General features: G+C 62.3%; 57 protein-coding genes (1 of these 57 running past the window's edge). 36 read left to right on the forward strand and 21 right to left on the reverse strand.

The genetic code is table 11. The features are described 5' to 3' along the window. Positions 1–207, forward strand: a 207-nt coding sequence (locus NR193_RS21520) for a hypothetical protein (RefSeq protein WP_256752772.1), incomplete at its 5' end; no start/stop codon positions are given. Between the two features lie 335 nt (positions 208–542). Continuing rightward, positions 543–1223 carry an outer membrane protein gene (locus NR193_RS21525; protein WP_256752773.1) on the forward strand — a complete coding sequence of 227 codons (681 nt, stop codon included), beginning with the start codon at positions 543–545 and terminating at the stop codon, positions 1221–1223. A 373-nt stretch (positions 1224–1596) separates the two neighbouring features. Here the strand turns inward: NR193_RS21525 and dprA are convergent, their stop codons facing one another. The 4 genes from dprA to NR193_RS21545 are packed head-to-tail and all read right to left on the reverse strand — an operon-like array spanning position 1597 to position 5627. Next, positions 1597–2736: a DNA-processing protein DprA gene (gene dprA / locus NR193_RS21530; RefSeq protein WP_256752774.1), complete on the reverse strand. Its 1140-nt coding sequence runs from the start codon at positions 2734–2736 to the stop codon at positions 1597–1599. Further along, positions 2733–3320 (reverse strand): glycerol-3-phosphate 1-O-acyltransferase PlsY, encoded by a 588-nt coding sequence (gene plsY / locus NR193_RS21535; RefSeq protein ID WP_256752775.1) that lies wholly within the window; start codon positions 3318–3320, stop codon positions 2733–2735. The genes dprA and plsY overlap by 4 nt, the downstream gene beginning before the upstream one ends. A gap of 58 nt (positions 3321–3378) precedes the next feature. After that, a complete protein-coding gene (locus NR193_RS21540; RefSeq protein WP_256752776.1) occupies positions 3379–4665 on the reverse strand; it encodes a dihydroorotase in 1287 nt (428 codons plus the stop codon). Next, positions 4662–5627: an aspartate carbamoyltransferase catalytic subunit gene (locus NR193_RS21545; protein ID WP_256752777.1), complete on the reverse strand. Its 966-nt coding sequence runs from the start codon at positions 5625–5627 to the stop codon at positions 4662–4664. The genes NR193_RS21540 and NR193_RS21545 overlap by 4 nt, the downstream gene beginning before the upstream one ends. 177 nt (positions 5628–5804) lie before the next feature. Between NR193_RS21545 and NR193_RS21550 the strand changes: the two genes are divergently transcribed. The 3 genes from NR193_RS21550 to NR193_RS21560 all read left to right on the forward strand — a co-directional run bounded on the left by NR193_RS21550 (position 5805) and on the right by NR193_RS21560 (position 8525). Beyond that, complete coding sequence (locus NR193_RS21550) at positions 5805–7433, forward strand: DNA alkylation response protein (RefSeq protein WP_256752778.1); 1629 nt, start codon at positions 5805–5807, stop codon at positions 7431–7433. A 193-nt stretch (positions 7434–7626) separates the two neighbouring features. Then, the gene (locus NR193_RS21555; RefSeq protein ID WP_256752779.1) at positions 7627–8184 is read left to right on the forward strand and encodes a hypothetical protein; all 558 of its coding nucleotides are present in this window, start codon (positions 7627–7629) and stop codon (positions 8182–8184) included. Further along, positions 8184–8525, forward strand: a complete 342-nt coding sequence (locus NR193_RS21560; RefSeq protein ID WP_256752780.1) for a DUF6105 family protein — start codon at positions 8184–8186, stop codon at positions 8523–8525. The genes NR193_RS21555 and NR193_RS21560 overlap by 1 nt, the downstream gene beginning before the upstream one ends. Here the strand turns inward: NR193_RS21560 and ruvX are convergent. Next, a complete protein-coding gene (gene ruvX, locus NR193_RS21565; protein ID WP_256752781.1) occupies positions 8443–8949 on the reverse strand; it encodes a Holliday junction resolvase RuvX in 507 nt (168 codons plus the stop codon). The two genes, NR193_RS21560 and ruvX, sit on opposite strands and share 83 nt — an antisense overlap. A 122-nt stretch (positions 8950–9071) precedes the next feature. Here ruvX and NR193_RS21570 point away from each other — a divergent pair, with 122 nt between their 5' ends. The 6 genes from NR193_RS21570 (at position 9072) to NR193_RS21595 (ending at position 13449) form a co-directional block, all read left to right on the forward strand. Beyond that, positions 9072–9779 carry a metal-dependent hydrolase gene (locus tag NR193_RS21570; RefSeq protein ID WP_256752782.1) on the forward strand — a complete coding sequence of 236 codons (708 nt, stop codon included), beginning with the start codon at positions 9072–9074 and terminating at the stop codon, positions 9777–9779. Between the two features lie 24 nt (positions 9780–9803). After that, the gene (locus tag NR193_RS21575; RefSeq protein WP_256752783.1) at positions 9804–10220 is read left to right on the forward strand and encodes a hypothetical protein; all 417 of its coding nucleotides are present in this window, start codon (positions 9804–9806) and stop codon (positions 10218–10220) included. A gap of 87 nt (positions 10221–10307) precedes the next feature. Further along, a complete protein-coding gene (gene gatC / locus NR193_RS21580) occupies positions 10308–10595 on the forward strand; it encodes an Asp-tRNA(Asn)/Glu-tRNA(Gln) amidotransferase subunit GatC (protein WP_010909575.1) in 288 nt (95 codons plus the stop codon). Positions 10596–10602: 7 nt separating this feature from the next. Then, complete coding sequence (locus NR193_RS21585; RefSeq protein WP_256752784.1) at positions 10603–11058, forward strand: GNAT family N-acetyltransferase; 456 nt, start codon at positions 10603–10605, stop codon at positions 11056–11058. Further along, positions 11058–12623, forward strand: coding sequence for an amidase (locus NR193_RS21590; protein WP_256752785.1), 1566 nt, complete (start codon positions 11058–11060; stop codon positions 12621–12623). The genes NR193_RS21585 and NR193_RS21590 overlap by 1 nt, the downstream gene beginning before the upstream one ends. 28 nt (positions 12624–12651) lie before the next feature. Then, on the forward strand, positions 12652–13449 hold the full coding sequence (locus NR193_RS21595) for a YdcF family protein (protein ID WP_256752786.1): 798 nt from the start codon (positions 12652–12654) through the stop codon (positions 13447–13449). Here NR193_RS21595 and NR193_RS21600 read toward each other — a convergent pair. Next, positions 13422–14141 (reverse strand): DUF599 domain-containing protein, encoded by a 720-nt coding sequence (locus NR193_RS21600; protein WP_256752787.1) that lies wholly within the window; start codon positions 14139–14141, stop codon positions 13422–13424. The genes NR193_RS21595 and NR193_RS21600 overlap by 28 nt on opposite strands. 176 nt (positions 14142–14317) lie before the next feature. Here NR193_RS21600 and NR193_RS21605 point away from each other — a divergent pair, with 176 nt between their 5' ends. The 4 genes from NR193_RS21605 to NR193_RS21620 all read left to right on the forward strand — a co-directional run bounded on the left by NR193_RS21605 (position 14318) and on the right by NR193_RS21620 (position 17785). Further along, on the forward strand, positions 14318–15721 hold the full coding sequence (locus NR193_RS21605) for an L-serine ammonia-lyase (protein ID WP_256752788.1): 1404 nt from the start codon (positions 14318–14320) through the stop codon (positions 15719–15721). Positions 15722–15815: 94 nt separating this feature from the next. Beyond that, positions 15816–16253 carry a DUF1489 family protein gene (locus tag NR193_RS21610; RefSeq protein WP_256752789.1) on the forward strand — a complete coding sequence of 146 codons (438 nt, stop codon included), beginning with the start codon at positions 15816–15818 and terminating at the stop codon, positions 16251–16253. 108 nt (positions 16254–16361) lie between these two features. Then, positions 16362–17087, forward strand: a complete 726-nt coding sequence (locus NR193_RS21615) for a VWA domain-containing protein (RefSeq protein WP_256752790.1) — start codon at positions 16362–16364, stop codon at positions 17085–17087. Further along, complete coding sequence (locus NR193_RS21620) at positions 17087–17785, forward strand: DnaJ domain-containing protein (protein WP_256752791.1); 699 nt, start codon at positions 17087–17089, stop codon at positions 17783–17785. The genes NR193_RS21615 and NR193_RS21620 overlap by 1 nt, the downstream gene beginning before the upstream one ends. Positions 17786–17832: 47 nt before the next feature. Here the strand turns inward: NR193_RS21620 and NR193_RS21625 are convergent, their stop codons facing one another. Then, the gene (locus tag NR193_RS21625) at positions 17833–19257 is read right to left on the reverse strand and encodes a D-alanyl-D-alanine carboxypeptidase (RefSeq protein WP_256752792.1); all 1425 of its coding nucleotides are present in this window, start codon (positions 19255–19257) and stop codon (positions 17833–17835) included. Positions 19258–19543: 286 nt separating this feature from the next. Here NR193_RS21625 and NR193_RS21630 point away from each other — a divergent pair, with 286 nt between their 5' ends. The 3 genes from NR193_RS21630 to clpA all read left to right on the forward strand — a co-directional run bounded on the left by NR193_RS21630 (position 19544) and on the right by clpA (position 22974). Further along, complete coding sequence (locus tag NR193_RS21630; protein ID WP_256752793.1) at positions 19544–19873, forward strand: phasin family protein; 330 nt, start codon at positions 19544–19546, stop codon at positions 19871–19873. A 296-nt stretch (positions 19874–20169) separates the two neighbouring features. Further along, complete coding sequence (clpS, locus tag NR193_RS21635; RefSeq protein ID WP_256752794.1) at positions 20170–20499, forward strand: ATP-dependent Clp protease adapter ClpS; 330 nt, start codon at positions 20170–20172, stop codon at positions 20497–20499. 6 nt (positions 20500–20505) lie between these two features. Next, on the forward strand, positions 20506–22974 hold the full coding sequence (clpA, locus tag NR193_RS21640) for an ATP-dependent Clp protease ATP-binding subunit ClpA (RefSeq protein WP_256752795.1): 2469 nt from the start codon (positions 20506–20508) through the stop codon (positions 22972–22974). A 76-nt stretch (positions 22975–23050) separates the two neighbouring features. Here the strand turns inward: clpA and NR193_RS21645 are convergent, their stop codons facing one another. The 9 genes from NR193_RS21645 to NR193_RS21685 all read right to left on the reverse strand — a co-directional run bounded on the left by NR193_RS21645 (position 23051) and on the right by NR193_RS21685 (position 32045). Beyond that, complete coding sequence (locus NR193_RS21645; RefSeq protein ID WP_256752796.1) at positions 23051–23950, reverse strand: hypothetical protein; 900 nt, start codon at positions 23948–23950, stop codon at positions 23051–23053. 61 nt (positions 23951–24011) lie between these two features. After that, positions 24012–24872, reverse strand: a complete 861-nt coding sequence (locus NR193_RS21650) for a DUF3313 domain-containing protein (protein WP_256752930.1) — start codon at positions 24870–24872, stop codon at positions 24012–24014. Between the two features lie 186 nt (positions 24873–25058). Further along, positions 25059–26387, reverse strand: a complete 1329-nt coding sequence (locus tag NR193_RS21655) for a sensor histidine kinase (RefSeq protein WP_375162725.1) — start codon at positions 26385–26387, stop codon at positions 25059–25061. Further along, positions 26387–27058: a response regulator transcription factor gene (locus tag NR193_RS21660; protein WP_256752798.1), complete on the reverse strand. Its 672-nt coding sequence runs from the start codon at positions 27056–27058 to the stop codon at positions 26387–26389. Before NR193_RS21660 ends, NR193_RS21655 begins: the two co-directional genes overlap by 1 nt. A gap of 243 nt (positions 27059–27301) precedes the next feature. Then, complete coding sequence (locus tag NR193_RS21665) at positions 27302–27727, reverse strand: HIT family protein (RefSeq protein ID WP_256752799.1); 426 nt, start codon at positions 27725–27727, stop codon at positions 27302–27304. Positions 27728–27793: 66 nt separating this feature from the next. Beyond that, positions 27794–29467 carry a hypothetical protein gene (locus NR193_RS21670; RefSeq protein ID WP_256752800.1) on the reverse strand — a complete coding sequence of 558 codons (1674 nt, stop codon included), beginning with the start codon at positions 29465–29467 and terminating at the stop codon, positions 27794–27796. Positions 29468–29565: 98 nt separating this feature from the next. Continuing rightward, the gene (locus NR193_RS21675) at positions 29566–30780 is read right to left on the reverse strand and encodes a GNAT family N-acetyltransferase (RefSeq protein WP_256752801.1); all 1215 of its coding nucleotides are present in this window, start codon (positions 30778–30780) and stop codon (positions 29566–29568) included. Between the two features lie 57 nt (positions 30781–30837). Further along, positions 30838–31566 carry a glycerophosphodiester phosphodiesterase gene (locus NR193_RS21680; protein WP_256752802.1) on the reverse strand — a complete coding sequence of 243 codons (729 nt, stop codon included), beginning with the start codon at positions 31564–31566 and terminating at the stop codon, positions 30838–30840. 14 nt (positions 31567–31580) lie between these two features. Continuing rightward, on the reverse strand, positions 31581–32045 hold the full coding sequence (locus tag NR193_RS21685; protein WP_256752803.1) for a RidA family protein: 465 nt from the start codon (positions 32043–32045) through the stop codon (positions 31581–31583). A 138-nt stretch (positions 32046–32183) separates the two neighbouring features. On the opposite strand from NR193_RS21685, the gene NR193_RS21690 reads away from it, so the two are divergent. The 5 genes from NR193_RS21690 to tsf all read left to right on the forward strand — a co-directional run bounded on the left by NR193_RS21690 (position 32184) and on the right by tsf (position 36759). Further along, complete coding sequence (locus tag NR193_RS21690) at positions 32184–33011, forward strand: cell envelope integrity EipB family protein (protein WP_256752804.1); 828 nt, start codon at positions 32184–32186, stop codon at positions 33009–33011. Between the two features lie 108 nt (positions 33012–33119). Beyond that, entirely contained in the window at positions 33120–34418 is a 1299-nt protein-coding gene (locus tag NR193_RS21695) for a hypothetical protein (RefSeq protein WP_256752805.1), read from the forward strand. Between the two features lie 43 nt (positions 34419–34461). Beyond that, positions 34462–34740 carry a DUF4031 domain-containing protein gene (locus NR193_RS21700; protein WP_091574809.1) on the forward strand — a complete coding sequence of 93 codons (279 nt, stop codon included), beginning with the start codon at positions 34462–34464 and terminating at the stop codon, positions 34738–34740. A gap of 203 nt (positions 34741–34943) precedes the next feature. Continuing rightward, positions 34944–35726, forward strand: a complete 783-nt coding sequence (rpsB, locus tag NR193_RS21705; RefSeq protein ID WP_142865747.1) for a 30S ribosomal protein S2 — start codon at positions 34944–34946, stop codon at positions 35724–35726. 109 nt (positions 35727–35835) lie between these two features. Further along, entirely contained in the window at positions 35836–36759 is a 924-nt protein-coding gene (gene tsf / locus NR193_RS21710) for a translation elongation factor Ts (protein WP_256752806.1), read from the forward strand. A gap of 13 nt (positions 36760–36772) precedes the next feature. Here the strand turns inward: tsf and NR193_RS21715 are convergent, their stop codons facing one another. Next, the gene (locus NR193_RS21715; protein WP_256752807.1) at positions 36773–37708 is read right to left on the reverse strand and encodes a LysR family transcriptional regulator; all 936 of its coding nucleotides are present in this window, start codon (positions 37706–37708) and stop codon (positions 36773–36775) included. A 109-nt stretch (positions 37709–37817) separates the two neighbouring features. On the opposite strand from NR193_RS21715, the gene NR193_RS21720 reads away from it, so the two are divergent. From NR193_RS21720 to lpxB, 12 genes are all read left to right on the forward strand, one after another. Beyond that, positions 37818–38921 (forward strand): aldo/keto reductase, encoded by a 1104-nt coding sequence (locus NR193_RS21720; protein ID WP_256752808.1) that lies wholly within the window; start codon positions 37818–37820, stop codon positions 38919–38921. A 137-nt stretch (positions 38922–39058) separates the two neighbouring features. Continuing rightward, positions 39059–39781: a UMP kinase gene (pyrH, locus tag NR193_RS21725; protein WP_256752809.1), complete on the forward strand. Its 723-nt coding sequence runs from the start codon at positions 39059–39061 to the stop codon at positions 39779–39781. 109 nt (positions 39782–39890) lie between these two features. Beyond that, entirely contained in the window at positions 39891–40445 is a 555-nt protein-coding gene (frr, locus tag NR193_RS21730; RefSeq protein WP_013531759.1) for a ribosome recycling factor, read from the forward strand. A gap of 35 nt (positions 40446–40480) precedes the next feature. Continuing rightward, positions 40481–41215 (forward strand): isoprenyl transferase, encoded by a 735-nt coding sequence (locus NR193_RS21735; protein WP_256752810.1) that lies wholly within the window; start codon positions 40481–40483, stop codon positions 41213–41215. Next, positions 41212–42027 carry a phosphatidate cytidylyltransferase gene (locus NR193_RS21740; protein ID WP_256752811.1) on the forward strand — a complete coding sequence of 272 codons (816 nt, stop codon included), beginning with the start codon at positions 41212–41214 and terminating at the stop codon, positions 42025–42027. Before NR193_RS21735 ends, NR193_RS21740 begins: the two co-directional genes overlap by 4 nt. Before the next feature lie 104 nt (positions 42028–42131). Then, positions 42132–43274, forward strand: a complete 1143-nt coding sequence (rseP, locus tag NR193_RS21745; RefSeq protein ID WP_256752812.1) for an RIP metalloprotease RseP — start codon at positions 42132–42134, stop codon at positions 43272–43274. Between the two features lie 217 nt (positions 43275–43491). Beyond that, complete coding sequence (gene bamA, locus NR193_RS21750) at positions 43492–45861, forward strand: outer membrane protein assembly factor BamA (RefSeq protein WP_256752813.1); 2370 nt, start codon at positions 43492–43494, stop codon at positions 45859–45861. Between the two features lie 75 nt (positions 45862–45936). Beyond that, positions 45937–46992, forward strand: a complete 1056-nt coding sequence (lpxD, locus tag NR193_RS21755) for a UDP-3-O-(3-hydroxymyristoyl)glucosamine N-acyltransferase (protein ID WP_256752814.1) — start codon at positions 45937–45939, stop codon at positions 46990–46992. Continuing rightward, entirely contained in the window at positions 46985–47452 is a 468-nt protein-coding gene (gene fabZ, locus NR193_RS21760; protein ID WP_256752815.1) for a 3-hydroxyacyl-ACP dehydratase FabZ, read from the forward strand. The genes lpxD and fabZ overlap by 8 nt, the downstream gene beginning before the upstream one ends. Positions 47453–47465: 13 nt before the next feature. Further along, complete coding sequence (lpxA, locus tag NR193_RS21765; protein WP_091575605.1) at positions 47466–48299, forward strand: acyl-ACP--UDP-N-acetylglucosamine O-acyltransferase; 834 nt, start codon at positions 47466–47468, stop codon at positions 48297–48299. Then, positions 48286–49188, forward strand: a complete 903-nt coding sequence (locus tag NR193_RS21770; RefSeq protein WP_256752816.1) for an LpxI family protein — start codon at positions 48286–48288, stop codon at positions 49186–49188. Before lpxA ends, NR193_RS21770 begins: the two co-directional genes overlap by 14 nt. Then, the gene (lpxB, locus tag NR193_RS21775) at positions 49178–50356 is read left to right on the forward strand and encodes a lipid-A-disaccharide synthase (protein ID WP_256752817.1); all 1179 of its coding nucleotides are present in this window, start codon (positions 49178–49180) and stop codon (positions 50354–50356) included. The genes NR193_RS21770 and lpxB overlap by 11 nt, the downstream gene beginning before the upstream one ends. Positions 50357–50399: 43 nt before the next feature. Here the strand turns inward: lpxB and gltA are convergent, their stop codons facing one another. Both gltA and gltX read right to left on the reverse strand, forming a co-directional pair. Next, positions 50400–51728, reverse strand: coding sequence for a citrate synthase (gene gltA, locus NR193_RS21780; RefSeq protein ID WP_256752818.1), 1329 nt, complete (start codon positions 51726–51728; stop codon positions 50400–50402). 183 nt (positions 51729–51911) lie between these two features. Further along, positions 51912–53336, reverse strand: a complete 1425-nt coding sequence (gene gltX, locus NR193_RS21785; RefSeq protein WP_256752819.1) for a glutamate--tRNA ligase — start codon at positions 53334–53336, stop codon at positions 51912–51914. A 101-nt stretch (positions 53337–53437) separates the two neighbouring features. Between gltX and NR193_RS21790 the strand changes: the two genes are divergently transcribed. Further along, positions 53438–55900, forward strand: a complete 2463-nt coding sequence (locus tag NR193_RS21790) for a ComEC/Rec2 family competence protein (protein WP_256752820.1) — start codon at positions 53438–53440, stop codon at positions 55898–55900. Here the strand turns inward: NR193_RS21790 and lexA are convergent. Together lexA and NR193_RS21800 are read right to left on the reverse strand one after the other, a co-directional pair. Beyond that, positions 55894–56634 carry a transcriptional repressor LexA gene (lexA, locus tag NR193_RS21795; protein ID WP_256752821.1) on the reverse strand — a complete coding sequence of 247 codons (741 nt, stop codon included), beginning with the start codon at positions 56632–56634 and terminating at the stop codon, positions 55894–55896. The two genes, NR193_RS21790 and lexA, sit on opposite strands and share 7 nt — an antisense overlap. A 380-nt stretch (positions 56635–57014) precedes the next feature. Next, positions 57015–57110: the 3' end of a GntR family transcriptional regulator gene (locus NR193_RS21800; protein ID WP_256752822.1), read on the reverse strand. The gene runs 642 nt beyond the window's last position; only the last 96 of its 738 coding nucleotides appear in the window; its start codon lies off the right edge, out of view — the gene reads right to left on this strand; the stop codon is at positions 57015–57017.

The raw sequence follows: 57110 nt of genomic DNA on the forward strand, positions 1-57110 counted from the left end.
ACAAACAACCTGATTTGGGAATCCTACGATTCTCTCAAAACAGGAAACGCTCTAGAACCTGATGCAGCGATCCGTGACAGGGCCCAAGACTGTCTATCAGCCTATCAGCGCCTGGATTTCGAGCTTTGTCGATTTGCAGCACACCGGATACCCGCAATTGACATGCATGTTTTCGCGGGCACCAAAGGTCGGGGCGGGCCTTTTTGAGACATGGCAATCTCTGTCGAAGGGATCGCCGCACGAAGGATTATGAAATTGACACCAGGAGCAATCCATTACCCCACATGACGTAACGTAAAGACTCAGTTATGGCTGATGGCATGGCGGATCTGAAACAGGACCGTCTGGCCGGCGCCAATTCAGGCAACCTCCCACTGAGTAGCGCCGGCCATTCTCTGTATCTGTAAGTTGCATCATCTGTAAGTTGCATCGCCGCAACACGTTTGGGAAATACGGAACCCGAACCCCTACGCCTAGCTTCCGTAAGGGAATTCTTCTGATATATCCCAACATAGATTTTGCGCGCGGCGTGGGGACAGGCAATGAAGTACATTCTGGCAGCAGCGATTCTGGGCAGCACTCTTACGTCGGCTATGGCAGCCGATGTTGTAAATGAGCTTCCAGTCGCTTCCACGTATGATTGGACAGGTGCCTATATCGGCGGCCAGATCGGTTACGCTTGGGGCAAAGACCATATCCAAGATGAAAACGTCGCCGCCGGCAATTCGGACTATTCGGATAGCTTCAGGGTCCGTGGGGTCACCGGAGGTATTTTTGCCGGTTATAATATGCAATGGGGCAACATCGTCGGCGGCATCGAAGGCGATATCGAGGCCTCAGGAATTGTCGGCCACAATCCGGACTGGCCGTTTGGCAGTGATGACAATACCCATGTCAACGCCCAAGGCTCATTGCGCGGACGCTTGGGCTATGCCTTCGACAATTGGCTTCCCTACGTCACCGGTGGTTTGGCGCTAGGAGATATTCGTACGAAGTTCGAGGATGGCGCGGCAACGGATTCCAAGTCGGAAGTCAAGGCTGGCTGGACGATCGGCGCTGGCGTCGCCTATGCTTTCAACAAAAACTGGGTCGGTCAGGCCGAATATCGTTATACAGATTTCGGCAAGGTCACGACTGTCACCGACAACACTGACTCGGGCTGGGAAGAGCACGAACACGTCAAGACCAACGAGTTCCGGATCGGGATCGCCTATAAATTCTGATTTGAGCCCGCTGTCATTGTAGCGTGGGAGGATGTTGTAGCCGGTCTTGCACGAGATATCGAAATCCCGGCAAAGCGCGGCCATCTTCTCGCCCCAAGCAGCCGGGCGATGGAACTTTTCTCCGACATTCTTGAAGTAGCTTGGCGGCGCAGGGCATGTCGGGCCTGTTAGGCGGCGTCGACCAGCGCGCCGGCGCCGATCTGCTGTGACAGAATCCGGGCTGCCAGCACGGCTGCTATAAGCAAGGTTCGTGCTTTTTTCAGAATTCCCGCATGGCGACGGCTTGCTCTCGTTCCGCGACAACAGCACCTGCCACTTCCGAAACTCGAAAAACGTCGCTTCGAGGCGTGCGAGGCGTCACCGACACCTCAAGTCAGACGGAAGAACTTCCGAAAACCAGCGAGACATTGCCGCCGGCGTGGCGCTCCAGCCTGCCGGCGAGGTCGAGTTCGAGCAGAACCATGAAGACCTGGGCCGGGTGCAGGCCGGTGTGGCGGATGATCTCGTCGACCGGGACCGGCGTTGGGCCGAGCGCCTCGATCACCTTGGCACGGTCGCTCTCACCGGGTGGCGTTGCGGCCGAGAAGTCGGGCGGCTCTTCGAACGGCGGAACTTCCGGTGCCCGCATGCCGGTCAGTGGGGCGATTGCCCTGGAAATATCTGTTGCTTCGGTAACCAGCGTGGCGCCGTCCTTGAGCAGGCCGTTGGTGCCGGCGGCGCGCGGATCGAGTGGCGAGCCGGGTACGGCGAACACCAGCCGGCCCATCTCGCCGGCAAGCCTGGCGCTGATCAGCGAGCCCGAACGTTGTGCCGCTTCGACCACTACCAGCCCGAGGGCCGCGCCCGCGACAAGACGGTTGCGGCGTGGAAAATCCTGGGCGCGCGGCTGCCAGCCGAACGGCATTTCCGAGATGATAGCGCCGCGCTCGGCAATGTCATCGCACAGGCTGGCATTCTCGGGCGGGTAGGGCAGGTCGAGACCTCCCGCCAGCACTCCGATCGTGCCGGTCGCAAGACTGCCCTGATGCGCCGCCGTATCGATGCCGCGCGCCAGGCCGGAGACGATTGCGTAGCCGTCGCGGCCGAGATCTGCCGCCAGCATGCGTGCCATCTTGATGCCGGCCAGCGATGCGTTGCGCGCACCGACGATAGCGACCCCCGGCAGCCGGAACACGGCTGCATTGCCCTTGACCGCCAACAGCGGTGGCGGATTGTCCATGCTCCGCAACAGCGGCGGATAGTCGGGCTCGCCGATGCCGACAAAGCGCGCGCCAGCCCGCCGGGCTGCCTCCAACTCCGCCTCGGCTTCAGCAACGGGAGTGATGCGGGCGATCCGGCTGGCGCCGCCCGAAATCATCAGTTCCGGCAGTATTTCCAGCGCCACCTCGGCTGAACCGAAGCGGTTGATCAGGTCACGGAAGGAGGCGGGGCCGACATTCTGGGTGCGGATCAGCCGCAGCCAGCTCAGCCGTTGCCGGTCGCTGAGGCGCGGCCCGGCGGACGGCTCGCTCACCCCTTGGCTCCGATCTTGCCCTCAGTGCCGGCAAGCAGCCGCGAAATGTTTTCCCGGTGCTTGATGAAGACGATGACACTCATCACCACGAACAAGGCGGCAATCTGCGGCGCACTCAGGAAATACAGGGCGATGGGCACCACGACGGCTGCCGTCAGCGCTGCAAGCGATGAGAACCGGAACAGGAAAGCCATCACCAGCCAGACGACGGCGAAGATCAGCGCCACCTGCCAGGCAAGGCCGACCAGCACGCCAAGATAGGTGGCCACGCCCTTGCCGCCTTTGAAGCCCAGCCATGCTGGGAAAAGATGGCCGAGAAAGGCGCCAAGGCCGGCCCAGATCGCCAGGTCAGGTGTGAAATGGCCTGCGATCAGCACGGCGGCGGTGCCCTTCAGCGCGTCGAGAAGCAGCGTCGCGGCAGCAAGCCCCTTGTTGCCGGTGCGCAGCACATTGGTGGCGCCGATATTGCCGGAGCCGATCTTGCGCACATCGCCGAGGCCGGCGGCGCGCGTCAGCAGGAGCCCAAACGGGATCGAGCCCAGGAGATAGCCAAACACCAGCGCCAGGATCAGGCCGTAAGTCATTGTTTCCCCCGCATTTCCCCTTGGCTGGTAGGATCAGGCGCGATGCGCCGCAGCCAGCTCAGCTCGAGAATACTGTGCGGCCCGCAACCAGCGTTTGCAAGACCTTGCCCTGCAGTCGCGCGCCTTCGAAACAGGTGTTTTTCGAGCGTGAGCGGATGCCGCTTTCGCTGACGATCCAGGGTTCGTCCAGATCGACCAGCGCAAGATCCGCCATCACCCCCGGTTTCAGCGTTCCGCCGTGCAGTCCAAACAGTCTTGCCGGCGCGGTGGACAAGGTCTCGATCAATCTGAGCAATGGCACATCGCCATTGTGGTAGAGCCGCAAAGCCGCGCCCAGCAGTGTTTCGAGCCCGATGGCGCCGGCTGCCGCGTCGGCGAAGGGCAGGCGCTTGGTGTCGACGTCCTGCGGATCGTGCGAGGAGACGATGATGTCGATCGTGCCGTCCCTGACCGCCTCGATCATCGCCAGCCGGTCTTCCTCGGCGCGCAGCGGCGGCGTCAGGCGGAAGAAGGTCCGGTACTCGCCGACATCGTTTTCATTGAGCGACAGATTGTGGATCGACACGCCTGACGTGACATTGGCATCGTCGGCTTTCGCTCTCTTCACGGCGTCCGCCGCCATCGCCGTCGAGATCTTGGCCGCGTGATAGGAGCCGCGCGTCAGCCGCGCCAGCGCCAGATCGCGCTCCAGCGGGATGGACTCGGCTTCGCGCGGGATGCCGGAAAGGCCGAGCCAGCTGGCATAGAGGCCTTCGTTCATGACGCCTGATGAGGCGAGGTCGGCATCCTGCGTCTCATGCACGATGGTGGCGCCGAAATCGCGCGCATAGGTCAGCGCGCGGCGCATCACCAGCGCGCTTGATATGGTGTGGCGGCCATCGGTGAAGGCCACGGCACCGGCTTCGCGCAGCAGGCCGAACTCGGTCATCTCCCGGCCGTCGAGGCCCTTGGTGATCGCCGCCGCCGGGAAGATGTTGACGATCGCCGTGTCCTTGGCGGTGCGCAGCACGAATTCGACCAGCGCCACGTTGTCGATCACCGGATCGGTGTCGGGCATCATGACGATCGAGGTGACGCCGCCGGCCGCCGCCGCGACACTCGCCGAAGCGATGGTCTCGCGATGCTCGCCGCCGGGTTCGCCAATGAAGACGCGGCCGTCGATCAGGCCGGGAATGATCGCCTTGCCGGCACAGTCGATGACAGTGGCGCCTTCCGGCGCGCCCTGGTTCAGTACCGCCTTGCCGGCGGCAGCGATTTTCCTGCCGTCGACGATAACGGAGCCGACTTCGTCGATGCCGCGCGAGGGGTCGACAATGCGTGCGCGCTCAAAGACCATTATGCTCATGCGCCACGGCCCTCGTGGTTGCGGCGCGGGTCGAGTAGCGCTTCCATCACCGCCATGCGCACGGCGACGCCCATCTCCACCTGTTCCTGGATGACGCTTTGCGGGCCATCGGCGATTTCCGAGGCGATCTCGACGCCACGGTTCATCGGCCCGGGATGCATCACCATTGCATCGTCCTTGGCCGCTTTGAGCTTTTCGGCATCTAGGCCGAAATAGCGGAAATATTCGCGCACCGAAGGCACGAAGGCGCCTTCCATGCGCTCGCGCTGCAAGCGCAGCATCATCACCACGTCGGCGCCCTTGAGGCCCTCGGCCATCGATCGGGTGACGATAACGCCCATTTTCTCAATGCCACTGGGCAGCAGCGTCGACGGCGCGATGGCCCGCACCTGCGCGCCAAGTGCATTGAGCAGCATGATGTTCGAACGCGCCACGCGTGAGTGCAGGATGTCGCCGCAGATCGCCACGATGAGCTTGGACAACGGACCCTTGGCGCGGCGGATGGTCAGAGCGTCAAGCAGCGCCTGCGTCGGGTGTTCATGCGCGCCGTCGCCGGCATTGACCACGGAGCAGCCGACCTTCTGCGCCAGAAGAGCGGCCGCACCGGCCGACTGGTGGCGGATGATCAGGATGTCGGGCCGCATGGCGTTAAGCGTCATCGCCGTGTCGATGAGTGTTTCGCCCTTCTTCACCGAGGAGCTTGCCACCGACATGTTCATGACATCGGCGCCGAGCCGTTTTCCGGCGAGTTCGAACGACGACTGCGTACGTGTCGAAGCTTCGTAGAAGAGGTTGATCTGGGTGCGGCCGCGCAGCGTCGAGGTTTTTTTCTCGGACTGACGCGAGATCGCGACCGCCCGATCCGCCCTGTCGAGCAGAAGCTCGATATCGGCGGGGGAAAGGTCGCGGATGCCCAGAAGATGGCGGTGGGGGTAGAGCGGCAGGGACGAAGCGTCGGTCATCTCAAGGCGCTGCTATAGGGCGCGGATTTTGCGCCTGCAAGCGCCAGCTTTGGATTGAAGCCTTTCTCCCCGGTATTTTCGTCGCGCGCGTTGCATGGCTTGGGCTATATCTAGCCGATGGCCCCGGATTCGTGGCTTTCCGACGATAAGGCCTTTCTACGGATAAAAGGATTGGGCGTGACCGACGACGTGACGAACCAGCCGCCGCCGCTGACGGGCGGCAACGCCTGGCGGGGGGATCCGTTGCTGATCCAGCTTGCCGAACGCTTTTCCGATCCGGTGCGCAAGGATCTCGACGGGCTCGGCCGTTTCGTGCTGACACAGGAGGCGCAGGAACTGGCCCGCCTCGCCAATGTCGAGACGCCGAAGCTGAGGACGCATGACCGCCAGGGACGACGCATCGACCTGGTCGAGTTCCATCCCGCCTATCACGCCTTGATGCGCCGCTCGGTGGCGAACGGGCTGCATTCCTCGGTCTGGGAAAACGGCGACGCCGAGATCGGCCGTCGCCATCAGGTTCGGGCCGCCCGGTTCTATCTGACCGCGGAACTGGAGACCGGGCATCTTTGCCCGATCACCATGACCAGCGCTTCGCTGGCGGCATTGATGGCCAGCCCGAAACTGTTTCGCGAATGGGCGCCGCGCGTGACGACGCGCAAATATGACCAGAGCCAGAAGCCGCCGGTCGAGAAGGCGGGGCTGACGCTCGGCATGGGCATGACCGAGAAACAGGGCGGCACGGATGTGCGGGCCAATGTGACAAGGGCGGAGCGCGCCGGCAGCGGGTTCTATCGCCTGACCGGACACAAATGGTTCATGTCAGCGCCGATGTCGGACGCCTTCCTGGTGCTTGGACAGGCGCCGGAGGGGCTGTCGTGCTTCCTCGTGCCGCGCATTCTCGGCGACGGTTCGGGCAACGGCTTTCGCTTTCAGCGGCTGAAGGACAAGCTCGGCAATCGTTCCAACGCTTCCTCCGAGGTGGAATTCGTCAACGCCATCGGCGAGATGGTCGGCGAACCAGGCGCCGGCGTGAAGACGATCATGGACATGGTGACGCTGACACGGCTCGACTGTGCGGTGGCGTCTTCGGCGATCATGCGCGCCGGCCTGGCCGAGGCCGTTCATCACGCCCGCCATCGCCAGGTGTTCGGCTCGACGCTGATCGAGCAGCCGCTGATGCAGCGCGTGCTGGCCGACATGGCGCTCGACGTCGCCGCCGCCACCGCGCTGTCGTTCCGGCTGGCGCGTTCCTTCGACGAGGCGGCAAGCGACCGCGGCGAGGCCGCGTTTGCCCGTGCCATGACGCCGGTCGTCAAATACTGGGTCTGCAAGATCTCGCCGCCGCTGCTCTATGAGGCGATGGAGTGTCTCGGCGGCAATGGTTATGTCGAGGAGGCGCCACTCGCCCGCTACTATCGCGAAGCTCCGGTCAACGCGATCTGGGAAGGGTCGGGCAATGTCATGGCGCTCGACGTGCTGCGTGTGCTTGGCCGCGCGCCTGGTTTGTTCGAGGATGTACTGGCCGGCATCGACCGCGATCTCGGCGCTGGCGGACGCGGCACGATCGGTGTGCTGAAGGCGGCGATGCAGGTCGCTGCGACCGACGAGGGTTCGGCCCGGCTGCTCACCGAACAACTGGCGCTGTCGGCGGCGGCGGCGGAATTGCGCCGGCTGGGGGCAGGGCGAATCGCGGATGCCTTCGTCGAGACGCGATTGGCCGGTCAGTGGCGCAACACCTATGGCATGCTCGATTCGCGCCATGATGCGCGCATGATCATCGATACGCTCTATCCGCCGGTGAACTGAGCCACGAACGTCGCGCAAAACCGGTACCATCCTGATTCAAGGTACTCACCGGCATCGTCGCAACACCCTGTGGATGGCCGTTAACCTTAACAAATGGTTTCCGTTGCGGCGGCGAGCGGCAAAGCCCACTGTCTGGCGAGAGCACGGAATGGTTCAAATTGGCCATCCTTTGCTCTGCGAAGCAGGAACGCCGATGCGACACGTACTGAGCTCTTTTCTGGCCTTGCACTGGGCGATCGTTTTCGGCCTGCTCGCGCTCATCTGCATCGACGGAAATCGCGGCGTGGCGGCGGCGCTCGGCGTGCTGGGTGCCACCATCGAGGGCACTCGCTTCGTCGATCTCGACAACGTCATCGTGGTGGCGCCACTCGCCACCGCATTGCTTGTCGTGGCGGTGCTGTTTTTCTGGGCCTTTGTCGAAACCCTGGTCAACGACGCGACCAGCGCGGGAGCCGACAGCGTTGCCCGCATCGCTTTCATCTCAGCCTCCGGTGTGTTGTCGCTGATCGTCATCGGTGGCGCCGCGCAAGGTATCAATGGGCTGCTAATGGCTGTCGCCGTGCAGTTGGCCGCACTTCTGGCGTCCTATGTCGCCATGCTCACCGAACGACGGTCCGCGGTTGCGGCAGCCGCTTCGGGCGAGGGCGAGATCCGCGCCGTCGCCCACGGCATGGCAAAGGCCGCCGCGCACAACTCGCTGCTTTCGCTCATCTCCGGCCGGACAGGGTCCGATCCGAAGGGAGGCCGCTGATGCGTTACGTCTTCGCATTGTGGGCGGCGCCGATGGCGATCTTCTGGGGCTGGTTCTATCTGTCGGCCAACGACATCAATTTCGGCTACGTCATGTTCAGCCGGCAGATGCACGACTTCTTCTTCCAGCTCTATGGTCAGATGCTCGGCATCGATCCAGCCATCATCCCCGGCATGGTGGCGAAGACCTGCATCTTCGACGGGTTTCTGCTGATGGCGCTGTGGGCGTTCCGCCGTCGCCGCGAAATCGCCGGCTGGATCAAGCAGCGCTGGGCGGCTCGGGTTCCGTTCGAGCGGACGCACCAAGCGACTGAAGCCGGTCAAGAACTCCCTGCAGAATAAAGGCCGCCGCCGCCGAATCGATCTTGCCGGCGCGTTTGCGGCGGGAGAAATCCATCTCGATCAGCGTTCTTTCGGCCGCGACCGTCGATAGTCTTTCATCCCAGAGCACGAAGGGCAGGTCGCTCATCTGCGCCATGTTGCGGACGAAGGCGCGCGATTTCTGCGCACGCGGCCCTTCCGACCCGTCCATGTTGATCGGCAGTCCGATCGCCACAGCGCCGACATTCTCCTTGCGCAGCAAGGCCAGCAGCACGGCGGCGTCGAGCGAGAATTTCTTTCGCAGGATGACCGGGCGCGGATGAGCGAAGGAAAACCTCTGGTCCGAGACCGCGACCCCGATCGTCTTGTCGCCGAGGTCAAGTCCCGCCAGCGTCTTGCCGCCGGCGAGCCGTGCCGGCAATTCCTCGATGCTGATAACACCCAACGGCTGTCCTTTGCCTCTCAACGCCGCACGTTCTCTCAAACGCGCAACGGACACAGTAACCCTTTATCTCGGGGCTATCGGCGTTCTATCCTCTGGCAAGGCAAAAATCGAGGAATGCATTCATGAAACTGACTTGGTACGGCCACTCGGCCTTCCGCATCGAAACCGCTGATGCAAGGATCCTCATCGATCCCTACCTGATCGGCAATCCGTCGTGGACGGGGGGCTGGGAAGGGCCGGCCGAGGGAGTGACGCATGTGCTGCTGACGCACGGGCACAGCGACCACATCAGCGGCGCGGTGGAAGTGCTCGGCAAGAGCGGCGCCCAGCTGGTCGCCAATTTCGAGATCTGCATGTATCTGGTCGGCAAGGGCGTCAGTGACAAGAAGATCAACCCCGGCAACATTGGCGGCACCGTCGATTGTGGCGGTTTCACCACCACATTCGTCCAGGCGCTGCACTCATCCTCGTTTCCGGGTGAGGGCGGCCAGAACACCTATCTCGGCAATCCGGGCGGCCTTGTCCTGCATTTCCCGGAAGACAGGACGCTCTACCACATGGGCGACACCGACATCTTTTCCGACATGGCGCTGATCAACGAGTTGCACGAACCGAAGATCGGCATCGTGCCGATCGGCGACCGCTTTACCATGGGTGGCGCGGTGGCAGCGCTCGCCTGCCGCCGGTTCTTCAAGTTCGAGACGGTCGTCCCTTGTCACTTCGGCACGTTTCCGATGATCGATCCGACCGCCGAGAAATTCGAGGCAGGCCTGGAAGGATCCGGTGTGAAGGTGGCATTGCCTGACATCGGCGAGACGATCACGCTTTAGAAACAGAGAAAGCGGAATGAAACCATGGCCTTGAGGCAATCTCTTTGCGTGTCCATGTTTGTCGCGGCGTCGCCGGCGCTCGCTGCGGATGATTTCATCGACGGTGTCTACCTTCAGTCCGAGGAGCTTTGCGCACAGGCCAAAAAGGATACGCTGCAGACGCTGATCGACGCCGGCAACATCGTGCTTTCGGCACACGGCCTGCAAGGCGTCGAATACAATTGCGAGTTCGTGCAGATCAGCAAGGCGACACGTTCGCCAAGCTGGGCGGTAACGGCGATCTGCCAGGAACCGGGATATGTCTTTCCGGATGTCCTCTCGGTGACGAGGATGAGCCCGACGCAGCTCGATCTCGTGTCGGTCCGGCCCATCGAAGACGAAAGCGAGGCAAGCGGCAACAGCGGCAGCTACTATCGGTGCGAGGGCATGGTGCTGCCGTGAGGTCATTCGCCCGATCGTGGGCAGCGCATGTTGCGCACCGCGCGCCGCGCCGCTATAGCCCGGACTGGTTTTCCCCGAGGCAAGAAAATGTCCGTTGATCTTCAAACAGTGAAGCGCGTTGCGCGTCTCGCCCGTATCGCGGTGAGCGAAGAAGATGCCGAACGCATGACCGGCGAGCTGAACGCCATTCTGGGCTTCGTCGAGCAGTTGAACGAGGTCGATGTTTCCGGCGTCGAGCCGATGACCTCGGTGACGCCGATGGAGATGAAGAAGCGCCAGGACGTCGTCACCGATGGCAACAAGGCGGCGGATATCGTCGCCAACGCACCGGCGACAGAAGAGAATTTCTTCCTCGTGCCGAAGGTCGTGGAGTAGCGGGCCGATGGCAATCGAGATCGCCATTGAGACGCCGCTGCAGGACGATGTGCGTGGCCTGGTCGAGGAACTCAACGAAACGTTGCTCGAACTGACGCCGCCGGAGCACTGCTACCACATGACGGTCGAGCAGATGGCCGGTGCTGATACTACCGTTTTCATAGCCCGCGACAATGGCCTGGCCATCGGCTGCGGTGCGCTGAAGCGCCACGATGGCGCCGTCGGCGAGGTCAAGCGGATGTATACACGCCCTTCGCATCGCGGTCAGAGGATCGGCGCCAGGATCGTCGAGCGTGTCGAGGCGCTGGCGCGCGACGAGGGCCTGAAGCGCCTGGTGCTGGAGACCGGCGATCGTCATCCCGCCGCCTGGACCGTCTACGAACGTGCCGGATTTTCGCGCTGCGGCCCGGTACTGGATTATCCCGATTCCGATTGGTCGGTTTTTTACGAAAAGAGCCTTTGATGAGCGACCTGACCCAGCTGACGATCTCCCAGGCCCGCGCCAGGTTGCGCGGCAAGGAAATTACCGCGACCGAGATCACCGAGGCCTATCTCGCGGCCATCGATCGTGCCAATCCGGCGCTCAATGCCTATGTCGCGGTGACCGGCGACAAGGCGCGCGACATGGCCAAGGCCTCCGACGCCAGGCTGGCCAAGGGCGAGGGCGGGGCGCTGGAAGGCATTCCGCTCGGCATCAAGGACCTGTTCGGCACCGAAGGCGTCCACACCCAGGCCTGCAGCCATGTGCTCGACGGCTTCAAGCCGCGCTACGAATCGACCGTTAGCGCCAATCTGTGGGCCGACGGCGCGGTCATGCTGGGCAAGCTCAACATGGACGAATTTGCCATGGGCTCGTCCAACGAGACGTCCTATTATGGGCCGGTCATCAACCCGTGGCGGCGATCGCGCCTCGATACGGTGGTGATGCCGACAACGCATCAGGGCGACGGCGGCTTCGTCTCAGCCGGCGGCACCAGGACCGCACGAACCCTGGATAATGCGCAGCTGGTGCCGGGCGGTTCTTCCGGCGGTTCGGCGACCGCTGTCTCGGCCTTTCTGTGCGCCGGCGCCACGGCGACTGATACCGGCGGCTCGATCCGCCAGCCTGCCGCCTTCACCGGCACGGTCGGCATCAAGCCAACCTATGGCCGCTGCTCGCGCTGGGGCATCGTCGCCTTCGCCTCGTCGCTCGACCAGGCCGGACCGATCGCCCGCGACGTACGCGATGCCGCGATCCTGCTCAAATCGATGGCGTCCGTCGATGCGAAGGACACAACGTCGGTCGACCGGCCGGTGCCGGACTACGAGGCAGCGATCGGCAAGCCGATCAAGGGCATGAAAGTCGGCATCCCGAAGGAATACCGCGTCGACGGCATGCCCGAGGAGATCGAGGCGCTGTGGCAGAAGGGCATTGCCTGGCTGAAGGACGCCGGCGCCGAGATCGTCGACATCTCCCTGCCGCATACCAAATACGCGCTGCCGGCCTACTATATCGTGGCGCCCGCCGAGGCTTCGTCCAACCTCGCACGCTATGATGGCGTCCGCTACGGGTTGCGCGTGCCGGGCAAGGACATCGTCGACATGTACGAGAAGACCCGCGCCGCCGGTTTCGGCCGCGAGGTCAAGCGCCGCATCATGATCGGCACCTACGTGCTGTCGGCCGGCTACTACGACGCCTACTATCTGCAGGCGCAGAAGGTACGCAACCTGATCAAGCGGGACTTCGAGAATGTCTTCGCCGCCGGCGTCGACGTCATCCTGACCCCGGCAACACCGTCAGCCGCCTTCGGCATCGCCGACGAGGATATGGCCGCCGATCCGGTCAAGATGTACCTGAACGACATCTTCACTGTCACAGTGAACATGGCGGGCCTGCCGGGCATCGCCGTGCCCGCCGGGCTCGACGCCAAGGGGCTGCCGCTCGGCCTGCAGTTGATTGGCCGGCCGTTCGATGAGGAAACGCTGTTCCAGACCGCTGCCGTCATCGAGCAGGCGGCCGGCACATTCCAGCCGCAGAAGTGGTGGTAGGGTCGTTTCTCATCTGATGAGGTGAGGGATGTTCTTCTATCTATCCAAGATCTTCTGGTTCTTCATCCAACCGCTCAACCTGACGATCTTCCTGCTGCTGGCGGGGCTGATCGCCGCCATGATCGGCCGGCGGCGGCTTGCCGCCACCGGCAGCGTGCTCGCTTTTCTGGTTCTTGCGCTGTCGGCCTGGACGTCACTCGGCGCCATGATGCTCAATCCGCTCGAGCAGCGCTTTGCGCGCCCGCCGCTGCCGGAAAAGGTCGACGGCATCGTCGTGCTCGGCGGTGGCCTGGAAGGCGTCATCAACCTGGCGCGTGGCGGCTATGAGCTGAATGCCGGCGGCGACCGCATGGTCGAGGCGGCAATCCTCGCCCGGCGCTTTCCCACGGCCAAGGTGGTCGTTTCCGGCGGCAGCGGCGAACTGTTCCTGGAAGGCGAGGGCGACGCCGACACGGCACCCCAACTGCTCGGCGCGCTTGGCGTGGCTTCGGAGCGGCTGATCCTGGAGAACAAATCCCGCAACACCTACGAGAACGCCGTCTTCACCAAGGCGTTGATAACGCCGAAGCCTGGGGAGACCTGGCTGCTGGTGACCTCGGCATTCCATATGCCGCGCGCCAAGGCGCTGTTCGACAAGGCCGGGTTTGCGACCCTTCCCTGGCCGGTCGATTATCGCACTTCGGGGCGGGAAGGCGTTGGGCTGTTCCGCGACAACCCAGCCGATTCGCTGCAAGCAACCACCGTGGCGATCCGTGAATGGATCGGGCTCTTCGCCTATTGGCTGTCGGGCAGGATCGATCAGCCTTTCCCGGGTCCGGGCGGCTGACCGATCACGGCGCGCCGCGCCGCTGAGAAGAACTGGCGTCGCACCAGAACGGCCAGCAGCAGGAGCGTCGACAGCACGAACACCGCCGGGTCGACGAACCAGCCGAGATAGCCGATCGAGAAAAACACGCCACGCAGGCCGGAATTGAAATGCTTGCCGGCGAGCATGTTCATCTGCGCCGCACGCCACACCGCCGCCTCGGTGACCGGGTTGCGCGAGGCTTCGCCGTGCGGGATCGGCACGGCGCCGATCAGGATCGTGCAATAGTTGAACAGTCGGTAGGCCCAGCCGAATTTGAAGAAGGAAAACGCAAGGATCAGCACCAGTCCGAACACCTTTATCTGAAAGGCCGCGCGCGATGGCGCGCCGCCCAGGGGCAGGGTGCTGAGCACTTCGAGAACCCGGTCGGACGCACCGAGCAAGGCAAAGCAACCGCCGAGCGCGATCAGCGAGCTGGAGGCGAAGAACGCGGTTCCCTGCTGCAGGCCGCTCATGATGGCGGTGTCGACGATGCGGATCTCCCGCTCGGCCATGGTGCGCATCCAGGCTTCGCGTTGCGCATTCATCGCCGTCGTCAGCGATACGCGGCGAACCAGCTTGCCGTCGGAGGCAAGCGTGTGCAGCACCCACACGACGAGGAAGAAAGCCAGCGCCGCGAGATCGGCAGTCGAAAGGTTGAGGGAATCGCCCATGGGCTGAATTTATCACATTCAGCGCGATCGCTTCGATGACCGGCATGTAGCGATCGACAACCAATGTCGCTGCCGGAGCATACAAGGTCGGCAAGTGCAGCGCCGCGATTTCCAAAAGAGCGGAAACATCGTGGGAATTCCTATATGTAGTCCTCGACGTGACTCCAGGAGACAACGTGTTCCTTTCGGTTTTCGACCTGTTCAAGATCGGTATCGGTCCTTCGAGCTCGCACACGATGGGGCCGATGACGGCCGCGGCGCGGTTTCTCGACGAGGTCGCAGGAAACGACTGGCCGCGTCCGGCCGGCGTGAAGGTCGACCGTCTCGCCGCCAGTTTGCATGGATCGCTCGCCTATACCGGCATCGGCCACGGCAGTGACCGCGCCGTCATTCTCGGTCTTGCCGGTCTTACGCCGCAGACTGTCGATCCCGATCAGGCTGACGGCATTGCCAGCCGCATCACGGCCGAGAAGCGCATTTCTCCACCCGGCCACCCTTCCTACCGTTTCGACCCGGCCACCGATCTGGTGCTGGACCGCAAGACGCCGCTCACCGGCCATGCCAACGGCATGGCGTTCTATGCCTATGACGCCGGCGACCGCCTGCTGCTCAAGCGCATCTACTATTCGGTCGGCGGCGGCTTCGTGGTTTCTGAAGAAGAACTGCAGCGGATCAAGGCCAAGGGGTCGGTGACGACCGAAGGCAAGAAAGTGCCGTATCCCTTCAAGAATGCCGTCGAGATGCTGGCGATGGCCGGCAAAAGCGGGCTCTCCATCGCCGACATGAAGCGCATCAACGAGGAGACACAGATGTCGCGCGAGGAGCTCGACGCCGGCCTCGACGGCATCTGGAGCGCCATGAAAGGCTGCATCGAACGCGGCCTGTCGCAGGACGGCATCATGCCGGGCGGGCTGAAGGTGCGCCGACGCGCAAGAATGCTGCACGACAAGCTGCAGGAACAGTGGCAGCAGAACAAACCCAATCCCTTGCTCGCCAATGACTGGCTGTCGATTTACGCGATGGCCGTGAATGAGGAGAACGCCGCCGGTGGGCGCGTGGTCACCGCGCCGACCAATGGTGCCGCCGGCACGCTGCCGGCGGTTCTGCGCTACTGGCTGCATTTCCATCCCGAGGCCGACCAGCCGAGCATCCGCGACTTCCTGCTGACGGCGGCGGCCGTCGGCGGCATCATCAAGACCAATGCCTCGATCTCGGGCGCCGAGGTTGGCTGCCAGGGCGAGGTCGGATCCGCGTCGGCGATGGCCGCGGCCGGTTTGTGCGCCGTCATGGGCGGCACGCCCGAACAGGTCGAGAACGCCGCCGAGATCGCGCTCGAGCATCATCTCGGCATGACCTGCGATCCGGTCGGCGGGCTTGTCCAGGTGCCGTGCATCGAGCGCAATGCGCTGGGCGCGGTCAAGGCGGTGACCGCCGCGTCACTGGCCATCAAGGGCGACGGCGTCCATTTCGTGCCGCTCGACGCGGCGATCGAAACGATGCGCCAGACCGGCCTCGACATGAACGAGAAGTACAAGGAAACCAGCCTTGGCGGGCTCGCCGTCAACGTCGTGGAGTGCTGAGAGTCTTCTGTCAGGCTTGGTATCCGTGGATTGGCACTGTGGAGAAGTCCGTCAGGCCGTTGACGCGTCGGCGTCCCGGACTAAACCTTAGCAAATGGCTCTCAACATTCTAAAACTCTGCGTCGGCTGCGACAGCGTCGAGGATCTCGAAGAGTGGATCGCCTTTCGCCTCGACGAGCGGCGGCGCGCCGGGGAGCCGGCGGAACACTGGCACACCACGCGCATGGTGCCGACGCGTGGCGCCGAGATTACCGATGGCGGTTCGCTCTACTGGGTGATCAAGGGCAATGTGCAATGCCGCCAGTTGATCACCGAGATCCGGCCGTTCACCGACGACGAAGGTATCGGCCGCTGCCATCTGATGCTGGATGCGCAAGTCGTGCGCACCGACTGGCAGCCGCGTCGGGCGTTTCAGGGCTGGCGCTATCTGAAACCATCGGACGCACCGCTCGATCTTGGCAAGGGCAAGGCTGGGCTGATCGAGATGCCGCCGAAACTCAGGCGCGAGCTTGCCGATCTCGGCTTGCTGTAGGCCGGGCAAAACGGAGCTGCTTTTCGGCGATCATCCGCGATCCTGGCCCTTCGTGTCGTTTTGATGTGGGACTTGCAAGCGGTGCGGCAACGCCACATCTTGAATTCCATGAGCGACAAGAAGCAGCCCGTGCCTGCAAAGACCAATCCCGTGCCGGTCAAGCCTCGATCGAGCACGGGCGAGATCGACGCCTTCATCCGTCAGGCGCGGACCTTCGCCGCGTCTGGTTTGGGCAGGCTGATCCTTTCTCTTGATGCGACGATGAGCCGCCAGCCGACCTGGGATCTGGCCACCACGCTGCAAGGTGAGATGTTCGACGCTGTCGGCAAGGTCGGAAGCCTGAGCGTTCAACTGGTCTATTTCCGTGGCCTTGGCGAGTGCCGTTCATCCGGTTTCGTAGTCGACACCAATGCCTTGAAGCAGCTCATGACGGGGATCGAATGCCGCGCCGGCCACACCCAGATCGGCAAGGTGCTCGTCCATGCTTTGAAGGAAACGGCGGCCGCCAAGGTCAATGCGCTCGTCTACATCGGCGACGCGATGGAAGAGAACGTCGACGATCTCGCCGAGAAAGCCGGCAGACTCGGCCTGCACGGCGTTCCCGTCTTTATCTTCCAGGAAGGTCATGATTCCGGTGCGGAAAGAGCGTTCAAGGAAATAGCACGGCTGTCCAAAGGGGCATGGTTCCGATTTGATCGGCGGGCCGCCGCGACTTTGGCTGGGCTGCTTTCGGCTGTTGCCGTGTTCGCGGCCGGTGGGCTGAAGGCGCTCGAGGCCAGGGGCAGGCCAGAAGATCGGCTGATGATCGAGCATCTGCGGGGCGGCGGGAATTGATGGGCGCAATCATCGCACTGGTAGCATTGCTTTTGGTGCTTTTGGGCGCGGCCACGATCTTCCTCCGCGCGGACCCGGCAAGATTGGCCAGCAGCATGAAGACGCTCGGGCCGGTCCTTCTGGGGCTGGTCGGTGTCGCTGTGGTTGTGGTCGGCCGCGAAGGCATCGGCGGCATCATCCTGTCAGCGGCGATCGCCTGGTATGGTTCCATGCGGATGAAGCAGCCGACGGCAAAGCTCGCGCCGGGCAAGCGTTCGACGGTGCGTACCGCGGCACTCGAAATGGAGCTTGATCACGGTACCGGTGGCCTGGAAGGCATTGTGCTGGCCGGTCGCCATGAAGGCAAGATGCTTGGCTCGATGGGGTTGGCGGAGTTGCTGGATCTCTACCGCGAGATCTCCGGCGATCCGGAGAGCCGGCAACTTCTAGAGACGTATCTTGACGGCAGATTTCCCGTCTGGCGCAAAAACGCTGAGACGAACGGTGGCGAAGGGCTGGGTGTTGCGCCAGGTTCGGGCGCCATGACTAAGGAGGAGGCCTACAAGGTCCTTGGTCTTGAAGCGGGGGCCGCCGCGGCGGATGTCCGCAAGGCGCACCGCCGCCTGATGCAGCGCCTGCACCCCGATATCGGCGGCACGTCTTTCCTGGCGGCGCGGATCAACGAAGCCAAGGACGTCTTGCTCTCTAATCACAACTAGTCTCCTTCGACGCAGAACTTTTTTCCGGGAGATTGTTCGACGCCGCCCTACTGCTGGACGGCGTAGCACTCGATGTTCTTCTTCTTCAAAGCGGTGCAGGCCTTCCAGGCGGCGGTTTTCGAACCAAAGCCACCGAAGCGAGCGCGGTAGTAGGTGACGCCGTCCTTGTCGAAGGCGACGGTGAAGCCGGAAGCGTCGGCCAGCACCTTGGGTGCCTGCTTGGTGGTCTTGTCGAGGAAGGCCTGGGCCTCAGACTGTTTTGGCGAGGAGGCGACCTGGATGGCCCAGCCCGACGGCACCGAAGCCGTGTTGACCGGGTCGACAGTCGGCGCCGGCTCGGCATAGGCGGCCACGACCTGGGCCGTGGCGACCTGAGGGGCGGAGACGATGACCGTCTTCACCTTCCTTGCCGGAACAACCGGTTTGGCTTCTTCAACCGCGGCATTGTCGTCGGAACTGTCATCGCCCTCGGCAACGGTCGAGTCGTCGGCGACGGCTGCATCAGCACTGGCTACTGCCACCGGCTTGTCGTCAGGCGTCGGCGCGTCGTGCTTGGGCAGCAGCACCTTGGCGAGTGCCTTGATCGGGTTGCCACTGTCGGCCTGGGCGATCAGGGCGCCACCGCCGCGCGTCGAGGCCCTCGGCAAGTAGGTGTTGATCAGGGACGCCATCTGGTTGTCGCGGCTGCCGCCGGAGGTGCCGCCCATGACCACGGCGACGAGGCGGCGATTGCCGTCGGAAACCGACGAGACCAGATTGAAGCCGGAGGCGCGGGTATAGCCGGTCTTGATGCCGTCGACGCCCTTGATGCGTCCGAGCAGCCGGTTGTGACCATTGATGCGCTGACGGCCATAGAGAAAGGACCGCTGCGAGAAGTAGGCGTAATACTGCGGGAAATGTTCCCTGAGCGCGATGCCAAGTGTCGCCATGTCACGTGCCGTCGTGAACTGGCCGGGGTCGGGCAACCCGTTGGCATTGCGGAAGACGGTGCCGTTCATGCCCAGTTGCCGCGCCTTGGCTGTCATCATACGGGCGAAATTGGTTTCGCTGCCGCCGAGCATTTCGCCGAGCGCCGTTGCAGAGTCGTTCGCCGACTTGGTGACTATCGACAGGATCGCGGTGTCGACGGTGACCGAGCCGCCAGCCTTCACGCCGAGTTTGGTCGGCGCCTCGGCGGCGGCATGGGCGGAAAACACGACCGGTGAGTTCCGGCTGATCTTGCCCTTCGCCAGCGCCTCGAAGGTCAGATAGAGCGTCATCATCTTGGTCAGCGACGCCGGGTAGCGCCTGCCGTCGGCATCGGCCGAATAGAGCACCTTGCCCGTCTTGGCGTCGACCACGATGGCGGCCGACCTCGCCGCCAGTGACGAGGCGGCGTCGGCAACGACGAACGTCATCGCCATGGCGACGATCATGATCGTTTTGAGGGAAGAGGTGGATTTGGAAACGATGCCCGACAACGCCTGACGCACTGATACTTCCTTTGAATTCTCGTTGCTTCGGAGGCGGCAAAGGGATCCTGCCCCACTTCCGGTCAAGCTACCGGGGCAGCGTTACCAATCCGTTTATGGTAACCGCCGCGTTCACCATTTTCTTCGGGCTTGAAGTTCTCTTTATTCGATTTTTAGCCATTGCCTGCGCAGGCACGCCTGCAGGACCGGCGGAATATTGACTTTTGTGCGGCGCACAATATATTATCGTGCATTGCACAAGGGCGCCCCGAAGAAGGACGCTTCAACCGTCAAGGGAATGCGTGAAATGACCCAGACCTATGAGGACTTCAGCAAATACGGCAAAGAGTTTGCCGACACCGGATTGAAGAGCTTTGCTTCGCTCTCCAAGGGCGCGCAGGCGATCGCCACCGAGGCTGGCGAATACACCAAGAAGAGCTTCGAAGCCGGCAGCGCCGTGGTCGAGAAGATGTTTTCGGCCAAGTCGCTGGAAAAGGCGATCGAGATCCAGTCCGACTATGCCAAGCAGTCCTACGAGGCGTTCGTCGCCGAGGCCACCAAGATTGGCGACCTTTATGCCGAGCTCGCCAAGGAAGCCTACAAGCCGTTCGAATCGATCGTCGCCAAGGCGAAGTAATTTCGCCCGGGCGAAGTGATTTCGCCTGACGTGACCCAGATCTGGCCTTTTGGCCCGGGACAAAGCCCGGCCGCGGAAACGTGGCCGGGTTTTTTCATGTCAATTTCAGCTCTGGGGCCTCGTGCCCCTTCACGATTGCGAAAATCGTCCAAGTTTGGCCACCTAGCCATATTGTCAGCTAAACAGAAGGGCTTAAAATCGTCCATCGAACACCTACATGTCGAACTCGCATGAGGATTCGAAAGAGGCAGGAATACGTGACTATCGGTTTGACTGCCACGAGACACGTGGTGCGAATGCAAAACGGCGACGGCGAGGGCAATGAGGCCGGCCGTGGAACGGCCGTCATTACGCGCACCAAGACCAAAACCAAGAAGCCCAGCCTCTATCGGGTTCTCATCCTCAACGACGACTACACGCCCATGGAGTTCGTGGTTCACGTGCTGGAGCGTTTTTTCCAGAAGGATCGCGAAGCCGCCACACGCATCATGCTTCATGTTCACAATCATGGAGTGGGCGAGTGCGGGGTCTATACTTTCGAGGTGGCCGAGACCAAAGTGTCCCAGGTCATGGATTTCGCCCGACAGAATCAGCATCCGCTGCAATGCGTGATGGAGAAGAAGTGAGGTAACATGCCGGCTTTCTCCCAAGGCCTGGAAAAGGCGCTTCACCAGGCGCTGACGCTCGCCAATGAGCGGCACCATGAATACGCAACCCTTGAACATCTGCTGCTCGCGCTCATCGACGACACCGAGGCGGCCGCCGTCATGCGCGCCTGCAATGTCGATCTCGACGAACTGAAGCACACGGTTCTCACCTATATCGACACCGAGCTCGACAATCTCGTCACCGGCTACGACGAGGACTCCAAGCCGACAGCCGGTTTCCAGCGCGTCATCCAGCGCGCGGTGATCCACGTGCAGTCGTCGGGCCGCGAGGAAGTGTCGGGTGCCAACGTGCTCGTCGCCATCTTCGCCGAGCGCGAGAGTCATGCCGCCTATTTCCTGCAGGAACAGCAGATGACCCGCTATGACGCGGTCAACTACATCTCGCACGGCATCGCCAAGCGTCCCGGTGCATCCGAGACACGCTCGCCACGTGGCGCCGATGACGAACAGGGCGGCCAGAATGGCGCCGAGCCGCAAGAGGAAGGCGGCAAGAAAAAGCAGCAGCAGGACGCGCTGACCGCATATTGCGTCAACCTCAACAACAAGGCCAAGGCCGGCAAGATCGATCCGCTGATCGGCCGCGAGTTGGAGATCAACCGCACCATCCAGGTGCTGTGCCGCCGTTCCAAGAACAACCCGCTCTATGTCGGCGATCCCGGCGTCGGCAAGACGGCGATCGCCGAGGGCCTCGCCAAGCGCATCGTCGAGGGCGACGTTCCCGAAGTGCTGCACAACGCCACCATCTTCGCGCTCGACATGGGCACGCTGTTGGCCGGTACGCGCTATCGCGGCGATTTCGAGGAACGGCTGAAGCAGGTCGTCAAGGAACTCGAGGATTATCCAGGTGCCGTGCTGTTCATCGACGAGATCCATACGGTGATTGGCGCCGGGGCGACATCGGGCGGTGCCATGGACGCATCCAACCTGTTGAAGCCGGCGTTGTCATCGGGTGCGATCCGCTGCATCGGCTCGACCACCTACAAGGAGTTCCGCCAGTTCTTCGAGAAGGACCGTGCCCTGGTGCGGCGCTTCCAGAAGATCGACGTCAACGAGCCGACCATCGAGGACGCCATCGAGATCATGAAGGGCCTGAAGCCCTACTATGAGGAGTTCCACAAGGTGAAGTTCACCAACGAGGCGATCAAGGCCTCGGTGGAACTGTCGGCCCGCTATATCAACGACCGCAAGCTGCCGGACAAGGCGATCGACGTGATCGACGAGACCGGCGCCTCGCAGATGCTGGTGCCCGAGGCCAAGCGCAAGAAGACCATCGGCATCAAGGAGATCGAAGCGACGATCGCCACCATGGCCCGTATCCCGCCGAAGACGGTTTCGGCCGACGACGAGAAGGTGCTGCAAGGCCTCGACATCGAACTGAAGCGCGTCGTCTATGGTCAGGACACCGCGATCACCGCGCTGACCTCGGCCATCAAGCTGGCGCGTGCCGGCCTGCGCGAGCCGGAAAAGCCGATCGGCTCCTACCTGTTCTCGGGGCCAACCGGCGTCGGCAAGACCGAAGTGGCCAAGCAATTGGCCGCCTCGCTCGGTGTGGAGCTGATCCGCTTCGACATGTCGGAATATATGGAGCGCCATACCGTTTCACGGCTGATCGGCGCGCCTCCCGGCTATGTCGGCTTCGACCAGGGCGGTCTTTTGACCGACGGCGTCGACCAGCATCCGCATTGCGTGCTGTTGCTGGACGAGGTCGAGAAGGCACATCCGGACCTGTTCAACATCCTGTTGCAGGTGATGGATCACGGCAAGCTGACCGACCACAACGGCAAGCAGATCGACTTCCGCAATGTGATCCTGATCATGACCACCAATGCGGGCGCTTCCGATGCGCAGCGCGCGGCGATCGGTTTCGGATCGACCAAGCGCGAAGGCGACGATGTCGAGGCTATCAACCGGCTGTTCACGCCGGAGTTCCGTAACCGGCTCGATGCGATCATCCCGTTCGGCTCGCTGCCGGTGCCGGTCATCCATCAGGTGGTGCAGAAGTTCGTCATGCAGCTCGAAGCCCAGCTGTCCGAGCGTGGCGTCACCTTCGACCTGTCGCCGGAGGCGATCGCCTGGTTGGCCGACAAGGGCTATGACGAGCGCATGGGGGCGCGGCCGCTCGGCCGGGTCATCCAGGAGCACATCAAGAAGCCGCTGGCTGACGAGGTGCTGTTCGGCAAGCTCAAGAAGGGCGGCACGGTGCGCGTCACCGTCGAGAAGAAGGAAACCGGCGAGACCGGCCTGAAGCTCGAATCGCTCGCCGACGAGGCACCGGTCAAGCCGAAGAAGGAAGAGCCGGAGGATGCTCCCAAGCCGCGCAAGGCCGTGGCGAAAAAGCCCGCGGCGAAGAAGCTGGTGATGCAGAAGCCGGAGCCCAAGGGCAAGGACGGCGGCAAGCGCAGCCTCGTACCGCAACTGCCACGAAAGAACTGACCCTGACGAAAGTCGAGAAGCCCCGGAAACGGGGCTTTTTTGTTGGAATAGAGGACGATGGTAGAGGCGTCCGCTGTCACGCGTCGGCGGTCAGCGCGGAGACGTTCTTTGGATGCACCATGCCTTCCTCGATCATGTCGGCCAGCGTGGCAATCTCAAGCATCATGCGATCCTGCAGCTCCCCATCGGGACAGCATTGTGCGCTCATGCGCAGCCGGGCGAGGGAGGCTTGGAGATCCCGCCCGAATGTCCGCAATGTGTTGGCGCGCCGATCGAGCAACTTGCGCGTTCTTGATCGCAAAATGCCGAAGGATTCACTCAGGCTGTGGATTTCCGCAGTGCCATCAATCGCCGAGAGCGACGGGGCGTCGTCACTCAGGCTGCTTCGCCGGGCCATCTCCGCCAGCCGAACCAGTGGGCGCGTTATCCGACGGCTGGAGTACAACAACAGAATAAGGATCGGCGCCGCAAACATTGCGAATCGTATGTTCTCAGAGAACGCCTCCTGCAGGGAGGGGAGATTCTCCGGGATTTGCGGGCGGAATATTATTGATCGTGCATCGCCAAGCCGGACCGCCACATCGCCACTTCCCTGTATTGGGCCATCGCTCCAGAACCGGCCGAACAAGCCCGCCACTGCGGAGACAGATTCTTCGCGGAAAGCGCGGTCATCAGGTGTCGTGGATCGCAGATCGAGCACGGCGTTTACTTGCAAATCGCGCAATTCAGCCGAAAACCCTGCCTTTGCGGCGGCCTGTAGGGCCGCCGCCTGCTGTGAAGGGGACGCAGCGAGACGTACCTGGTCGGCCAACATCAGCATTCGCCCAGCCACGAAGCTTGCCCATTCCCGCTGCTCTTTCTGCACCTCGACATAGGACACCGCCAAGACGGCAAAGATGGCAAGCAATGAGAGCGGAAGCGCCGACAGAAGGAAGATCTGCCTCGTCAATGAATTCGTCCAGGGCCAGTTCATCATGCAACCCTCTCGACTTTCTAAATGTCCCTCGGCCGGGAAATGCCTGGTTGGCGGTTGCCAATCACTGGGATGGATTGGCTGGTCCGTGAACGGCAAGCGTGTTCGGGCGGATCTTGGCGGATTTGTCCGTCCAGGAAGGCGGTGCTCCAACCTTGGCGCCGATCATACCGAACAGTCCGGGCGCCCGACCAAAGGTCTCGCAGGCCGCGTATTTCGGCTTGCCGCCGAGGAATGATTTTATGCGTTGGCCGGACGGTATCGAGAGCTGCAATCCGGCTGGCGGTTTGCCACTGACGAGCATGCGCGAAAAGTCGTTTCCGAAAGTACTGCCCAGACTGTAGGCGTCGCCAATCTCCGACACCATGGCCTCGTTGGTGAAGGAATTTGCTCCCCGGGACCACACGATGGCGGCGCGCTGGACGCCGTTGCGATCAAGCGCCTCCGCCTCGACCGCCAGCCCGCCGAAGCCCATGGGAAGGCGTGGGATGCCGACCGGCAGCACGGCGCTGCTGCCGAGCGATACCGCCTTGGATACGCCGGCGGTGATTTTTTCCGTCGGCACGAGGTCGGTGATAGTGGACTTGACCGTCAAGTCCGCGGGCTGACCTTCAGCAACCACTTGGTACTTGTCGCTGAGCGCGACGCACATTGCCCGATCAAGCGCGTTCAACACCAGGGCGCGATCCTGGACCTGCTTCACGCGGGATGCCGCGCTTGCTGAAAACACCGTCGGCGAAATGCTGATGGATTTTACGCTTGCAAAAGCCCGACCGTCGACGAAGGTGCGCGACTTGTTGAATTTCCCCTTGGCCGGGCCGAGCTGGTTGTAGGACGTCAGCGTTCCCGCTTCCTTGAGAGGCACCGAACTGCAGCCGGCAAATGCCAGCGGCAGCCCGATGCATGCGATCTTCAATCGCAGCATCCGGGCGGACCACGCCGTCGAGGGGCGTGATTGAGGCGTTATGGTCTTGGACATGTGTCGTCAGGCCTTCCCTTGTTGGTTCATGGGAAGTGTCCTGAAGTTGCAGAATTACGGCAGCATTACACAGCCTTGAGCGGTTCGATATCGCTCGGCGGTGGCATCGGGGATGGACACCCCGAATGCAGCTCATATCTGGATGCTGAACCTTGTTCCGGCAGCACCGCTGTCGACCGCCACGCGGCCACCATGGTTGGTGACGATCTGCCTGACGAGGGCCAGTCCCAAGCCGGCACCGGTGCTGCGTGGCGTCGTCCGGTAGAATGGTTCGAAGACGAGCTCGCGCTGATCCGGGGATATTCCCTGGCCCTGATCGGCAACGATGATCTGCCCCTGAGCGGAGATGGAAACCGAAATCATGCCGGCATTTCCGCCATGTTCGATGGCATTGCGGACCAGATTGCTTACCGCCCTGACGAGTGCGGGCCGGTCGCCCTGCCGTTCCAGTTCGGCGGTTTCACCATGGAACGAGATTTCGTAGCCGGCCGCTATAGCCAACGGCGCGAGGTCGGCAACGACCGTTTTCGCGATATCGACGAGATCGACCGTCCCGTGGCTGTCGGTCTTCTGACTATTGCGCTCGAAATCGAGCAGTTGTTCGGCGGTTTCTCCCAACCGGCCGACATCGCTCAGCAGGCGCTCACGGTCCTGGCCAAGCTCCATTCCCTCGATCCGCGTCTGCATGATTGCGATAGGGGTGCGAAGTTCATGCGCGGCATCGATCAGGAAACGTTGCCGCTTCTGAAATTCGTTCTCAAGACGCTCCAGCACCCCATTGAATGCCGCCACCAGTGGAACGACTTCACGCGGAACGGTTTTGGTCGGAAGCCGGGCACCCGGACTGCGAAGCTCGATCTCCGTTGCCGTGCCAACGACGTCATTCAAACCGGCGAGGGCGCGCCGGACGATCCGAGGCACGCAAAGGAATATCGCCGGCAGGGCAAGAGCCAGCAAAGGTACATATATCGGGTTCAGGACCTTCATGAGAGCGACCAGAACCCAGTCATTGCCGGCGTTTCCGCCGAACAGTATCCGCATCTCACCGGCTGGCGCGGCGAAATCCTCGATCGATGCGATCTCGCTCGTGTCGGCGGCACCGCGCAGGTCGGCCCCGTGAAACAGGCGTACGTTGCGCGCGATATCGAGATAGACTGGTGGTATGACACCATAGGAAACCGACTTGCCATCAGTCGTGGCCACGACGTACCAGAGGTTCTTGTTTTCCTGCTTGAGCGAGATCAGGCTTGGTGTGTCCTGGATCTCGATATTTCGCTGAGCGTCGAGTTTGATGGATCCGGCCATTGCCGCGGTGAGCCTGTGCTCCAGGGCCAGATTGGGCGAAAGGATCATTGCCCCGTAGAAGCAGAGACCAACGATGACGGCGGCAACGACGGCCGTCAGCACGACGCTGAGCTGCCAACTCAGCGTCCATCGGAGAGAGGCGTTCTCCCGCGGCATCATTCTTCCCTGAGGAGGTAGCCAACCCCTCTGATGTTGTGAATGGCCACGCAGGCACCCGCGTCCGTCAACCTTTTGCGCAGGCGCGATATGTGGGCATCGATCGCGTTCGACTGGATCTCGTCCTCATAGTTGTAGACGGCGGCCTCGAGCGTGGAACGAAGGACGGTCTTTCCTCGCCGCTTCGCGAGGGCGAGCAGGACGGAGAGTTCCCGCCTGGGGATGTCGATGGGCCTGGAGTCCATGGTCACGCTGAAATGCAGAGGGTCGATGGTGATCGTGCCGATCGTGATCTGGGGCTCTGCAAGGCTCGTGGGCCGTCGCAGCACGGCGCGAAGCCGGGCCATCAGCTCATCGATCAGGAAGGGCTTGCCCAGATAGTCATCGGCACCGGCATCGAGCCCTTCGATGCGCTCCCTCGGCTCGTTCCGAGCGGTCAGAACGATCACAGGTGTATCGACGCCCACCGCTCTTAGCTGGGGGATGAAACTCAACCCCTCTCCATCGGGCAACCTGCGGTCGAGCAGGATGGCCTCGTAGACGTGCTGGCGCGACAGTTCGATCGCGTCGCCGAGGAGCAGCGTATGGTCGACGACAACGCCCTGTTTGCTGAGCACCCGGGTGAGGGCGTCGGCCATTTCTCTTTCGTCCTCGATCAACAGAATTCGCATTGTTTCCACGTCTCGCCGCTTTCCCTTGTCATTCATCAGGATTGCAGCAGCATTGCGGGTGGCGGCTGCACTGGGCCCGTGTTCATGCGATGTGGAAGTGGATACCTCGTATCCGAGCCCGGTCAGTGCGCGGATAGAATCCGCGCCTGGAACAGCGAATCACTCAACCAAACGCGATTGAGCAATTGGCGCAGCCCGTAGCTGACCGAGGCTGTTTACCGGTCGTGACGTGCGACGTCAGCTTTACAGCGCTGCCCGTATCTTTTCGGCATTCTGCGCCAGCACTTCGGGCTTCTCCATCCCGCCTGTGTGGGGCTTCAGCGGAATACCGTCGAAGCGCGGGATGACATGCACGTGCAGATGATAGACGGTCTGCCCCGAGGCCGGCTCATTGAACTGCAGGATGGTCACGCCATCGGCGCCGAAGGCTCGCTTCACCGCCAATGCCACTTTCTGAACGACCGTGAAAAGCGGACCGAATGTTGACGGATCGGCGTCGAGCAGGTTGCGCGACGGCGCCTTCGGCACCACGAGCGTATGGCCCGGCCCTTGTGGCATCACGTCCATGAACGCCACCACCGCCTCGTCCTCGTAGACGCGGTGCGAAGGGATTTCGCCGCGCAGGATCTTGGCGAAGATGTTGTCGGTGTCATAGGCGATTTCGGCCATGGCGAACGCTCCGGATTGTGGTTCGTCGCCCGGTGTAGCCGAAGCCTCCCGTGGGCGGCAAGGCAATCAGGCGAGGTCGACCATACCGGCATCGACAAGCGTGCGGTGGAAACGCCTTTTGCGCGGCGATCCGCTTTCGAAATAAGGAGCGGCACAGTCGTCCAACAAGGCGGCTCGCGTGGCGAACACCGGATCGAGCGGCAGCCCGGCGGCCAGCAAGGTCAGCGTCGAGAGGAAGGCCGAATCGAGCACCGGCGGGGTAGGGAGATCGTCCGGCAGTTCGCCGTTGATGGGCTCGAGCGCGTAAAATGTCTCGCGCAAGGCCAGGTCGGAAGGTGGCAAGCCAGTCAGCGATGTGGTGAACGACGGCTGGTGGTCGCCATAGCGAATGATGATGGCCGGTTGGCCGTCCAGCAGGACTTCGAGCCGTTTGCGAAAGGACGCATAAGCCGCGACGCTCTCGGCCAACCGCACTACATATTCGCCATAAGATGCGACGCCGGTCGCGGCTACGGCTTCGCGGCGCAGTTCAGCATGGCGGTCGACCGGAAAGATGCGGCGGCGGTGGTCGCCATGGTTCATCAGTGTCGTTATCGAAAGAAAGCAGGGCCTGCCGTCCGCCAAGCGAGACGAAAGCTGGTCGAGCCCATGGTCATAGAGCTGCTCGTCATGATTTTCCCGCTTCCAGCGTTCGGCATCGAACGGGGGCGGCAAGGTTTCGGCATAGCTGACATCATTGAAGCCGATCGACTTGTAGAACCGGCCGCAGCTGACGAAGGAAGGCTTGTCGCAGCTGATATGCGACACGCCATAGCCGATGCCGGTCAGGACGGAGGGAAGCGCATGCCGCACGCGCCCGCTCAGAAGATGAAAGACGAAGCGGCTGTCGTTGCCGAACGAAAGCGAGGAGAGGCCGGTCAGCACCGAAAACTCGGTCTGCAGGGTGCTGCCGCCAAAGACGTCGACATGCAGCGTTCCACAGCGGCCATCCGGCGGTGTGAAGAACGGCTCGAATGCCTGATTGACCGGTATGCCGAGCCGTCGCGGGTCAAATGTCGATTCATGCATGATCATGACGATATGCGGCGGTCTCTCATACGCCGGCCGTCTTGCCGGCACTGGCGGCAAGAGCGGCAGCGGGTCCGGATCGATGTCGACAAAGCCTGGCCGCCGCGACGGACCCGCGCCGAGCCATGAGGCGACAAAGGCGGAGAGATGAACCCGGTCGTCGGTCAGGTGGTGGAAGCGAAATCGCTTCAACCCTCCACTCACCCAGAAAACGCACAGATATACAATTGCCGTCGCTCCGAACAACGCAAGTCGCTGTGTCAACGGCATTGCAGGCTCTGCAAACGTCAGCGCCAGAACAACGATCAGTGCGAGGATCGCGATCATGCCGGCGAGCGCGGGAATTGCCATGCGCGCGTGGTCGGTCAGAACTGTTCGAAAACTGCTTGCCGCGAGATGATAGATATCGCCGGCCAGGAAATTGAAACCGAGGTGATGATATTTCAGTTTGGAAACGATGCCGATCGCTGCGGTCAACATCAACGCAGCCCACAAGGCGACGATGTTGCCTGGAAAAACGAGATGCGCGAGGCCAAAGAGAAGAAAGAAGGTTGCAAAGCCAAGAGGCCATGCCGAGCTCTTGCCTTCCAGCCAGGCAACCAGCAACGACGCGGCCACGAGTCCCGCCGCACCGAGCCATTGCCCGACACCCAGAGATGCCAAACCCTGCATGCTACCCCCGTGGGTGCCTGAGCACCCATGCCCCGAGTTTGGCTTAGCGGATTCCGGCTGGACGGTAAACAGCGGCAGTTGCCACGCCGAAGGGCCTGTTATTCCTCCAGGTCTTTGCGAAACGGGGTGTGCTCCCCCAGATATTCGCCCATCCGTTCCACCTCGCGCCGTTCTCGCTCGAGATAGTCGGCAACGGCGTTGCGCAAGCCGGGATGGGCGATGTAGTGCGCGGAATGCATGGTCACCGGGCGGTAGCCGCGCGCCAGCTTGTGTTCGCCCTGCGCGCCCGCCTCGACCACCTTCAGCTTGCGTTCGATGGCGAAGTCGATCGCCTGATGGTAGCAGACCTCGAAATGCAGGAAGGGGTGGTCCTCGATGCAGCCCCAGTTGCGGCCATAGAGCGCGTCGGAGCCGATGAAATTGATGGCGCCGGCAACATAGCGCCCGTTGCGCCTGGCCATCACCAGCAGGATGTCGTCGGCCATGCGTTCGCCGATCAGCGAGAAGAACTGGCGGTTGAGATAGGGCCGGCCCCATTTGCGGCTGCCGGTGTCCATGTAGAAGGCGAAGAAGTCGTCCCAGGCCCTTTCGGTAAGGTCCTTGCCGGTCAGCCAGTCGATCGAGATGCCGTCGGCAACCGCCTCGCGCCTTTCCTTCTTCATCGCCTTGCGCTTGCGCGAAGCAAGGGTGGCGAGGAAATCGTCGTAGGTTGAATAGCCTTCGTTGAAGAAGTGGAACTGCTGGTCGGTGCGATGCAGGAAACCTGCAGCTTCCAGCACCTCCACGTCGCTCTCCTGCGCGAAGGTGACATGCGCGGAAGAGACGCCAAGCTTGTCCGTGACCGCCTTCAGCCCGGCAGCCAACCCGGCCTTGACGGTGCCGATGTCCTCGCCCCCGGTAACCAGCAGGCGAGGGCCGGTGACCGGCGTGAACGGCACCGAGCATTGCAGTTTGGGATAGTAGCGACCGCCGGCGCGCTCGAAGGCATCCGACCAGCCGTGATCGAACACATATTCGCCCTGGCCGTGCGACTTGAGATAGCACGGGACCGCACCGAGCAGCCTGCCTTGCGCGTTCTCCAGCCTCAGGTGATGACCTTGCCAGCCGGTGCGCCGCACGGCGCAACCAGACTCTTCGAGCGCGCTCAGAAAAGCGAATGAAACAAGCGGGTTGTAACCGTTTTCCGTGTCGCCGCGCGTGGTGCCGCCGAAGCTGTTCCACTCATCGCAGGTGAAAGCGCCGATGCCCGCGGCGACGCGGATCGAATAGTCCGCATTTGCTGTCTGCCCGTCACCGTCGTCGCCCTGATCCATGAGGCTTATTTAAGCTCCGCCCGGCTTGGTACAAGTCACGTTTCAGGCAACCCGACCTCAGGCAGCATTGACAAGATCGGGCTCGAATCCCTCGAACGTCATCTGGTCGGCGTATTTGAAGGTCAGGTCCACGGCCGGCTGGTCGTGCACGGTCCAGGTGATGACTGGCATGCCGAGCTTTTCACGCACGAAGCTGACGAACCGATTCGGCAGATCGCCGGCGGCATAGGAAGTGAAGGCGATCTCGTGCGCCAGCATGGCGAAATGCGCCTCGATCAGCCGGTTTTCCTTGCCGTAGGCGGTCAAACCGGCCGGAATGCCGGGCGCGTGTCTGGAAAAATCGCGGATCAGCCAGTGATCAAACGACATGATCGCCGCTTTGCCCTTGTAGCGCTTCAGTATCTTGCCGACACGCGCCACGAGGCCTTCGTCGCGGCCGGGAACCCCTTTCAGTTCCACCACCATCGGTACGCGGCCATCCACAAGGTCGAGCGCTTCCTGCAGCGTCGGCACATGGTCAGCCGTGCCACCGACCTTCAGCGCGGCCATCTCCGCCGCGGTGCGCTGCCAGACGAAGCCGTCCTGTCCGGTCAGCCTTTGCAAATCGCCATCATGGATGATGACGGGAACGCCGTCAGACGACAGATGCACGTCGCATTCGATGGCATAGCCGCGCTCGGCCGCCGCAGCGAAGGCGGAAAGCGTGTTTTCCCAGCGCGTCTTGTTCATGTCGTGAAAGCCGCGATGGGCGACTGGCCGGGCGGTCAGCCAGGATAGGTCGGTCATGGTTGTCCCCTGGCTCATTCGACTTCGAAGATCGCTTCGATCTCCACTGCGGCATTAAGCGGCAGGGAGGCGGTGCCGACGGCGGAGCGGGCATGCTTGCCGCGTTCGCCAAGTGCCGCGACCAGAAAATCGGAGGCACCATTGGCAACCAGATGCTGTTCGACAAAATCCGGCGTGGAGGCGACGAAGACGGTGATCTTCACCAGGCGGCGGATCTTCTCGAGGTCGCCGAGCGCGGCCTTGGCCTGCGCCAGGATGTTGATCGCACAGTACTTTGCCGCGTCCTTGCCGCTTGCTGTGTCGACGTCACGGCCAAGCAGGCCGCTCGCCTGCAGCTTGCCGTCCTTGAGCGGCAACTGCCCTGCGGTGAACAGCAGGTTGCCGGTTGTGCAGTAGGGCACGTAGTTGGCGGCGGGCGCGGCGGCGACAGGAAGTGTCACGCCCAGATCGCTTAGCCGCTTTTCGATTGTTTCACTCATTGGTTTTCCCTATTGCTGGAAGGCGCCGCGCTGGCCGGGCCGAAATTGCTATTTTTGCCTCGCTTCCGCCACGACTTTTTTTAAGCTGGACCATCTTTCCCTGCGGCCTGCCATCAGCCGCGACGATCGGAGCACCTCATGCGCGCAACGCGCCTTGTCTTCCCTGCCGTTCTGTTGTCGGCGGTCTTCTCGATGGGCCCTGCTTTTGCCGTGCCGGCGCTGCAAGCACATCGCGCTGTCTACGACCTCACGCTCAACAAGGCTTCCGATCGCTCCGGGATAACAGGCATATCCGGCCGCATGGTCTATGAATTCAACGGCTCGGCTTGCGAAGGCTATACGGTGAAATTCCGCTTCGTCACCCAGATTGTCACCGCCGACAATACGAGGCTGACGGACCAGCAGACGACCACTTTCGAAGATGCCGAAGGCAAGACATTCTCTTTCGTGACGAAATCCTTCGTCGACCAGAACCTCGACAAGGAGGTCAAGGGCATCGCCACGAAAGAGACAAAGGGGCTCAAGGTCGATATCGACAAGCCCGAAAAGAACAGCCTCGAGCTGGCCGCGACCCAGTTTCCGACGCAGCACCTGGTCGAACTGATCGGCAAGGCCGAGAAGGGCGAAAGCTTCTATGAAACCAACCTGTTCGACGGCTCCGAAGACGCCAACAAGGTGATGACCACCACTGTCGTGGTCGGCAAGAAAACCGATGCCGACAAGACCGACCCGGAGGCGCCGGCGCTGGCGAAGCTCGCCACCGACAAATACTGGCCGGTGGACATCGCCTATTTCGACGGTACCGACAAGTCAGGCGAAGAGGTGCCCGAATACCGCATCAGCTTCAAGCTGCATGAGAATGGCATCACCCGCGACCTCGTCATGGACTATGGCGACTTCTCGATGACGGGAAAGCTGGTCAATCTTTCATTGTTCGACCAGTCGAAAGCCTGCCCGACGAAATAGTGCCGTGGCTGCCGCCTGATTAACCACGACGCGGCGCCCGCGCGGTCAAGGACTTGAACGCGCCGCAATTGCTTCTCACCTTCTCTTTCGGATTTGCGGGGGAGCAGCTTGAGCAGGATCGATGTTTTCGTGGCGCCGAGGCCCAATCCGGCGCTGATCAACATCATGACGTTGGTCAACCGGATCGTCATGCTGCGGGGTGTCCCGGGCTTTCGCGATATCTTGCCGTTCAATCGCCTGGCCGGGTTGCGCGGCGTCGCCAACGTTCGTCACATCGATTTTCCCGATGCCGACCTTCAGCGGCTGCGGGCCAGTTGCGGTACAGGCAAGGCCACCTTCCTCACGCCCAATCATCCCGAGTTCTTCACCGACTGGATGATCGACAAGGAGATCGTGTCGCGGGTCAGCCCGCTCGCGGCGTCCTGGGCGACGAACGGTGTCGTCAACGGTCTCGGCTGGCTGATGCAGAAATTCTGGCTGGCCAACAATCTGATCGCCCAGATACCCGGTAACAGCGCTGCCGCCAGGGAACACTCGGTGGCCTGGGCCGTGAAAGGACATGGCGTGCTCCTGCACCCCGAAGGCGGCGTCGGCTGGCACGGCAATGTCGTTGCGCCATTGCTGCCGGGTGCCGTGGAAATGGGGCTCGAAGCTCTCGAGCAGGGGCGGGCGGCTGATCCGAATTTCAAGGTCTGGATCGCACCGGTCGTCTGGAAACTCGCCTTCACCGGGAATGTCGAGCGAGCGCTGGCCAAGGAGTGCGCCTATGTCGAAGGAAGCCTGAAAATCGAGCGCAACCCCGCCGACACGCTGCCGCAGCGCATCCACCATATCTATTCGATGCTGCTGGCCCGCGATGAGGCCGCCTGGTCCATGCCATCCGACGAAAGCGCACCCTATGCCGAGCGCCAGCAGGTGTTGTTGATCGAACTGGGCCGTCGGCTTGGTGAGACCATCTCATTCGACGCTGCCAACAGCGCCATCACCGAGCTTCTGCGGCGGTCGCGCCGCTGGCAGCGCGAGAACGCCGGCGATGTCGAACGGCACAGACAGGTCCGCGCGCTCGCCGACACGATCCAGAGGCTGCAACGCGTCGGGTCCTGGGCCTCGGCCAATCCGCGCATCACGCAGGAGGAGATGGCCGAACATCTGAAGCGGATTCGCAACGACTATTGCCGGGGCGGCCTGCGCGACACGATGAACCGGTTCATTCCGCAGCCGGTCGGGCCGCGCCGCGCCCATATCCGGGTGCCCGATCCGCTCGGCCTGCATGCCTATGTCGGCTCGGCCGAGGATGCAGTTACCGAGTTGCACCGGCGTATGCAGGAAACGGTGACCAGCACGGTGCTCGAAGTCGAGACCGGCCGCGGCTTCATTTTCTATCCGAATCCCTTCTATCATCGCTAGGCGGGTTCCGACCGGCGCGAAATGAAGGAATGCGGCGAGCCTCATGGCGGTCTATGTCGACGCGGCGATCTGGAAATGGGTTGGTCATCGCTGGTGCCATCTGCTGGCTGACGACACCGACGAGTTGCATCGCTTCGCCGCAGAGCTCGGCATCAAGCGCTCATCCTACCAGGGACCACCCAAGACATCGGCACCGCATTATGACATAACCGGCTTCGAGCGCGACCGTGCGGTGCGGCTCGGCGCCATCGAATGCAGCCGCGAGGAGATCGTCGCGATCTTCCGGCGGGTGAGGGTGCCGAACGGCAAGGTAAAGCGCTGACGGCGGGGCGCGGATCGTCGCACGCCGGACCACAGAAGCCGCCCGACTTGCGTTTGTCGCGCATCCCCTCTATATGCGCGCTCATTCCACACACGGACTTTGGTGTCTGCCCGGGAGAAATCCGGCTGAAACCTCCGGTGGTGTTCGAGGACGAAGTCCAAGAATGCCTGTGTCCGTGGAGGCTAACCGGAAAGGAAATAAGAATGGCTCTGCCTGATTTCAGCATGCGCCAGCTTTTGGAAGCTGGCATTCACTTCGGCCACCAGACCCACCGCTGGAACCCGAAGATGGCGCCCTACATCTATGGCGCTCGCAACAACATCCACATTATCGACCTCTCGCAGACGGTGCCCTTGCTGCACCAGGCGCTGAAGCAGGTTTCCGACACTGTCGCCAAGGGCGGCCGCGTGCTGTTCGTCGGCACCAAGCGCCAGGCATCCGACATTGTCGCCGATGCCGCACAGCGGTCGGCCCAGTACTATGTCAACTCCCGCTGGCTCGGCGGCATGCTGACCAACTGGAAGACGATCTCGAATTCGATCCAGCGCCTGCGCAAGCTCGACGAGATGCTGGCCGGCGAGGCACAGGGCCTGACCAAGAAGGAGCGCCTTAACCTCGATCGCGAGCGCGAGAAGCTCGACAAGGCGCTCGGCGGCATCAAGGACATGGGCTCGACGCCCGACCTGATGTTCGTGATCGACACCAACAAGGAAGCGATCGCCATCCTCGAGGCCAAGCGCCTCGGCATCCCGGTCGTCGCCATCATCGATTCGAACTGCGATCCGGACAAGATCGACTTCCCGATCCCCGGCAATGACGACGCGGCCCGCGCCATCCAGCTCTATTGCGACCTGATCGCCAAGGCCGCGATCGACGGCATCGCTCGCCAGCAGGGCGCGCTCGGCGTCGATATCGGCGCTTCGGTGGAAGCTCCGGTCGAGCCGGCGCTCGATCCGACCCCGGCGGCAGAGACCCCGGAAGCCTAACAATCGAAGGCCGGTTGCGGCCTTCATCTTTCTCATATTCTGGCACGCTAAACAGACGCATCATCGAGTACCGATGGTGCGTCGGTGCATTTAAAACAAAGAGGCGACAATGAGCATTTCGGCTGCACAGGTCAAAGAACTCCGCGACTTGACCGGCGCGGGCATGATGGATTGCAAGGCGGCACTGAACGAGACCAACGGCAATATGGAAGAGGCCGTCGACTGGCTGCGCAAGAAGGGCATTTCGAAGGCCGACAAGAAGGCTGGTCGCACCGCGGCCGAGGGCCTGATCGGCGTCGATTCCGGTGTGCGCGAGGCTGCCGTCGTCGAAGTCAATTCCGAGACCGACTTCGTTGCGCGCAATGCCGCGTTCCAGGAGATCGTTGCCAATGTGGCCAAGGTCGCGCTCGCCTATGGCGGCAAGACCGAAGCGGTCGCGGCAGCCAAATATCCGGGTTCGGACAAGTCGGTCACCGACACCATCAAGGACGCTGTCGGTACCATCGGCGAAAACATGGGCTTCCGCCGTTCGGCCAAGCTCACCGTTCCGCACGGCGTGGTCGCCACCTACGTCCACAACGCGGTTGCCGACGGCCTCGGCAAGCTCGGCGTGCTGGTCGCGATCGAGACGACGGGCGACGCGCATGCGGCCAACGCCTTCGCGCGCCAGGTTGCCATGCATGTCGCCGCCACCAGCCCGATGGCGTTGACCACGGAAGAACTCGACCCTGCGGCTATCGAGCGCGAGAAGGCCATCTTCTCCGATCAGGCGCGCCAGTCCGGCAAGCCGGAAGCCATCATCGAGAAGATGGTCGAAGGCCGTCTGCGCAAGTTCTACGAGGAAGTCGTACTGCTGAAGCAGGCTTTCGTGCTCAATCCCGACATCACCGTCGAGAAGGCGCTGAAGGATGCCGAGAAGGACATCGGCGCGCCCGCTAAAATTACGGCTTACCTGCGCTTTGCGCTCGGCGAGGGCATCGAGAAGGAAGAGACCGATTTCGCGGCGGAAGTCGCGGCGGCGGTGAAGAAGTAAGTCACTTAACGCGTTATTCCGACGAGATTTTTCGGCCGGGCGTCCGCAAGGGTGCCCGGCCGATTTCTTGCGCGGTATCGATGAAGGCCCGGAGTTTCGGCGCCATGGATGCTCGGCGCGGGAAATAGAGGAACGCTCCCGGCTCCTCGATCGAGGCCTCGCGCAGCACCTCGACCAGCCGGCCCGCCTCGACATCGGCCCGCACCAGCGGTTCGAACAGATAGGCGAGGCCGATGCCGGCCAGCGCCATGTCGCGCGCCGACAGCGAATCGGTGACGATGACGCTGCCGCGCGTCTCGAACCCAATATCCTTGCCCTGGTCGGAGAGATCCCACCGGTAGAGCGCGCGCGATCGCAGCATCCGGTAACCGATGCAGTTGTGCTGCGAGAGATCAACCAGCGTTCGCGGCTTTCCGTGCTGGCCGATATAGGCCGGAGAGGCGACAATGACCGTCCGGAATGGCGGGGTGAGCCGCACCGCCACCATGTCGTCGGCGATCATCTCGCGCAGCCGGATTCCGGCGTCGAAGCCCTCGCCGACGATATCGCTCAGGCGGTCATCGGTCACGATGTCGACCGTCACGTCGGGAAAGCGCACCGCCATGGCCGCAAGGATGGGCATCAGCGCCAGCGGCAAGGCCAGCCGCGGCGCATTGATCTTGAGAAGACCGCTCGCCCTGCCTTTGATCGAGCGAATGCGCTCGATCCTGTCGGCGATGTCTTTCAGCGCCGGTTCCGCCGCGGCCACGAGCGCCTCGCCGGCCTCTGTCAGGGCGACGCTGCGCGTCGTGCGGGCGAACAATGGCTGGCCGATCCGCTCTTCCACCAGCCGCACCGAATGGCTGACGGCCGACGGGCTCATGCCAAGTTCGGCGGCGGCCAGCGCGAAGCCGCCGCGCCCCGCAACGGCGACGACGACGGGAAGGTGGCTAAGGAGATCGCGATCCATTCATGCATGATATCGCATAGTCCATGCGGATAATACAATCTAATCAACTGGGACTGAGAGGAGCATTTACGCTGCATCGCCGCGATTGGCTAAACAGCAGGAGACGATCATGACCATGTATTACACCCTTGGGCGCAGCGGCTTGCGCGTCAGCCGGCTCGCGCTCGGCACCATGACTTTCGGCACGGAATGGGGCTGGGGCGCCGACAAGGAAACGGCGCGTGGGCTGGTCGACGCCTATGTCGAGGCAGGCGGCAATTTCTTCGACACCGCCGATCTCTACACCGGCGGCACGGCCGAAACCTGGCTCGGCGAATTCATCGCCGAGCGCGGACTGCGCGACAAGGCGGTCATCGCCACGAAATTCACCTACAACGCCGAACCCGGCAACCCAAACGCCGGCGGCAATGGCCGCAAGACCATAATGCGAGCCGTCGAGGGTTCCCTAAAACGGCTCGGCACCGACTACATCGATCTCTATATGGTGCATACCTGGGACAGGCTGACACCACCCGAGGAGGTGATGCGCACGCTGGACGACCTGGTTCGTGCCGGAAAGATCCGCCATGTCGGTCTGTCGAACGTGCCGGCCTGGTATGCCAGCCGGGCGCAGGCCGTGGCCGAGCATCGCGGCTACGAGCCGGTGTCGGCGCTGCAGCTGGAATATTCGCTGGCCGAACGCAACATCGAGCATGAATTCGTGCCGTTCGGCACCCGCCATGGCGCCGGGATCATGGTCTGGAGCCCGCTGGCCAGCGGGCTCCTCAGCGGGAAATACCGTTCCGGCGCGAACGGCAAGGCAAGTGGCAGGCTGGAAACGATGCGGGGCTCTTCCAATCCCGGTTTCCAGAAATTCACCGACCGCAATTGGGAAATCGTCGCCGAACTGGAGAAGGTCGCCGATCAGATCGGCCGCAGCATGGCCCAGGTCGCGGTGAACTGGGTCGCGACCAGCCCGGGCATTGCGTCCGTGATCATCGGCGCGACCAAACTGGATCAGCTCAAGGACAATCTGGGCGCGCTCGATTTCGACATTCCGGCGGACCTGCGGGCGCGTCTCGATACCGTCAGCAAGCCGGTCACGCCCTTTCCCTATTCGTTTTTCGGCGCCGAGATCCAGGGCGGCATTACGGGCGGACTGGCCATCGGCGACAAGCCGGTCGGCTACATGCCCGACCTTTTGATGCAGGGCAGCTTTGCTGGCGTTTCCTAGAAAATCGTCCCTGAATTTCCACCTCGGGCGCCGCGTGACATCGCGGCGCCCTTCGTGTATCGGAACCCGGTGTCTTGGGATGGCGCCCGCGCGAGGGTAGCCGCCCCGGACCCGCCACATAAAACGACGAGGCCCAGATGACGGTGAAGCCCCTCTACCGACGTGTCTTGCTGAAAGCGTCGGGCGAAGCATTGATGGGCGAACAGCATTTCGGCATCGACGTATCAGTCGTCGATCGTATCGCCGGCGATATCGCCGAGGCTCGCGCCCTGGGCATCGAGGTCGGCGTCGTCATCGGTGGCGGCAACATCTTTCGCGGCGTGGCCGTCGCCTCCAAGGGCGGCGATCGCGTCACTGGCGACCACATGGGCATGCTTGCCACGGTCATCAATTCGCTGGCGCTGCGCACGTCGCTGAACAAGATCGGTGTCGACGCCGTGGTGCTTTCCGCGATCGCCATGCCTGAGCTCTGCGAGAGCTTTTCGCAACGCCAGGCGACCGCCTACATGAACCAGGGCAAGGTGGTGATCTTTGCCGGCGGCACCGGCAATCCGTTCTTCACCACTGATTCGGCGGCAGCACTTCGCGCGGCCGAAATCGGCGCCGACGCACTGTTCAAGGGCACCCAGGTCGACGGTGTCTACTCGGCCGACCCGAAGAAGGACCCGAATGCGACGCGTTTCGAGCGCATCAGCCATGGCGAAGTCATAAAACGCGGCCTCTCGATCATGGATACGGCAGCGATTGCACTTGCGCGGGAAAACAACATTCCGATAATCGTCTATTCGATCCACGAAAAGGGTGGTTTTGGCGATATTCTGAGGGGCGGCGGCCGCTGCACGATCGTCGCGGACGATTGATCCGGGGCCGGATCCCGAAAAAGGGAACCCGGCTTTCGAAAATCGGGCTCGAACACGGGGCCTTGCCCCGAAGCAGTGAACCCGCGTCAGACGGGTCGAGGAGACTAGGATGAGTGGTGAGTACGACGATCTCAAGCGGCGCATGGACGGGGCAATCGCCGCGTTCAAGCATGATCTGGCTTCGCTGCGGACCGGTCGCGCCTCTAGCAATCTGCTCGACGCGATCCAGGTGCAGGCTTACGGCACTACCATGCCGATCAACCAGGTGGCCAACGTTTCGGTGCCGGAGCCGCGCATGATTTCGGTGTCGGTCTGGGACAAATCGATGGTCGGTGCGGTCGACCGCGCCATCCGCGAATCCAATCTGGGCTTCAACCCGATCGTCGACGGCACCAATCTCAGAATTCCGCTACCGGAACTCAACGAACAGCGCCGCAAGGAACTGGTCAAGATCTCGCACACCTACGCCGAGAATGCCCGTGTCGCCGCACGCCATGTGCGTCGCGACGGCATGGACTTCCTGAAGAAGGCGGAGAAGGACGGCGACATCAGCGAGGACGACCAGCGCAAGCGCTCCGACCAGGTCCAGAAACTAACCGACGAGACGATCAGCACCATCGATCATCTGCTTTCCGATAAGGAAGCTGAAATCATGCAGGTTTAGGGTCGGTCGGCAGCGACTGGCTCGAAAGCGAGAACATGGCAACGCCCGCGCATGTCGCGATCATCATGGACGGAAACGGACGCTGGGCCAAGGCGCGCGGCATGCCGCGGCTTGCTGGTCATCGCGCCGGGGTCGAGGCGCTGCGCAAGACCGTGCGTGCAGCACCTGGTCTCGGCATCTCCTACCTGACCGTCTACGCCTTCTCGTCGGAGAACTGGTCGCGACCAAAGTCGGAAGTCAGCGACCTGATGGGCCTCCTGAAGCTTTTCATTCGCCGCGATCTCGCCGAGTTGCACCAGAGCGGTGTGCGGGTCAGGATCATTGGCGACAGGGCAGGGCTGCAGCCCGACATCAGAGGGCTGCTCGATGAAGCCGAATCGCTGACCGCCCGAAATGAAGCGCTGACGCTGGTGATCGCCTTCAACTATGGTGGACGCGACGAGATCGTTCGCACGGCGCGCAAGCTGGCTTCAGCCGTGGCGCGTGGCGAACTCGACAGCGAGGCGATCACCGCCGAAAGCTTTGCCGGCTGTCTCGACACACAAGGCATTCCCGACCCGGAACTGGTCATACGAACCAGCGGCGAGCTCCGGCTGTCGAACTTCCTTTTGTGGCAGGCCGCCTATAGTGAACTCGTCTTCCTGCCTTGCTACTGGCCCGACTTCAGCCGCGAGCACCTTGCCGAGGCCTTGCGCGAGTTTGCCGGCCGCGAACGCCGTTTTGGCGGACTCGGCCCGCAGGACGTCGCTTCGCGACCGGCCGCGAGATGAGCAATCTTCAGCTCCGCGTCATTTCGGCAATCATTCTTGCCATCATTACCCTTGGCTTGACCTGGCTCGGAGGTCTGCCCTTCCGATTGCTCTGCGCCGTGATGTCGGCGGTGATCTTTTACGAATGGACGCGCATGTCGCGTCCGGCCGAGAGCACGGGCCTGGGTTTCCTGCCCGAAGCACTGCTTGTCGTTTTCATTGGCGCCTTGATTGCCGGCCTTGCCGCATCCTGGCTGCTGCCTCTTGTCGTGATCGTGGTTGCCGCAACGGCGATCGCCGCCTCGATTCGCAAGGCCGGACAATGGGATGCGGCCGGCCTTGCCTATGCCACGGTTTCCGGCCTGTCGCTCGCTTTGCTGCGCGACGGCGACCGTTCAGGCCTCGTTGCTATCCTGTTTCTGTTCGCGGTCGTCTGGGCCACCGATATCTTTGCCTATTTTGTCGGTCGCGCCGTTGGCGGTCCGAAACTGGCGCCGTCGATCTCGCCGGGCAAGACACGCAGCGGGGCGCTTGGCGGCGCTGTCGGGGGCATCGTCGCGGGGTTGATCCTGGCCGCCGTCGCCGGCTTCGGCAATCTGGCGCTGCTCGGCCTGGTGGCGCTCGCGCTTTCGATTGTCGCCCAGGCCGGCGACCTGTTTGAATCCTGGGTCAAGCGCCGCCATGGCCGCAAGGATTCGGGTACGCTCATCCCGGGTCATGGCGGCGTCATGGACCGTGTCGACGGGCTTGTCGCGGCGGCTTTCGCCCTATACGTCATCGGCTGGATTTCGGCGACCGCCGATCATCCGGCGCAGGGGCTGTTTCCCATTTGAGCGGTGTCATTTCGAGATCCGATGCGCGCAACGCCTTGGATTCGCCCGGATTGATGTCACAGTCACGGCGCTACCTGCGCCGCGGAAGAATTTGAGGGCATGACTTGAACGAGATTCTTCACGCGATTTTCAGCACGGAAGGCTTCTTTCTCGGCACGCTCGTGCCTTTCCTGTTCGTGCTGACGGTGGTGGTGTTCGTCCATGAAATGGGCCACTACCTCGTCGGCCGCTGGTGCGGCATTGGGGTCAGGGCCTTCTCGATCGGCTTCGGCCCGGAACTGTTCGGCTTCAACGACAGCCACGGCACGCGCTGGAAACTGTGTGCGATACCGCTCGGCGGCTATGTCAAATTCGTTGGCGACATGAACGCCACCTCGAGCCAGCCTTCTTCGGAAGAGATGGAAACGCTGACCGAGGAAGAGCGCAAGGTCGCCTTCCACACGCAACCGATCTGGAAGCGCGCGGCGACGGTGGTGGCCGGGCCGCTGTTCAATTTCCTGCTGACGATCGCCGTCTTTGCCGTGCTGTTTGCCGCCTATGGGCGCTATGTCTCGGAACCGATGGTAGCAGAGGTGACCGTCGACAGCCCGGCGGCGAAGGCAGGTATCCTGCCAGGCGACCGATTCGTCAGCGTCGACGGCGGCAAGGTCGAAACCTTTGGCGACGTCCAGCGCCTGGTTTCGGGCCGGGCGGGCGACACCATCACCTTCGTCATGTTGCGCGACGGCAAGGAAGTTACCGTGACCGCGACGCCGCGGTTGATGGAGCAGGAAGACGCACTCGGCAACAAGGTCAAGGTGGCCGTGATCGGCGTCGTCAACAACAAGGAACTGGGCCAGCCGCGCCTCGTCACCTACAGCCCCGCCGGCGCGCTGACCGCGGCAGTCGAGGAAACCGGACACATCATCCAGCGCACCGGCCAGTTCCTGCAGCGCTTCGTCGTCGGGCGCGAGGACAAATGCCAACTGGGCGGCCCGGTGAAGATCGCCGACATGGCCGGCAAGGCGGCAAAACTGGGTTTCGAATGGCTTGTGCAACTCGTTGCGCTGCTGTCTGTCGGGATAGGTATTCTAAACCTTTTGCCGATTCCCCCCCTCGACGGCGGCCATCTGTTGTTCTACGGGGTGGAGGCCATCATCCGTCGTCCGGTGTCTGACCGGATGATGGAAATGGCCTATCGGACGGGGTTGCTTCTGGTGCTGGGCTTCATGGGGTTCGTTTTCTGGAACGATCTGTTTGGGTGCTGAAATCATGAAGAAATTTGGCCTGAGCATGGTCGATGTTGAGACGCCGTTTACCATGCACGGGGATATGAGTGACGCGAAAGCCACGCCGCAGGGTTAAGTAAATACAAATTAACCAGAAGCCTTGCGTGTAGGGAAAATCCGGTTAATACGGTAGGGGAAATTACCGCACGTCCGGTTTTCTCGCCGTGGGGACTACGAGAAAAGGTTATTAAGCCCGATGAAGGCAGCATCCAAGTTTCTGAGCGCCGCTTCCGCGGTGACCCTGTCTGCGGCTCTGGTCGTGCCAGGCGCGCTCGCAGTGCAGTTCGTTGCCACATCGGCGGCCGAGGCCGCTGTCGTCAGCAGAGTCGAAGTGAGCGGTAATCAGCGTATCGACGCCGACACCATCCGCAACTACATCACCATCAAGCCGGGCAAGGCCTTCTCCAGTTCCGATATCGACAACGCGATCAAGGCGCTGTTCGGCACGGGCCTGTTCTCGGATGTGCAGATCAACCAGGTCGGCTCGACGCTGGTGGTCAAGGTTGCCGAATACAAGGTCGTCAACCAGGTGCTGTTCCAGGGCAACAAGAAGCTCAAGGACAATGCCCTTGCGGCAGCGGTGCAGTTGAAGCCGCGCGGAACGTTCTCGCAAGCGACGCTCGATGCCGACGTCGAATCGGTCAAGGCTGCGTACAAGCGTATCGGCCGAGACGACGCCGCGGTGACCACCCAGGTCATGGAGCTCGGCGACAACCGCGTGAACGTGGTCTTCAACATCAACGAAGGTGGCCGCACGCAGATCGCGGCGATCAACTTCGTTGGCAACAGCGCCTATTCCAGCCGTCGCCTGTCGGATGTGATCACCACCAAGCGTTCTTCGTGGATTTCGTTCGTGCTGCGCGACGACGTCTATGACGACGACAAGCTGCGCGCCGACCAGGAACTGCTGCGCCGCTTCTACTACAATCACGGCTATGCCGATTTCCAGGTGGTGTCGGCTGTCGGCGAGCTCGACAGCACGACGAACAAATACACAGTCACCATCACCGTTCAGGAAGGCGACCGTTACACATTCGGCGACGTCAGCGTCGAAAGCACGATCCCGGAAGTCGACAGCAAGTCGCTGGAGTCGGTGGTCGAGACCCACAAGGGCGATGTCTACAACGCCAAGGATGTCGAGAACACCATCATCGGGCTGACCGAGAAGGTGGCCGGTTCCGGCTATGCCTTCGCGCAGGTGACGCCGCGTGGCGACCGCAACTTCGAGAATCACACCATTTCGGTGGTTTATACCGTCGATCAGGGCACCAAGGCCTATGTCGAGCGCATCGAAATCCGCGGCAACGATCGCACGCGTGACTATGTCATTCGCCGCGAATTCGACGTCAGCGAGGGCGATGCCTTCAACCAGGTGCTCATTCAGCGCGCGAAGAAGCGTCTGGAAGACCTCGGTTACTTTGAGAAAGTCGATATCTCGACGGTGCCGGGTTCGCAGCCCGACCAGGTCGTGCTGGTGGTCGACGTGGTTGAAAAGTCGACCGGCGAATTCTCTGTCGGTGCCGGCTATTCGACCGGTGGCGACACGGCTGGCCCGTCCGTCGAAGGTTCGATCACCGAGCGCAACTTCCTCGGCCGTGGCCAGTTCATCAAGATTTCTGCCGGTGGCGGCAAGAACTCGCGCGACTACAGCCTGTCCTTCACCGAGCCCTATTTCCTCGGACGGCGCATCGCCGCCGGCTTCGATATCTACAATCAAACCCGGAACTACGACAAGTACGACAGCAAGACGCTCGGTGCGACCGTGCGTTTCGGCCTGCCGATCACCAACAGCATCTCAACCCAGCTCGCATACAACATTGCCCAGGAAAAATATCAGTACGACTCCAGCTGCGATAACAATGGAGACGGTACGCTCGGCGATTGCAATATTTCGCAAGCCATTGTTCAGGGTATTGACGAGAGCCCCTGGATCAAGTCGTCAGTCAGCCTCGGTCTGGTCTACAACACCATTGACGACATGAAGAACCCGCACGAAGGCATTTACGCCACGACGACGGCCGAATTTGCCGGCCTGGGCGGCGATGCCAAATACGTGAAGCTGACCGGGCGCGGCAGCATCTATCAGACGCTTTCGGAGCAGCTTGATCTGGTTGGGCTCGTCTCGGCTGGCGCAGGTCATGTCGAATCTTACGGCGGCGACGGCGGCTTGCGTATCTTCGATCAATTCCAGAGCAGCGATCGCATGATCCGCGGTTTTGCCTATGGCGGTATTGGTCCTGTAGACGCAAGTACGGGTGACCATCTGGGTGGCACGACCTATTTCAATGCTTCTGCGGAAGCCCAGTTCCCGTTGCCGGTCATTCCGGAAAGCTTCGGTCTGCGCGGCGCGGTGTTCGCTGACGCTGCAACGCTCTATGGCAGCAGTATCAATAGTCCGACCGTCACTCAGACCTCAGTTGACATGAAATTGCGTGCCTCGGTCGGCCTCGGCCTGATGTGGGCCTCGCCATTCGGTCCGATCCGTATCGACTATGCGATCCCGGTCAAGAAGGAAGCGTCCGACGACGTGCAGGAATTCAACTTCGGCATATCGACCCGCTTCTGATCGGCGGCCAACGATGCTCCCGGATTTTTCAGGTCCGGGAGAAATGTTCCGACCTAGCTGGATATAGCTTCTGGAATGACCGATCCGGTGTTCTTCGCGCCATCACGCCGGTATACGGCGGGCGAAGTCGCGAATCTGACCGGCTCGGTGCTTGTCGATTCCGGCCACTCCCAAATTGCGATCGATGCTCTGGCGCCAGCCAACGAAGGTGGCGAGAATGCGCTCGTTTTCGTCGATGGCAAGCGTAATTCCGCGCTGATGCCGTCGCTGCGGGCGGCGGCGGTGCTGTGCCCGGCGGAATTCGCCGGCAAGGCTCCGGCCGGCATTGCCGTTCTGGTTCATCCGCGTCCGCAACAGGCATTCGCGCTGGTCGGGCGCCTGCTGTTTCCGACGGCTGCGACACCGGGGCCAATGACCAGTGAAACCGGTGTCTCGCCGCATGCTCATATCGACCCGACCGCGCATGTCGAACCCGGCGCGGTCATCGAGGCCGGCGTGGTCATCGGCCCGGGGGCGTCAATCGGCAGCGGTACCGTCATCGCACCCAACGCTGTCATTGGACAGCTCTGCCAGATCGGTCGCGACGGCTATGTCGGCCCGGGCGCCAGCATTCAGTATGCGTTGATCGGCAACCGCGTCATCATCCATGGCGGCGCCAGGATCGGCCAGGATGGTTTTGGCTTCGTCGGCGGCGCCAAGGGGCCCGAACGTGTGCCCCAGATCGGTCGCGTCGTTATCCAGGACGATGTCGAGATCGGCTCCAACTCCACCGTCGATCGCGGCGCCATGTCTGACACGATCATTGGCCAGGGCACCAAGATCGACAATCTCGTGCAGATCGCCCATAACGTCCGCATCGGCCGCAATTGCATTGTGGCCGGGCTTTCGGGTATTTCGGGTTCCGTTGTCGTGGGTGACAATGTCACCATGGGCGGCGGGGTTGGGCTTGCGGATCACCTGACCATCGGGTCTGGAGCCAAGCTCGCCGCCAGAAGTGGGTTTATGAGCAATGTGCCCGCAGGTGAGATCTGGGGCGGTTATCCGGCACAGCCAATGGCGGAAGCCATGCGCGAGATAGCCATGTTGCGAACGATGGCAAGGGCACGCAAGCAGGGCAAGGGAAATGGCTGATATGGTGGCGGCTACGACGCTGGAAGCGGTCGACATCATGGGGCTGATGAAGCTCCTGCCGCACCGCTATCCGTTCCTGATGATCGACCGCATTGTCGACATCGATGGCGACGAGTCCGCTGTCGGCATCAAGAACGTGACCATAAACGAGCCGCATTTCCAGGGACATTTCCCGGAGCAGCCGGTGATGCCGGGCGTGCTCATCGTCGAGGCGATGGCGCAGACCGCCGGCGCTATTTGCATTCGCAGCCTGGGTACTGAAAAGCCGTCACTGGTCTATTTCCTGACCATCGACAACGCCAAATTCCGCAAACCGGTCGTTCCCGGCGACCAGTTGAAGATCTATGTCAAGAAAATCAAGAAACGCGGCAACCTGCTTAAATTCGCTTGTGAAGCCATGGTCGACGGCGCCAAGGCGGCCGAGGCCGAGATTTCAGCCATGATGGTCACCAGCGACTGACGATCGAATGCTTATGAAAATCAAGACATCAATCCATGCTTCCTCCGTAGTGGAGGAAGGCGCTCAAATCGGCCAAGGCGTGCGCATAGGACCGTTTTGCCACGTTGGCGCCGATGCGGTGATCGGCGACGGGGTCGAACTGGTCAGTCATGTCTCGGTGATGGGTGCGACCACCATTGGCGCCTCGACCAAGGTCTATCCAATGGCGACATTGGGCGCGCCGCCACAGAACACCAAGCACAAGGGCGGCCGCACCACCCTGGTCATCGGCAAGAACTGCACGATCCGCGAAGGCGTCACCATGCATCTCGGTACCGATTCCAGCCGTGGCGAGACGACGGTCGGCGACAATGGCAATTTTCTTGCCTACGCCCATATCGCCCATGACTGCGTCGTCGGCAACAACGCGACCTTCGCCAATGGGGCGACGCTTGGCGGTCACTGCGAGGTCGGCAACAATGTCTATATTGGCGGCCTGACCGCCGTTCATCAGTTTGTCCGGATCGGCGACAACGCCTTTCTGGGTGGCTGCTCGGCGGTCGTCGGCGATGTCATCCCCTATGCCATTGCGGTCGGCAACCGCGCCAGCCTGCGCGGCCTCAACATCATTGGCTTGAAGCGTTCCGGCCTGCCGAGGTCCGAAATCCATCTGCTGCGCAAGGCCTACAGGATGATCTTCGATCGTTCCCGAACCGTTGGCGAGAACATCGAATTCGCCAAGGCGGAGTTCGCCTCATCGCCCACCGCCATGAAGATCATCGATTTCATCACCAGTCGCGGCAAGCGGCACTACGCGGTGCCGTCGCTCAAGGGCGGCGATGGCGACGATGTCGATGACGAAGACTGAGATAGCGGCAGCGGGTCTTGATCTTTCGCCGGGCGCCAGGGTTGGCATCATCGCCGGTGGTGGCAGCCTGCCGGTCGAGATAGCCCGGGCGCTCGCCCGGCAAGGCAAGTCCCCGTTCGTCGTCATGGCGGCAGGCGAAGTGGACCGTGTTTCCGACTTCGACGCCTACGAGCAAACGACAATGAAGCTTGAAGATGTCGGCTCGCTGCTGCCAACGCTGAAGCGTCATCATGTTACCCATCTGGTAACCGCCGGCCATATCACACGCCGCCCCCGGCTGAGCGCCATGCGCCTCAATCTTGGCCTGCTTGCCTGGGTGCCCACCATGCTCGTCGGCGTATCCCGTGGCGACGACACGGTGCTTAAACTGTTCGTGCGCAGGATCGAACGCAGTGGCATCAAGGTTGTCGGCGCGCATGAGATCGTGCCCGAACTGGTCGCGACCGAGGGCTCGCTGACCAAGGCGGTACCGCGAAAATCCGACTGGCGCGACATCCAGGCGGCGCATGCGGCGGCAAAGGCCATCGGCGCGCTGGATATCGGCCAGGCGGCGGTTGCGGTTGGTGGCCGAGCCATTGCGCTGGAAGGCATCGAGGGCACCGACGGGCTGCTCGAGCGGACGAAGCAACTGCGTAGCCATGGCCGGCTCGCCGGAAGGACGCGCGGTGTCCTGGTCAAATGCGCCAAGCCCGGTCAGGAACTGCGAGCCGACCTGCCGTCCATCGGCCCCCAGACCGTCGAGGCGGTGCATGCCGCCGGATTGGCGGGAATCGCCGTTGAAGCTGGCCGTTCCCTGATCCTCGAAGGTCCCACGGTTGTCGCGCGGGCCAATGCACTTGGTCTGTTCGTGATCGGCCTGCCTGCTGCGGAGCCGGCGCATGGCAGTTGAGAAACCGTTGAAGATCGCCATCGTCGCCGGCGAGGAGTCCGGTGACCTGCTTGGCGCCGACATCGTTCAGGCGCTCAAGCGCGAGACTGGTCGTGAGGTTCATCTCGTCGGCATTGGTGGCCGGCATTTGCAGGCGCTCGGACTGGTGCCGCTGTTCGACGGCAATGAGATCGCGCTGATGGGGCTCAGCGCCATCCTGCGCGACCTGCCGCGCCTGATGCGGCGGATCAGCCAGACGGCAACCGCGGTCGCCGGTGAAAAGCCCGATTGTCTCATCACCATCGACAGCCCGGATTTTTCGTTGCGCGTGGCCAAAAAGGTCCGCGCCGCCGATCCGGCGATCCCGATAATCCATTACGTCTGTCCGAGTGTCTGGGCGTGGCGGCCGGGCAGGGCGGTGGCGATGAAACCCTATGTCGACCACATCCTTTGCATCCTGCCCTTCGAGGTGAAGGAGCTCAGCCGCTTGGGCGGCCCGCCCGGCACCTATGTCGGGCATCGCCTCACGCATGATCCAGGCGTGCTTGGCGCGGCCAGGGCACAGGACCTGCCGCGCGACCTGTCAGGCGATCGCGTCAAGACATTGCTTGTGCTTCCCGGCTCGCGTCGCGGCGAAGTGCATCGGCTTATCGGTTCGTTCGGCGAGACAGTGTCGATCCTGCGTGCGCGCGGACACAGCTTGCGCCTGCTGTTGCCGACAGTGCCGCATGTCGCCGATCTGGTCAGAACCTCGGTCGCACGCTGGGACGAAAAGCCGGAGATCATCCTTGATCCCGAACGCAAATGGCAGGCCTTCGGCAAGGCCGACGCGGCGCTGATCGCATCGGGAACAGTGTCGTTGGAACTGGCGCTGTCGGGGGTGCCGATGATCTCCTGCTACAGGTTCGATCCGATCATGCGGATGGTCCAGAGCCTGATCACGGTATGGAGCGCCGCCTTGCCCAATCTCATTGCGGACCGGCCGGTGGTGCCGGAAAGCTACAACCAGTATGTGCGGCCACATTATCTGGCGCGGCAGCTCGAGGCGTTGTTTTCCGACACCGCCTATCGCGCCTGGCAAAAGGATGGTTTCGGCGAGGTTGCGAGGCGCATGGCGACGGACAAGCCTTCCGGAGACATTGCGGCGGATGTCGTCCTTCGCCACATCAAACTTCGTCGGAGCAAATAAAAAGCGCCCTGACGGGCGCTTTTTATAACGCTTTCGGGCTCGATCAACGCTTGGCGATTGGCACGTAGTCGCGCTCCGGCGCACCGGTGTAGAGCTGGCGCGGGCGGCCGATCTTCTGGCGCGGGTCCTCGATCATTTCCTTCCACTGCGCGATCCAGCCGACGGTGCGGGCGACCGCGAACAGCACGGTGAACATGGTGGTGGGGAAGCCCAGCGCCTTCAACGTGATGCCGGAATAGAAGTCGACATTTGGGTAGAGCTTCTTTTCGATGAAATAGGGATCGGTCAGCGCGATCTTTTCCAGCTCCATGGCGATGTCGAGCAGCGGATCGTCCTTGATGCCGAGCTCGCCAAGAACCTCATGCGCCGTTTTCTGCATGATCTTGGCGCGCGGATCGTAGTTCTTGTAGACGCGGTGGCCAAAGCCCATCAGCCGGAACGGGTCGTTCTTGTCCTTGGCGCGGGCGATGAACTCCGGGATGTGGTCGACATGGCCGATCTCGCCCAGCATGTTCAGCGCCGCTTCATTGGCGCCGCCATGGGCGGGCCCCCACAGGCAAGCGATACCGGCGGCGATGCAGGCAAACGGGTTGGCGCCCGACGAACCGGCGAGACGAACGGTCGAGGTCGAGGCGTTCTGCTCGTGATCGGCGTGCAGGATGAAGATGCGCTCCATGGCACGCGCCAGCACCGGGTTGATCTTGTACTCCTCGCACGGCACGGCAAAGCACATATGCAGGAAGTTGGCGGCGAAATTCAGCTCGTTCTTCGGGTAAATGAAGGGCTGGCCGATGTGGTATTTGTAAGCCATCGCGGCGATCGTCGGCATCTTGGCGATCAGCCGCATCGACGCCACCATGCGTTGGTAGGGATCGGAGATGTCGGTGGAGTCGTGGTAGAAGGCCGACAGCGCGCCGACCACCCCGCACATCACCGCCATCGGGTGTGCGTCGCGGCGGAAGCCGGTGAAGAAGCGCGACATCTGCTCGTGCACCATGGTGTGGCGCGTCACACGGTAATCGAAATCGTCTTTCTGCGCCTTGGTCGGCAGTTCACCGTAGAGCAGGAGATAGCAGACCTCGAGGAAATCGCCGTGCTCGGCCAGCTGGTCGATCGGGTAGCCGCGGTGCAGGAGGATGCCGGCGTCGCCGTCGATGAAGGTAATTTCGGACTCGCAGCTCGCGGTCGAGGTGAAGCCGGGATCGTAGGTGAAGGCGCCAGTGGTGCTGTAGAGCGAAGCGATGTCGATGACATCGGGCCCGACCGAGCCACTTCGCACCTTGAACTCATGGGTCTTGCCTGCGAATTCGAGCTTTGCAGTGGCCTCCTGGGTCGTGCCGCCAAATTCCAGTTTTGTCGCAGCTTCGGTCATTGCAAACTCCTTCTTGTTTCCTCATGCCGGCAAAGGCAAATTGTGCAAGGCGACACGTCGAAATCACCACAATGCGCGTATTCGCCACCGCATTTCAGGAGGTGCGTGCCAGATTGGGCCAAGGCCTAATGTTGCACTGCGAAACGCCCCTTTCAATGCCAATCTTCTTGGGCCAGTTTGCTGCTAATCGATTTGATCGGCTATGCGCGCCAGACTTTCCTCGCGCCCCAGCACCGCAAGCACGTCGAACACGCCCGGCGAGGTGCTTTTGCCGGTCAGCGCGGCGCGCAAGGGCTGGGCCACGGCACCGAGCTTATGGCCGCCGGCCTGCGCATAGCCGCGGATCGCTGCCTCCGCCGCCACGGCCGTCCAGTCGCCTGAAACAGCGCTCAAGGCTTCGTGGGCGCCGTGCAAGATCTTGCGGGCATCGTCATTGAGCAAAAGTGCCGCCTTGTCGTCGATCGGCAGTGGTCGGGTGGCAAACAGGAAGGCGGCGCCATCGACAAGCTCGACCAGCGTCTTGGCGCGCTCCTTCAAGCCTGGAAGTGCTGCCAGCAACTGGGCTTTGCTCCTGTCGTCGAGGCGCGCCGCCATGGCCGGGCCACCCTCGAGGTAGGGCAAGGTGGCGATGAAGATGTCGAACAGCTCGGCATCGCTCATGCGCCGCATATGGACACCGTTCAATGCCTCCAGCTTGGCGAAATCGAAGCGGGCCGCGCCCTTGTTGACGTCGCCGATGTCGAACCAGGAAATCATGTCCTTGATCGACATGATCTCGTCGTCACCATGGCTCCATCCGAGGCGCGCCAGGTAATTGAGCAGCGCCTCCGGCAGATAGCCCATGGCGCGATAGGCCTCGACGCCGAGCGCGCCGTGCCGCTTCGACAGCTTGGCGCCATCGGCGCCGTGGATGAGCGGAATGTGCGACATCGACGGCACGTCCCAGCCCATGGCGCGATAGATGACGGTCTGGCGGGCGGCGTTGGTCAGGTGATCGTCGCCACGGATGATGTGCGTGACACCCATGTCGTGGTCGTCGACGACGACGGCGTGCATGTAGGTCGGATTGCCGTCCGAGCGCAGGATGATGAAATCGTCGAGATCCTTGTTGGGAAAGCGCACCTCGCCCTGCACGCGGTCGTGCACCACGGTCTCGCCTTCGGTCGGCGCCTTGATGCGGATTGCGCCCTTGACGCCTGCAGGCGCCTCGGTAGGGGCGCGGTCGCGCCACTGGCCATTGTAGCGCGGCGGCAGGCCCTTGGCGCGTGCTGCCTCGCGCATCGCCTCCAACTCGGCAGGTGTCTCGTAGCTGTAATAGGCCTTGCCCATGCGCACGAGTTCTTCAGCCACCTCGCGGTGGCGCGGCGCGCGCTCGAACTGCGACACCGGCTCGCCGTCCCAGGTCAGACCGAGCCAGGAAAGCCCGTCGAGAATGGCCGCCGTCGCAGCATCGGTCGAACGCTCCCTGTCGGTGTCCTCGATGCGGAGCAGCATGATGCCGCTGGTGTGCTTTGCATACAGCCAGTTGAACAGCGCCGTGCGGGCTCCGCCGATGTGCAGGAAGCCAGTGGGCGAGGGGGCAAAACGGGTGACGACCTTGTCGGGCATGGAACTCTCGGGAAACGGCTGAAGCAGGTGTGGATGCGCGGACTTTCGCGCGTTGCGCGTTCATGTAGCATAGGGTGTCGAGGGCGCAAGGGGCAGACCCGATGGCTGGACGAGGCTGGGGCTCGGATCAGGACGAGGACGCCGCCATTGGCGTCAGCGAACGGTCCCTGTTTGCGACGCCTCCGCCGGCCTCGCTGCGGTCGCCATTGCCCCCCGTGCCGAGCCCCGGGGACCAACCGTTACAGGCGGATGTCTCCACCCCCGTTCCGGTTGCCGAGGCCGGCGCGATCGTGCGTCTGCACCGGCAATTCCGTCGGGTTTCGCTGCCTCGCCTGCGCCATAGCGTGGCCACGGCGGCGGGCCTCGAACTTGACCGAGGCATTGCCTTCCTGCTGGTGCCGGTCTGCTTGGCTGGCGGAGCGATCGGCTACTTTTCTCTGGCGATGGAGCCTGACTTTGCAAAACTCGTCGCGGTCGTCGCCCTCGCGGGGCTCTGTGCGCTTGTCTCGCGTCCCTGGCCGAAAACCCATCTGTGCTTCATGGCTGCATTGTTGTGCGCGCTGGGCTTTCTTGCAGGCAAGGTCGAGACGTGGCGCGCCGGAACTCAGATGCTGGGCTCGGAGATCTCGACGCAAGTGACAGGCCGCGTCGTCTCGCTCGACCAGATGGAGAGCGGCCGTATCCGGGTGACCATCGACGTGACGTCGACCGCCCGGCCGAAATTGCGCTATATGCCGGAACGCGTTCGGCTTTCGGCACGCAAGATACCGGCCGAAGTGACCGCCGGCTCGCTGATATCGGGTTATGCCAAGCTGTTGCCGCCGACCGGCCCGGTGCGCCCGAACAGCTACGACTTTTCTTTCGACAGCTACTTCTCCGGCATAGGCGGCAGCGGCTTCTTCCTTGGCAATCCAAAGATCGTCGCGGCAGATGACGATGATATGCCGCTGGCCGCCCGTCTTTCCTCGGCGGTGGAAAATGCCCGCGAAGCCATTGCAGACCATATCAGGGGCAGCATCGGTGGCGCCGAAGGCGAGATCGCCGCCGCGCTGATCGTCGGCGTGCGCGCCGGCATTCCCGATGAAATCAACGAAGCGATGCGGCGGACCGGCATCTATCACATCATTTCCATTTCCGGACTGCATATGGCGCTGGTCGCCGGCACCATCATGGGTCTGCTGCGCGGCGCCTTCGCTCTGTTTCCAGATTTTTCCGCGCGCCGGCCGGTCAAGAAATACGCGGCAGCCGCAGCACTTTTCTCGATTGCGGCCTATCTCATCATCTCGGGCGTCGTCGTTGCCGCCGAGCGCAGCTTCATCATGCTGGCGGTGATGCTGGTTGCCGTGCTGTTCGATCGCGCGGCACTGACCATGCGAAATCTGGCGATCTCGGCGATCGCCGTCATCGTGGTGTCGCCGCATGAGGTGGTCGGCCCAAGCTTCCAGATGTCGTTCGCCGCGACCGCGGCGCTGGTCGGTACCTATGCCGGCTGGTCGGATCACCGTGCGGGAAAAACGAGACCGCCGCCGCCGAAGCGGTCGTTGCCCAGTTTCCTGACGCGAAAATTCCTGCTGGCGATGGGTGGCCTTGCCATGACCTCCATCATCGCCGGCAGCGCGACGGCGCTGTTCGCCATCTGGCATTTCCAGCGCGTGTCGCCGCTCAGCTTGTTCGCCAATCTGGCCATCATGCCGATCGTCTCGCTGGTTGTGATGCCTTTCGCCGTCCTCAGCGCGCTGGCGATGCCGTTCGGCGTCGACGGTCCCTTCCTCTATGTGATGGGCAAAGGCCTGACCGCGATGATCGCCTTGTCCGCGTGGATCTCGGAACGCTCGCCGATCGATGCCGTCGGGTTGATTTCAGAGCAATCCGTGCTGTTGGTGGCGATTGCCCTGATCATTGCGACGATGGCGACGACATGGCTGAGGCTCTTGGCACTGCCATTCGCGCTTGCCAGCCTGTTGACCGTCTCGGATACGCGCGCGCCTGATGTGCTGATCTCGGAGGACGCGAGGCTGGTGGCGCTGCCGATCGGCGGCGGCGAACTCGCGGTCAGCCGGGCGCGTCCGAACGAATTCACCGTCGACAACTGGAAACGCGCGCTGGCATCCGAAACCATCGTCGTGCCGGAGGTGTTCGACGAGGGAGACGGACAATTCGACATCGCCGATTCCGCCGAACTGCCACCGGGAGCGCCCTTCTACTGCACCGCCGGCGTATGTCTCGCCAGGCACCCTTCAGGTGCGATCATTGCGCAAGTCGAGGACCGCAAGGATGCATGGAAGGCCTGCGGCTTCGCGGAGTTGATCGTCATCAATGACGCGACAGCCTATGATCCCTGTCACAATCCGCTGGTTCTGGTCATCACCAAGCGGCAACTCGCCCGCAAAGGCAGTGCGGCCGTCTTCTTCGACCGCCGATCGGCAATCATGCCGGCAACGGTCAGCTTCGCTGTAAACAGGCCATATCGACCCTGGCACACCCAGCGCAAATTTTCGCGCGAGGCGAGGGGCCTGCCACCCTATCGCAAACCTGAAAAGCCGGTTACCAGCCCTGATCAGTAGCGCCTGATCAGCCCGACGAGCTTGCCTTGCACCTTGACCCTGTCTGGTCCGAAAATGCGTGTTTCATAGGCCGGATTGGCGGCTTCGAGGGCAATCGAGGCACCCTTGCGGCGAAACCGCTTCAGCGTCGCCTCCTCGTCGTCCACCAGTGCCACGATAATCTCGCCCGGACTTGCGGTATCGGCATTGCGGATGATGACCGTATCGCCGTCGAAGATGCCAGCCTCGATCATCGAATCGCCCTTGACCTCCAGCGCATAGTGCTCGCCACCCATGATCATGTCCGGCGGCACGGAGATCGAATGTGTCTGGTGCTGGATGGCGTCGATCGGCACGCCGGCGGCGATGCGACCCATCACCGGGATCGACACCGCGGAGACCACGTCGTCGTCATTGCCGGCCGATGGCATGCGCGAAGACGCCGGCTTGATCTGCCGGCCAAGGCCGCCGCCTTGACCGAGGCTGCCCTGGATGACGCTTGGCGAGAATTTGCGCGCCGCGTTGAGGCCGGGTGCGATCGAATCCGGCAGCCGCAACACTTCCAGAGCGCGCGCCCGGTTCGGTAGCCGGCGAATAAAGCCGCGTTCCTCAAGCGCCGTGATCAGTCGATGAATTCCGGATTTTGAGGCGAGATCGAGCGCTTCCTTCATCTCGTCGAAGGAGGGCGGAATGCCGCTTTCCTTGAGGCGTTCATGGATGAACATCAGCAGTTCATGTTGCTTGCGCGTCAGCATGGCGGCCCCCAAGGCATTGAACGAAGGTTTGAACCAGAATCGAAAAACAAACCCAGAACAAACACTATCTGTTCCAGTTGTGTTCCGCAACCGTTTAAAGTTTAGTGAATTTGTTAAGACGGCTGAAATTATTTGGCGCTCCGCAGCGGGCCGTGATCCCCGGCCGCCCGCCGCCGCCGTGCACTGGCACGCGTTGAAATTGTTATGGTTAACGGCCTGTGGACCAGCCTGCGCCGAGGCTTGGCATCAGCCGCCGACAGGCATCGAAAAGCGGCTTTCCCGCTTTCATCGATCGTTCACGCGCCGTGAACGAAACGAAGCCAAAACGCCAACTCTTGCCCGAGAAATGCCAATGCTGGCTTTGCCTTGGTTCGCCGACCTTACCGCGTGTTTGTGCTGTCGTCGCCGGCATGGATATAGACATGCAACGTATAACCGATATGGGCGGTCATCAGCGCTTTCGCGCGTTCGATGTC

This window comes from Mesorhizobium sp. Mes31 (genome assembly GCF_024519675.1).
GTDB lineage: Bacteria > Pseudomonadota > Alphaproteobacteria > Rhizobiales > Rhizobiaceae > Mesorhizobium.

Coding starts and splice junctions, on each gene's coding strand:
- NR193_RS21525 (WP_256752773.1), top strand. CDS start 543: ATGAAGTACATTCTGGCAGCAGCGATTCTGGGCAGCACTCTTACGTCG.
- plsY (WP_256752775.1), bottom strand. CDS start 3,320: ATGACTTACGGCCTGATCCTGGCGCTGGTGTTTGGCTATCTCCTGGGC.
- NR193_RS21540 (WP_256752776.1), bottom strand. CDS start 4,665: ATGAGCATAATGGTCTTTGAGCGCGCACGCATTGTCGACCCCTCGCGC.
- NR193_RS21545 (WP_256752777.1), bottom strand. CDS start 5,627: ATGACCGACGCTTCGTCCCTGCCGCTCTACCCCCACCGCCATCTTCTG.
- NR193_RS21555 (WP_256752779.1), top strand. CDS start 7,627: ATGCGACACGTACTGAGCTCTTTTCTGGCCTTGCACTGGGCGATCGTT.
- NR193_RS21560 (WP_256752780.1), top strand. CDS start 8,184: ATGCGTTACGTCTTCGCATTGTGGGCGGCGCCGATGGCGATCTTCTGG.
- NR193_RS21570 (WP_256752782.1), top strand. CDS start 9,072: ATGAAACTGACTTGGTACGGCCACTCGGCCTTCCGCATCGAAACCGCT.
- NR193_RS21575 (WP_256752783.1), top strand. CDS start 9,804: ATGGCCTTGAGGCAATCTCTTTGCGTGTCCATGTTTGTCGCGGCGTCG.
- gatC (WP_010909575.1), top strand. CDS start 10,308: ATGTCCGTTGATCTTCAAACAGTGAAGCGCGTTGCGCGTCTCGCCCGT.
- NR193_RS21585 (WP_256752784.1), top strand. CDS start 10,603: ATGGCAATCGAGATCGCCATTGAGACGCCGCTGCAGGACGATGTGCGT.
- NR193_RS21590 (WP_256752785.1), top strand. CDS start 11,058: ATGAGCGACCTGACCCAGCTGACGATCTCCCAGGCCCGCGCCAGGTTG.
- NR193_RS21595 (WP_256752786.1), top strand. CDS start 12,652: ATGTTCTTCTATCTATCCAAGATCTTCTGGTTCTTCATCCAACCGCTC.
- NR193_RS21600 (WP_256752787.1), bottom strand. CDS start 14,141: ATGGGCGATTCCCTCAACCTTTCGACTGCCGATCTCGCGGCGCTGGCT.
- NR193_RS21610 (WP_256752789.1), top strand. CDS start 15,816: ATGGCTCTCAACATTCTAAAACTCTGCGTCGGCTGCGACAGCGTCGAG.
- NR193_RS21615 (WP_256752790.1), top strand. CDS start 16,362: ATGAGCGACAAGAAGCAGCCCGTGCCTGCAAAGACCAATCCCGTGCCG.
- NR193_RS21620 (WP_256752791.1), top strand. CDS start 17,087: ATGGGCGCAATCATCGCACTGGTAGCATTGCTTTTGGTGCTTTTGGGC.
- NR193_RS21630 (WP_256752793.1), top strand. CDS start 19,544: ATGACCCAGACCTATGAGGACTTCAGCAAATACGGCAAAGAGTTTGCC.
- clpS (WP_256752794.1), top strand. CDS start 20,170: ATGCAAAACGGCGACGGCGAGGGCAATGAGGCCGGCCGTGGAACGGCC.
- clpA (WP_256752795.1), top strand. CDS start 20,506: ATGCCGGCTTTCTCCCAAGGCCTGGAAAAGGCGCTTCACCAGGCGCTG.
- NR193_RS21645 (WP_256752796.1), bottom strand. CDS start 23,950: ATGATGAACTGGCCCTGGACGAATTCATTGACGAGGCAGATCTTCCTT.
- NR193_RS21650 (WP_256752930.1), bottom strand. CDS start 24,872: ATGCTGCGATTGAAGATCGCATGCATCGGGCTGCCGCTGGCATTTGCC.
- NR193_RS21655 (WP_375162725.1), bottom strand. CDS start 26,387: ATGCCGCGGGAGAACGCCTCTCTCCGATGGACGCTGAGTTGGCAGCTC.
- NR193_RS21660 (WP_256752798.1), bottom strand. CDS start 27,058: ATGCGAATTCTGTTGATCGAGGACGAAAGAGAAATGGCCGACGCCCTC.
- NR193_RS21665 (WP_256752799.1), bottom strand. CDS start 27,727: ATGGCCGAAATCGCCTATGACACCGACAACATCTTCGCCAAGATCCTG.
- NR193_RS21670 (WP_256752800.1), bottom strand. CDS start 29,467: ATGCAGGGTTTGGCATCTCTGGGTGTCGGGCAATGGCTCGGTGCGGCG.
- NR193_RS21675 (WP_256752801.1), bottom strand. CDS start 30,780: ATGGATCAGGGCGACGACGGTGACGGGCAGACAGCAAATGCGGACTAT.
- NR193_RS21680 (WP_256752802.1), bottom strand. CDS start 31,566: ATGACCGACCTATCCTGGCTGACCGCCCGGCCAGTCGCCCATCGCGGC.
- NR193_RS21685 (WP_256752803.1), bottom strand. CDS start 32,045: ATGAGTGAAACAATCGAAAAGCGGCTAAGCGATCTGGGCGTGACACTT.
- NR193_RS21690 (WP_256752804.1), top strand. CDS start 32,184: ATGCGCGCAACGCGCCTTGTCTTCCCTGCCGTTCTGTTGTCGGCGGTC.
- NR193_RS21700 (WP_091574809.1), top strand. CDS start 34,462: ATGGCGGTCTATGTCGACGCGGCGATCTGGAAATGGGTTGGTCATCGC.
- rpsB (WP_142865747.1), top strand. CDS start 34,944: ATGGCTCTGCCTGATTTCAGCATGCGCCAGCTTTTGGAAGCTGGCATT.
- tsf (WP_256752806.1), top strand. CDS start 35,836: ATGAGCATTTCGGCTGCACAGGTCAAAGAACTCCGCGACTTGACCGGC.
- NR193_RS21715 (WP_256752807.1), bottom strand. CDS start 37,708: ATGGATCGCGATCTCCTTAGCCACCTTCCCGTCGTCGTCGCCGTTGCG.
- NR193_RS21720 (WP_256752808.1), top strand. CDS start 37,818: ATGACCATGTATTACACCCTTGGGCGCAGCGGCTTGCGCGTCAGCCGG.
- pyrH (WP_256752809.1), top strand. CDS start 39,059: ATGACGGTGAAGCCCCTCTACCGACGTGTCTTGCTGAAAGCGTCGGGC.
- frr (WP_013531759.1), top strand. CDS start 39,891: ATGAGTGGTGAGTACGACGATCTCAAGCGGCGCATGGACGGGGCAATC.
- NR193_RS21735 (WP_256752810.1), top strand. CDS start 40,481: ATGGCAACGCCCGCGCATGTCGCGATCATCATGGACGGAAACGGACGC.
- NR193_RS21740 (WP_256752811.1), top strand. CDS start 41,212: ATGAGCAATCTTCAGCTCCGCGTCATTTCGGCAATCATTCTTGCCATC.
- bamA (WP_256752813.1), top strand. CDS start 43,492: ATGAAGGCAGCATCCAAGTTTCTGAGCGCCGCTTCCGCGGTGACCCTG.
- lpxD (WP_256752814.1), top strand. CDS start 45,937: ATGACCGATCCGGTGTTCTTCGCGCCATCACGCCGGTATACGGCGGGC.
- fabZ (WP_256752815.1), top strand. CDS start 46,985: ATGGCTGATATGGTGGCGGCTACGACGCTGGAAGCGGTCGACATCATG.
- lpxA (WP_091575605.1), top strand. CDS start 47,466: ATGAAAATCAAGACATCAATCCATGCTTCCTCCGTAGTGGAGGAAGGC.
- NR193_RS21770 (WP_256752816.1), top strand. CDS start 48,286: ATGACGAAGACTGAGATAGCGGCAGCGGGTCTTGATCTTTCGCCGGGC.
- lpxB (WP_256752817.1), top strand. CDS start 49,178: ATGGCAGTTGAGAAACCGTTGAAGATCGCCATCGTCGCCGGCGAGGAG.
- gltA (WP_256752818.1), bottom strand. CDS start 51,728: ATGACCGAAGCTGCGACAAAACTGGAATTTGGCGGCACGACCCAGGAG.
- gltX (WP_256752819.1), bottom strand. CDS start 53,336: ATGCCCGACAAGGTCGTCACCCGTTTTGCCCCCTCGCCCACTGGCTTC.
- NR193_RS21790 (WP_256752820.1), top strand. CDS start 53,438: ATGGCTGGACGAGGCTGGGGCTCGGATCAGGACGAGGACGCCGCCATT.
- lexA (WP_256752821.1), bottom strand. CDS start 56,634: ATGCTGACGCGCAAGCAACATGAACTGCTGATGTTCATCCATGAACGC.